General features: G+C 64.2%; 50 protein-coding genes (2 of these 50 only partly in view). 23 read left to right on the top strand and 27 right to left on the bottom strand.

Going from position 1 to position 57671, the window contains the following annotated elements:
* The 12 genes from fdhD to AC5ZG5_RS22225 form a co-directional block, all read left to right on the top strand.
* Nucleotides 1-554, top strand: partial view of a formate dehydrogenase accessory sulfurtransferase FdhD gene (fdhD, locus tag AC5ZG5_RS22280; protein WP_456642738.1) — the 3' portion only. 304 nt of this gene lie to the left of the window's left edge; only the last 554 of its 858 coding nucleotides appear in the window; its start codon lies off the left edge, out of view; its stop codon occupies nt 552-554.
* Nucleotides 555-821: 267 nt separating this feature from the next.
* On the top strand, nt 822-2258 hold the full coding sequence (gene fumC, locus AC5ZG5_RS22275) for a class II fumarate hydratase (protein WP_456642737.1): 1437 nt from the start codon (nt 822-824) through the stop codon (nt 2256-2258).
* 11 nt (nt 2259-2269) lie between these two features.
* Complete coding sequence (locus tag AC5ZG5_RS22270) at nt 2270-2674, top strand: cupin domain-containing protein (RefSeq protein WP_456642736.1); 405 nt, start codon at nt 2270-2272, stop codon at nt 2672-2674.
* A 40-nt stretch (nt 2675-2714) separates the two neighbouring features.
* Entirely contained in the window at nt 2715-4250 is a 1536-nt protein-coding gene (gene mqo / locus AC5ZG5_RS22265) for a malate dehydrogenase (quinone) (protein WP_456642735.1), read from the top strand.
* Between the two features lie 18 nt (nt 4251-4268).
* Complete coding sequence (locus AC5ZG5_RS22260; protein ID WP_456642734.1) at nt 4269-5681, top strand: cytochrome ubiquinol oxidase subunit I; 1413 nt, start codon at nt 4269-4271, stop codon at nt 5679-5681.
* A gap of 2 nt (nt 5682-5683) precedes the next feature.
* Nucleotides 5684-6670, top strand: coding sequence for a cytochrome d ubiquinol oxidase subunit II (gene cydB / locus AC5ZG5_RS22255; protein WP_456642733.1), 987 nt, complete (start codon nt 5684-5686; stop codon nt 6668-6670).
* A gap of 60 nt (nt 6671-6730) precedes the next feature.
* Complete coding sequence (locus AC5ZG5_RS22250; protein WP_456642732.1) at nt 6731-8785, top strand: FUSC family protein; 2055 nt, start codon at nt 6731-6733, stop codon at nt 8783-8785.
* Nucleotides 8782-8988, top strand: coding sequence for a DUF1656 domain-containing protein (locus tag AC5ZG5_RS22245; RefSeq protein ID WP_028162150.1), 207 nt, complete (start codon nt 8782-8784; stop codon nt 8986-8988). The genes AC5ZG5_RS22250 and AC5ZG5_RS22245 overlap by 4 nt, the downstream gene beginning before the upstream one ends.
* 2 nt (nt 8989-8990) lie before the next feature.
* A complete protein-coding gene (locus AC5ZG5_RS22240; protein WP_130227862.1) occupies nt 8991-9932 on the top strand; it encodes an efflux RND transporter periplasmic adaptor subunit in 942 nt (313 codons plus the stop codon).
* Nucleotides 9933-10154: 222 nt separating this feature from the next.
* A complete protein-coding gene (locus AC5ZG5_RS22235; protein ID WP_028162152.1) occupies nt 10155-10805 on the top strand; it encodes a response regulator transcription factor in 651 nt (216 codons plus the stop codon).
* Nucleotides 10806-11035: 230 nt separating this feature from the next.
* On the top strand, nt 11036-11434 hold the full coding sequence (locus AC5ZG5_RS22230) for a response regulator transcription factor (protein ID WP_130227863.1): 399 nt from the start codon (nt 11036-11038) through the stop codon (nt 11432-11434).
* A 300-nt stretch (nt 11435-11734) separates the two neighbouring features.
* Nucleotides 11735-13270 carry an ATP-binding protein gene (locus AC5ZG5_RS22225; protein WP_456642731.1) on the top strand — a complete coding sequence of 512 codons (1536 nt, stop codon included), beginning with the start codon at nt 11735-11737 and terminating at the stop codon, nt 13268-13270.
* A gap of 68 nt (nt 13271-13338) precedes the next feature.
* Here the strand turns inward: AC5ZG5_RS22225 and AC5ZG5_RS22220 are convergent, their stop codons facing one another.
* Nucleotides 13339-14583 (bottom strand): oxalate decarboxylase family bicupin, encoded by a 1245-nt coding sequence (locus AC5ZG5_RS22220; RefSeq protein ID WP_456642730.1) that lies wholly within the window; start codon nt 14581-14583, stop codon nt 13339-13341.
* Nucleotides 14584-14872: 289 nt separating this feature from the next.
* On the opposite strand from AC5ZG5_RS22220, the gene AC5ZG5_RS22215 reads away from it, so the two are divergent.
* Entirely contained in the window at nt 14873-17167 is a 2295-nt protein-coding gene (locus AC5ZG5_RS22215) for an FdhF/YdeP family oxidoreductase (RefSeq protein WP_456642729.1), read from the top strand.
* A gap of 204 nt (nt 17168-17371) precedes the next feature.
* On the opposite strand, the gene AC5ZG5_RS22210 is transcribed toward AC5ZG5_RS22215, so the two are convergent.
* From AC5ZG5_RS22210 to AC5ZG5_RS22195, 4 genes are read right to left on the bottom strand one after another with little or no spacing between them, the layout of a single operon-like run.
* On the bottom strand, nt 17372-17782 hold the full coding sequence (locus tag AC5ZG5_RS22210) for a thioesterase family protein (protein WP_028162156.1): 411 nt from the start codon (nt 17780-17782) through the stop codon (nt 17372-17374).
* Between the two features lie 10 nt (nt 17783-17792).
* Entirely contained in the window at nt 17793-20906 is a 3114-nt protein-coding gene (locus AC5ZG5_RS22205; RefSeq protein ID WP_456642728.1) for an efflux RND transporter permease subunit, read from the bottom strand.
* Nucleotides 20903-22078 carry an efflux RND transporter periplasmic adaptor subunit gene (locus tag AC5ZG5_RS22200; protein ID WP_456642727.1) on the bottom strand — a complete coding sequence of 392 codons (1176 nt, stop codon included), beginning with the start codon at nt 22076-22078 and terminating at the stop codon, nt 20903-20905. Before AC5ZG5_RS22200 ends, AC5ZG5_RS22205 begins: the two co-directional genes overlap by 4 nt.
* Before the next feature lie 25 nt (nt 22079-22103).
* The gene (locus AC5ZG5_RS22195) at nt 22104-22718 is read right to left on the bottom strand and encodes a hypothetical protein (RefSeq protein WP_456671151.1); all 615 of its coding nucleotides are present in this window, start codon (nt 22716-22718) and stop codon (nt 22104-22106) included.
* Between the two features lie 310 nt (nt 22719-23028).
* Here AC5ZG5_RS22195 and AC5ZG5_RS22190 point away from each other — a divergent pair, with 310 nt between their 5' ends.
* A complete protein-coding gene (locus tag AC5ZG5_RS22190) occupies nt 23029-23865 on the top strand; it encodes a helix-turn-helix transcriptional regulator (RefSeq protein WP_456642725.1) in 837 nt (278 codons plus the stop codon).
* 61 nt (nt 23866-23926) lie between these two features.
* Here AC5ZG5_RS22190 and AC5ZG5_RS22185 read toward each other — a convergent pair whose 3' ends face one another.
* On the bottom strand, nt 23927-24277 hold the full coding sequence (locus tag AC5ZG5_RS22185) for a hypothetical protein (protein WP_456642724.1): 351 nt from the start codon (nt 24275-24277) through the stop codon (nt 23927-23929).
* A 230-nt stretch (nt 24278-24507) separates the two neighbouring features.
* Here AC5ZG5_RS22185 and AC5ZG5_RS22180 point away from each other — a divergent pair, with 230 nt between their 5' ends.
* The 9 genes from AC5ZG5_RS22180 (at nt 24508) to AC5ZG5_RS22140 (ending at nt 34660) form a co-directional block, all read left to right on the top strand.
* Nucleotides 24508-25713, top strand: a complete 1206-nt coding sequence (locus AC5ZG5_RS22180; protein ID WP_456642723.1) for an MHYT domain-containing protein — start codon at nt 24508-24510, stop codon at nt 25711-25713.
* A gap of 174 nt (nt 25714-25887) precedes the next feature.
* Nucleotides 25888-26751: an FAD binding domain-containing protein gene (locus AC5ZG5_RS22175; protein ID WP_456642722.1), complete on the top strand. Its 864-nt coding sequence runs from the start codon at nt 25888-25890 to the stop codon at nt 26749-26751.
* A 13-nt stretch (nt 26752-26764) separates the two neighbouring features.
* The gene (locus AC5ZG5_RS22170) at nt 26765-27265 is read left to right on the top strand and encodes a (2Fe-2S)-binding protein (protein ID WP_028162161.1); all 501 of its coding nucleotides are present in this window, start codon (nt 26765-26767) and stop codon (nt 27263-27265) included.
* Nucleotides 27262-29682 carry an aerobic carbon-monoxide dehydrogenase large subunit gene (locus AC5ZG5_RS22165; protein ID WP_456642721.1) on the top strand — a complete coding sequence of 807 codons (2421 nt, stop codon included), beginning with the start codon at nt 27262-27264 and terminating at the stop codon, nt 29680-29682. The genes AC5ZG5_RS22170 and AC5ZG5_RS22165 overlap by 4 nt, the downstream gene beginning before the upstream one ends.
* Nucleotides 29683-30555, top strand: coding sequence for an AAA family ATPase (locus AC5ZG5_RS22160; RefSeq protein WP_456642720.1), 873 nt, complete (start codon nt 29683-29685; stop codon nt 30553-30555).
* On the top strand, nt 30552-31760 hold the full coding sequence (locus AC5ZG5_RS22155; protein WP_456642719.1) for a vWA domain-containing protein: 1209 nt from the start codon (nt 30552-30554) through the stop codon (nt 31758-31760). The genes AC5ZG5_RS22160 and AC5ZG5_RS22155 overlap by 4 nt, the downstream gene beginning before the upstream one ends.
* A 75-nt stretch (nt 31761-31835) precedes the next feature.
* Nucleotides 31836-32663, top strand: coding sequence for an XdhC family protein (locus AC5ZG5_RS22150; RefSeq protein ID WP_456642718.1), 828 nt, complete (start codon nt 31836-31838; stop codon nt 32661-32663).
* Between the two features lie 19 nt (nt 32664-32682).
* Nucleotides 32683-33189: an SRPBCC family protein gene (locus tag AC5ZG5_RS22145; protein WP_456642717.1), complete on the top strand. Its 507-nt coding sequence runs from the start codon at nt 32683-32685 to the stop codon at nt 33187-33189.
* Nucleotides 33190-34027: 838 nt separating this feature from the next.
* The gene (locus tag AC5ZG5_RS22140) at nt 34028-34660 is read left to right on the top strand and encodes a LysE family translocator (protein ID WP_456642716.1); all 633 of its coding nucleotides are present in this window, start codon (nt 34028-34030) and stop codon (nt 34658-34660) included.
* On the opposite strand, the gene AC5ZG5_RS22135 is transcribed toward AC5ZG5_RS22140, so the two are convergent.
* The 21 genes from AC5ZG5_RS22135 to katG all read right to left on the bottom strand — a co-directional run.
* Nucleotides 34661-35287 carry an FMN-dependent NADH-azoreductase gene (locus AC5ZG5_RS22135; protein WP_456642715.1) on the bottom strand — a complete coding sequence of 209 codons (627 nt, stop codon included), beginning with the start codon at nt 35285-35287 and terminating at the stop codon, nt 34661-34663.
* 12 nt (nt 35288-35299) lie between these two features.
* Complete coding sequence (locus AC5ZG5_RS22130) at nt 35300-36871, bottom strand: isochorismatase family protein (protein WP_456642714.1); 1572 nt, start codon at nt 36869-36871, stop codon at nt 35300-35302.
* A gap of 20 nt (nt 36872-36891) precedes the next feature.
* On the bottom strand, nt 36892-37740 hold the full coding sequence (locus AC5ZG5_RS22125; protein WP_456642713.1) for an MBL fold metallo-hydrolase: 849 nt from the start codon (nt 37738-37740) through the stop codon (nt 36892-36894).
* Between the two features lie 45 nt (nt 37741-37785).
* Nucleotides 37786-38673 carry an amidohydrolase family protein gene (locus tag AC5ZG5_RS22120; protein WP_130231425.1) on the bottom strand — a complete coding sequence of 296 codons (888 nt, stop codon included), beginning with the start codon at nt 38671-38673 and terminating at the stop codon, nt 37786-37788.
* Nucleotides 38670-39788, bottom strand: coding sequence for a vWA domain-containing protein (locus AC5ZG5_RS22115; protein WP_456642712.1), 1119 nt, complete (start codon nt 39786-39788; stop codon nt 38670-38672). Before AC5ZG5_RS22115 ends, AC5ZG5_RS22120 begins: the two co-directional genes overlap by 4 nt.
* Nucleotides 39785-40666, bottom strand: a complete 882-nt coding sequence (locus AC5ZG5_RS22110) for an AAA family ATPase (RefSeq protein WP_456642711.1) — start codon at nt 40664-40666, stop codon at nt 39785-39787. The genes AC5ZG5_RS22115 and AC5ZG5_RS22110 overlap by 4 nt, the downstream gene beginning before the upstream one ends.
* Nucleotides 40667-40677: 11 nt before the next feature.
* Complete coding sequence (locus AC5ZG5_RS22105; protein ID WP_130231828.1) at nt 40678-41700, bottom strand: xanthine dehydrogenase family protein molybdopterin-binding subunit; 1023 nt, start codon at nt 41698-41700, stop codon at nt 40678-40680.
* 2 nt (nt 41701-41702) lie between these two features.
* Nucleotides 41703-43286, bottom strand: coding sequence for a xanthine dehydrogenase family protein molybdopterin-binding subunit (locus AC5ZG5_RS22100; RefSeq protein ID WP_456642710.1), 1584 nt, complete (start codon nt 43284-43286; stop codon nt 41703-41705).
* A 12-nt stretch (nt 43287-43298) separates the two neighbouring features.
* Nucleotides 43299-43778: a (2Fe-2S)-binding protein gene (locus AC5ZG5_RS22095; protein WP_456642709.1), complete on the bottom strand. Its 480-nt coding sequence runs from the start codon at nt 43776-43778 to the stop codon at nt 43299-43301.
* A gap of 19 nt (nt 43779-43797) precedes the next feature.
* Complete coding sequence (locus AC5ZG5_RS22090) at nt 43798-44616, bottom strand: FAD binding domain-containing protein (RefSeq protein ID WP_456642708.1); 819 nt, start codon at nt 44614-44616, stop codon at nt 43798-43800.
* A gap of 16 nt (nt 44617-44632) precedes the next feature.
* Entirely contained in the window at nt 44633-45076 is a 444-nt protein-coding gene (locus tag AC5ZG5_RS22085; protein WP_456642707.1) for an SRPBCC family protein, read from the bottom strand.
* A gap of 191 nt (nt 45077-45267) precedes the next feature.
* A complete protein-coding gene (locus tag AC5ZG5_RS22080; RefSeq protein ID WP_130223921.1) occupies nt 45268-45705 on the bottom strand; it encodes an SRPBCC family protein in 438 nt (145 codons plus the stop codon).
* Nucleotides 45706-45714: 9 nt separating this feature from the next.
* Nucleotides 45715-48597: a flotillin family protein gene (locus AC5ZG5_RS22075; protein ID WP_456642706.1), complete on the bottom strand. Its 2883-nt coding sequence runs from the start codon at nt 48595-48597 to the stop codon at nt 45715-45717.
* A 21-nt stretch (nt 48598-48618) separates the two neighbouring features.
* Nucleotides 48619-49452, bottom strand: a complete 834-nt coding sequence (locus AC5ZG5_RS22070; protein ID WP_208826083.1) for a phosphoenolpyruvate hydrolase family protein — start codon at nt 49450-49452, stop codon at nt 48619-48621.
* A 3-nt stretch (nt 49453-49455) separates the two neighbouring features.
* The gene (locus AC5ZG5_RS22065; protein WP_456642705.1) at nt 49456-51672 is read right to left on the bottom strand and encodes an ABC transporter permease; all 2217 of its coding nucleotides are present in this window, start codon (nt 51670-51672) and stop codon (nt 49456-49458) included.
* Nucleotides 51665-52447, bottom strand: a complete 783-nt coding sequence (locus AC5ZG5_RS22060; protein ID WP_456642704.1) for an ABC transporter ATP-binding protein — start codon at nt 52445-52447, stop codon at nt 51665-51667. The genes AC5ZG5_RS22065 and AC5ZG5_RS22060 overlap by 8 nt, the downstream gene beginning before the upstream one ends.
* A complete protein-coding gene (locus AC5ZG5_RS22055; RefSeq protein ID WP_456642703.1) occupies nt 52440-53510 on the bottom strand; it encodes a branched-chain amino acid ABC transporter permease in 1071 nt (356 codons plus the stop codon). The genes AC5ZG5_RS22060 and AC5ZG5_RS22055 overlap by 8 nt, the downstream gene beginning before the upstream one ends.
* A gap of 1 nt (nt 53511) precedes the next feature.
* Complete coding sequence (locus AC5ZG5_RS22050; RefSeq protein ID WP_456642702.1) at nt 53512-54522, bottom strand: branched-chain amino acid ABC transporter permease; 1011 nt, start codon at nt 54520-54522, stop codon at nt 53512-53514.
* Between the two features lie 276 nt (nt 54523-54798).
* Complete coding sequence (locus AC5ZG5_RS22045) at nt 54799-55626, bottom strand: helix-turn-helix transcriptional regulator (protein WP_130223934.1); 828 nt, start codon at nt 55624-55626, stop codon at nt 54799-54801.
* Nucleotides 55627-55751: 125 nt separating this feature from the next.
* Nucleotides 55752-57002, bottom strand: coding sequence for an ABC transporter substrate-binding protein (locus AC5ZG5_RS22040; protein WP_456642701.1), 1251 nt, complete (start codon nt 57000-57002; stop codon nt 55752-55754).
* A gap of 319 nt (nt 57003-57321) precedes the next feature.
* A protein-coding gene (katG, locus tag AC5ZG5_RS22035) for a catalase/peroxidase HPI (RefSeq protein WP_456642700.1) crosses the window boundary here: on the bottom strand, nt 57322-57671 show its final stretch. Its footprint extends 1825 nt past the window's final position; 350 of the gene's 2175 nt are visible here — the last part of the coding sequence; its start codon lies off the right edge, out of view; it ends in the stop codon at nt 57322-57324.

Raw genomic sequence — 57671 nt, 5'->3', positions numbered from 1 at the left:
GCCGTGCCTCGGTGGGCCCCGTCGGTTGCGGTCTTTGCGGCATCGAAAGCCTGGTGCAGGCGAGGCGCGCGGTTCCCAGGGTGAAGAAGGGCGCGACGTTCGATGCCCGCGATCTCCTGGAAGCCATGGGTGCGCTTCCCTCGCTGCAGGACCTCAACCAGAAAACCCGCGCCGTGCATGCGGCCGGTTTCTGGCAGGCCGATGGCGGCGTCGGCCCGGTGCGCGAGGATGTCGGCCGCCACAACGCGCTCGACAAGCTCGCCGGCGCACTGATCCGCCACAACAGGTCGGTCTCGAACGGCGCCATTCTGCTCACGAGCCGCATCTCGGTCGAGATGGTGCAGAAGACCGCCATGATCGGCGCGCCCGTCATCGTCGCCGTTTCCGCGCCGACGACGCTCGCGATCAAGACCGCTGATGAAGCGGGGATCACCTTGATCGCCATTGCGCGCGAAGACGGCTACGAAGTGTTCACGCATCCCGACCGTGTTGTCTTCGCGCCGGGAATGCGTCGCCGTTCCGTTGAGACAGGCGATGGCTTTGCGACGGCGTGAGTGCTTTCGCGGCCTCGGCCAAAGTGAACATTATCGGCGATAGCGGCAATCGTAGCCGTTTGTACTGATGTGCTTGTGCGCGGCCTTCCGCGCTGGCGCGTCGTTCTTGCTCGTGACGACGGAAATTCGCGAAAATTGTCGCAGCGCAGTGCTGACATGCAATTCCGTAAAAGACGTTCGTTTCAGGAAGCCTGTACGCGACCCTGCACGTAGCCTTGCCGCAACGCCGATGCTTGCTTTTCGAACCGCGCGTAAAGAGAGGCGACCATGAGTGACTTCCGCAAGGAAACCGACAGTCTTGGTGAAGTCGAAGTCCCCGCCGATAAGCTCTGGGGCGCCCAGACCCAGCGTTCGCTCGAGCACTTCAGCATCGGCAAGGACCTGATGCCGCGCGAGATGATCCATTCCTACGCGATCCTGAAGAAGGCGGCCGCGAACGCCAACCATGCGGGCAAGCGGCTGGATGCCAAGGTGCACAAGCTGATCGTCCATGTCTGCGACGAGATCCTGCAGGGCCAGCATCACGACATGTTTCCGCTGCACGTCTGGATGACCGGCAGCGGCACGCAATTCAACATGAACGTCAACGAGGTGATCTCGAACCGATGCTGCCAGCTCGCAGGCACGCCGCTCGGCAGCAAGCATCCGGTTCATCCGAACGATCACGTCAACATGTCGCAATCCTCGAACGACAGTTTTCCTTCCGCCATGTATATCGCGGCCGCCGTCAACGTGACGCAACGCCTTGTTCCGGCGGTGAAGGCCCTGCACGACGCGATCGATGCCAAAGCCAAACAGTGGGACGACGTGGTCAAGATCGGCCGCACCCACATGCAGGATGCGACGCCGCTGACGCTCGGCCAGGAATGGTCGGGCTATGCCGGCATGCTCGCCGATGACCTTGCGCGGATCGAGGACGCGCTCAAGGGCGTGTTCCGGCTGGCGCTTGGCGGCACCGCCGTGGGCACCGGCATCAATGCGGCGCCGGGCTTTGCCGAGGCTGTCGCCGCCGAGATCGCGCGCCTGAGCGGGTTGCCGTTCGTCAGTGCGCCCAACAAGTTCACCGTGCAGGGCGCGCATGATGCGCTGGTGCAGCTTTCCGGCACGCTGCGCACGCTTGCGGTCTCGCTCTACAAGATCGGCAACGACATCCGCCTGATGTCCTGCGGCCCGCGCGCCGGCTTTGCCGAACTGATGATCCCGGAGAATGAACCAGGCTCCTCGATCATGCCGGGCAAGGTCAACCCGACCCAGGCCGAAGCGCTGACGATGATCGCGGTGCAGGTGATGGCGAACGATGTCGCGGTCGGCTTCGGCGGCGCCAGCGGCTATCTGGAGATGAACGTCTACAAGCCGCTGATGATCCACAACATCGCCCAGTCGATCACGATCCTGACCGACGGCTGCACGAACTTCCGCAAGTTCCTGGTCGAGGGCACCAAGCCCAACGAGAAAAAGATCAAGGAATATGTCGAGCGCTCGCTGATGCTGGTCACCGCGCTCGCGCCTGTGATCGGCTACGACAAGGCGTCGGCGATCGCGCACTACGCGATGGACAACGATCTCACGCTGAAGGCGGCAGCGCTGAAGCTCGGCTTCGTCAGCGAGCCGGAATTCGACCGCGTCGTCGATCCCGCCAAGATGGTCAAGCCCTATGTGGCCCAAGGCAACGCGCCGGTCAAAGCCGGCACACCGACGAGCTGAAGGAGCGCAGCATGATCAGATGCGTCAGGTTATGGACCGGTGAGGACAACAATTCGCATTTCGAGGATGGGCTCATCGAGCTCGAGCCGGGCCAGCGCGGCGATTGGCTCAGCAGCAAGGCCGACGCCGTCACCATCTCCTTCCAGGAGACGGCATCGGGCGGCGCGTTCGCCTGGCACACCGCGCCGATCCGCCAATTGGTGATCACGCTCTCCGGGACACTGGATTTCCAGACCCGCGACGGCGAGCACTTCCTGCTGCATCCCGGCGACATCCTGCTGGCGGAAGACACTGCCGGCTCCGGACATAGCTGGAAACTGACCGACAATTCATCCTGGCGCCGGGCCTATGTGGTGCTGCGGCCCGGTGCGCATGTGCCGTTCCGCTCCAAGGAGCAGCAGCCCGCCTCGGCGTGAGTCGTTCAGGACAGCGATATCAACCCGGAAGGAGACATCCATGCAGAGCATCCCCACTGGCGAGCCGGACGTCGTCCTCATCGGCGCAGGCATCATGAGCGCTACGGTAGGCGTTTTCCTCAAGGAACTGGAGCCGCAACTCACCATCTCGATGTTCGAGGTCTTGGAGGATTGCGGGCTGGAAAGCTCGGATGCCTGGAACAATGCCGGCACTGGGCACGCCGCCAACTGCGAGATGAACTACACGCCGGAGCGGCCCGACGGCAGCGTCGACATTTCCAAAGCGCTGCAGGTCAATGTCGAATTCGATCTGTCGCGGCAGTTCTGGTCCTTTCTTGTCGGCAAGGGCGCGATCTCGGATCCGCGCACCTTCATTCACCCGGTGCCGCATATGAGCTTCGTGTCCGGCGCCGACAATGTCGAGTTCCTCAGCAAGCGCTTCAAGGCGATGTCGGCCCATCATTGCTATGAGGGCATGGAGTATACCGAGGATCCGAAGCAGATCGCCGACTGGGTGCCGCTGGTGATGGAAGGCCGCGGCAACGATCCGGTCGCCGCAACGCGCATCATCACCGGCACAGATGTCGACTACGGCGCGCTGACCCATCATCTGGTTCATCATCTCGTCAGCCAGCCCGGCTGCGCTGTCCACTACAAGAGCGCCGTCACCGATCTCGTTCGCGATCAGGACAGTCGTTGGCGGATCGAGGTCCGCGATACCGACACTGGTGAGAAACGGTCGGTCAAGGCAAAGTTCGTGTTCATCGGCGCCGGCGGCGGCGCGCTGCCGCTGTTGCAGAAATCCGGCATTCCGGAAGGGAACGGCTATGGCGGCTTCCCCGTCTCGGGCATCTGGCTGCGCTGCGACGATGCCGCGGTCAATAAGCGTCACCACGCCAAGGTCTATGGCAAGGCTGCGGTCGGCTCGCCGCCGATGTCGGTGCCGCATCTCGACACCCGCGTCATCGGCGGGCAGCACTCGCTGTTGTTCGGGCCTTATGCCGGCTTCTCCAGCAAGTTCCTCAAGCACGGCTCGCGGCTCGATTTATTCGAGTCGATCCGGCCCGCCAACGTCGAACCGCTACTTGCGGTGGCGCGCGACAATTTCGACCTGACCGAATATCTGATCGGGCAGGTGCTGCAGTCCGAGAGCCATCGGCTGGCGACGCTCGACCAGTATTATCCGAACGCTGATCCCAAGGACTGGCGGCTGCAGGTCGCAGGCCAGCGCGTCCAGATCATCAAACCGGACGTCAAGCGCGGCGGACTGCTCGAATTCGGCACTGAACTGGTCGGCGCGGCTGATCATTCGCTGGTCGCGCTGCTTGGCGCGTCGCCGGGCGCCTCGACCGCGGCCTTCATCGCCATCAGCGTGCTGGAGAAGTGCTTTGCCGGCCAGCTCACGGCGAATGCCTGGCTGCCCAAGCTGAAAGAAATCATCCCGTCCTACGGCATATCGCTGATCGATGATGCGGATTTCTGCCGGCGCATCCGTGCGACCACCGCCAAAATTCTGAAGGTCGACAACATTCCACCGCCGGCCGCCACGCCGACGTCGGCAGCGCAACGGGCTTGAGAAGGCAGGAGACTTCCGATGGATGCCACAGCACTTCTCTTGTCACGATTGCAGTTTGCCTTCACCATCTCCTTTCACATCATCTTCCCCTCGTTCACGATCGGCCTGGCCGCGTGGCTGACCGTGCTCGAAGCGATGCACATGCGTACCGGCAAGCCGGTGTACCGGACACTGTTCGAGTTCTGGCTCAAGATCTTCGGCGTTGCCTTCGGCATGGGCGTGGTGTCGGGCGTGGTCATGGGATTCCAGTTCGGCACCAACTGGAGCGTGCTGGCCAAGATGTCGGGACCGATCCAGGGGCCGCTATTGTCGTACGAGACGTTCACCGCCTTCATGCTGGAGGCGAGCTTCTTCGGCATCCTGATCTTCGGCCGCAACCGCGTGCCGCCATGGTTCTATCTGTTCTCCACTGCCATGGTGGCGCTGGGAACGACGCTTTCGGCGTTTTGGATCATGGTCAACAACAGCTGGATGCAGGCGCCGGTCGGCTATGTCCTGGAGAAGGGACAGTTCGCGCCTGACGACTGGGTGGCGATCCTCTTCAATCGCGTGGTCTGGGTGCGCTTTCCGCACATGCTGATCGCCTCTTACCTGACCGGTGCGTTCTGCGTGGCGGCGACCGGCGCGTGGTACCTGCTGCGACGGACCTATTACGTAGAGGCGCGGGTGATGCTGCGCATGGGCCTTTCGCTTGCGGCGGTGCTGCTTCCGATCCAGCTCTTCATCGGACATCTCGTCGGCGACTATGTCCATGATTATCAGCCGGCCAAATTCGCCGCGATCGAGGCCCGTTGGCACGACGAGCAGCCCGCCTCCGAAGTGCTGATCGCGGTCCCCGATTCGAGCACGGAGTCCAACAAATACGCGATCAGCATTCCCGTGCTCGGCAGCATCATCGGCAGCATGAGCTTGACCTCAAAGGAAGTCGGTCTGACGACATTCCCGCCGCAGGACCGGCCGCCGGTGATCATCCCGTTCTTCACCTTCCGCATCATGGTCGGCTGCGGTCTCGTGATGCTGGGGCTGGCCTGGCTCGGGACCTATCTCAGCCTCAAGCATCGGCTCGAGCGGAACCGCATGCTGCTCTGGGGGATCTTTCTCAGCTTTCCGCTGCCGTGGATCGCGATCCTCACCGGCTGGTACACCGCGGAAGTCGGCCGTCAGCCCTGGGCCGTCTATGGCGTGCTGCGCACGGCTGATGCGATGACGCCGTTCCTCACCGCGTCCGCCGCCTTGACCACGCTGATCCTGTTCGTCCTGGTCTACGCCTTCATCTTTTCGTTTGGCACCTACTACATCTATCGCCTGCTGCGCGCCGGCCCGGCCGGAATTCCGACCACGGAGCCGCGCGAAGCGGCACCGAACCGGCCCATGTCGATGGCCGATCAGCCCCCGGTCGGCGCACGCAGCTACATCAGTGCAGGAGAATAGACATGGTGATGTTCTGGGTAGCGCTGCTCGCAATCAGTATCCTGATCTATCTCCTGCTCGACGGGTTTGACCTCGGCGTCGGCATGCTGTTCGGCCTGGCCAAGAACGAGAAGGATCGGGCCGAAATGCTGCACACGGTCGCGCCGGTCTGGGATGGCAACGAGACCTGGCTGGTCGTGGCTGGCGTGATCCTGTGGGGTGCGTTTTCCGCTGCCTACGCGATCCTGTTGTCGGCCTTCTATATCCCCGTCATCGTCATGCTGCTGGGATTGATCCTGCGCGGCGTGGCATTCGAGTTCCGCAACAAGGCGCTGGCCTCGCGCTGGGTCTGGGATGTCGCCTTCTCCGGTGGCTCGCTTGTTGCGAGCTTCATGCAGGGCGCGATGGTCGGCGCGCTGGTCGAGGGACTTGAGTTCACCAATGGCGAATATTCCGGCGGCGCGCTCGGCTGGCTGACCGGCTTTGCCGTATTGTGCGGTATCGGCCTTTGCCTCGGATACGCGCTGCTCGGCGCCTGCTGGCTGGTGCGGAAGAGCGAGGGGGCGGTTCGCGCCACCGCGCGCCGCCAGATCCCGGTCCTTGCGATCGCCGTGCTGGTGTTCCTGATCGTCGTCTTCGCCCATGCGCTCATCGAGAATCTTCCGATCCTGCAGCGGTGGACCGACAGGCCATATCTGTTCGCGTTCCCGGCGATCGGTGCCACTGCGGCGCTGGTGCTTGCCACCAGCATCCTGCGCCATAACGATTACTGGCCGTTCCACATGGTGGCGACGATCTTCGTTACCGCCTTCGGGACACTGGCGCTGTCGTTCTGGCCCTATATGATCCCCTCTGTCATCACCATAGAGGAGGCGGCCGCGCCGCATTCCAGCCTCGCCTTCATGTTCTGGGGCGAGGGCTTGTTCGTGTTCCCGCTCATGCTGCTCTACATCGTGATCGGCTACCGCGTGTTCCGTGGTAAGGTCGGTCCCATGACCGATCATTACTGATGCGGCATGAGCTCGATTGAGATCAGCGCGCAGTCTGCCCGATGTGCATAGGTGAGGCAGATGACCAGGGCGGCGTCGCTTCTGCTTGATTGGACTGCGGGCCGGCTTCCCGAAGCAAGACGGCTTGCCGACCGGCTGCGCGTTCCGGCGTCGGCGCTGATGTTTGGGTTGCGCTTGTGGGCAAGCGTTTGCCTCGCCCTCTATCTCAGCTTCTGGCTTCAGCTCGAGATTCCGTCCTGGGCCGGTGCATCGGCCGCGATCGCCAGCCAGCCGCACCTCGGCGCTGCGCTGCGCAAGGGCTGGTTTCGCCTGATCGGGACGACGATCGGCGCTGTGGCGATCGTGGTGCTGGCAGCACTCTTTCCCCAACAGCGGGTCGGATTCCTGCTTGGACTGGCGCTTTGGAGCGCGGGCTGCGCTTTCGTGGCGACGCTGCTGCGCAATTTTGCGTCCTATTCGGCAGCGCTCGCGGGCTTTACCGCTGCAATCGTCGCAAGCGACCTGCTTGGCGCCACCGGTGGCGCCAATGGCGAGGTCTTCACGCTTGCGGTGAACCGCGCCAGCGAGATCTGCGTCGGCATCGTGTGTTCGGGCCTGGTGATGGCGATGACGGATTTCGGCGATGCGCCAAGGCGGCTGGCGAAGGAGATGGCTGCGCTGGCGACGGAAATCCTGGCTCAGCTCGTCGCGACGTTGTCGGAAAGGCGAGAGGGATCCCGCCGGATCGGCTTCGGTCTGGCGCAGCGGATCGGTGCTCTCGATCCCCTCATGGATGAGGCAGGCGGCGAGTCCTATGACGTTCGCTATCACATGCTGGAATTAGAGTCGGCATCGACTGGTCTTCTCCGCGCAATGTCCGCATGGCGAAGGGTGGCCGTCCATCTCGATCTGCTGCCAAGCGAAGAGGGGCGGCATGAAATCGGCCAGATCGCGCGCAGCTTTCCAACGGAGTTGACGGCGCAATCCGCCGGCGTTGCGATGATCGCACAAACCGATCCGGCGCGTTTGCGCAGGTCATGTGCTGCAGCCGTGCGTGAACTGCTGACGATGCGATGTGCGACGCCGTCGATCAAGCTGATCGTCGATGAGGCGGCGCGGTCGCTGCTTGCGCTTCGAGGGGCGTTTGGCGGCTTGCTCGTGCTGACTGATCCCGCGCAGCCCGTTCGGGCGCGGCGGCATGAAAGGTTTCCGGTTCCGGACTATGCTCCTTCGCTTCTCAATGCGGCACGGGCATTCACCGCGATCGCCGCGGTCGAATTGTTCTGGGTCGTGACGGCGTGGCCGAATGGCGCGCTTGCCGTCGCCTTTGCGGCGATCGCGCTCACCCTGTTCTCGGCGCGGCCCGATCAGGCCTATGGCATCACCATGCAGTTCATGGTCGGCGCCGCCATCACCACCGTGCTCGCGGCCATCGCCAACTTCGCGCTTCTGCCGCAGATGACATCCTTCGCCGGCCTCTGCCTTGTGATCGGGCTTGTTCTCATTCCGGCCGGTGCGCTGATGACCCAACCCTGGCTGCCGCCGGTCTTCATCGCGCTGGTCGCGACTTTCATTCCGCTGCTCGGGCCGGCGAACCAGATGACCTACAATACGCTCGCCTTTTACAATGTCGCGCTGGCGATCTTCGTGGGACTCGGCGCGGCCGCGCTTGCGTTCCGCATGGTGCCGCCGCTGTCGGCGGAGCTCCGTGTCCGCCGTCTGCTGCGGCGGACATTGCGGGAACTACGGCGGCTTGCCACCGACCGGCTGCAACTGACATCGGAGGCGTGGGAAGGACGGATCTACAACTACCTGCAGGCGCTCCCTGAAAAGACCGAGCCGACGGCACGTTCTGATCTCCTGTCGGCCCTGGTGGTGGGCAATGCCATCATCCGGCTTCGTCCCGTCGCCGGTCGCTTCGACCTTGATCAGGAGTTCTCCGTTGCACTGGATGCGGTCGCGCAAGCCGATATCGCGGCTGCGATCGAGCGCCTCGGAGACTTCGATGCGAAGCTTGCCGCGGTCGCGCCCACGACGCCGGGATTGCCCGTCAGGGAGCGGGCGCGCGGCAGCATCCTCGTGCTATCGGAAACGCTCGCACAACATAAGACCTATTTCGAAACATCGCCGCCATGAGCTTTTCGGAAGTCAACCTGTTTGGCGTCTACGTCGCCCCGCTTTCGTTGCTGATGGTGGCGGCCTGGCTTATCCTGGTCGTGTTGCGACGGATGGTGGCGGGCTTCGGCTTGCTGCGCCATGTCTGGCATCCGGCGCTGTTCGTGCTCGCGATTTATATCATTCTGCTTTCATGCGTGGTTTTGGTGGTAGCTGAGGTATAGCGATGTCTGAAGTTCAGACGCGATTGGCGGGCGATGGGAAAGCTCTGCTGCGCTCTTCGGCAGGCGGGGCGAGCCGCAGGATATCGCTCAGTTCCGTGATCCCGGCACTGCTCACGCTGGGCGCTGTCGTGGTGGCGGCGTTGTTGGGATGGTTCGCGTGGGACGTCTATATGGGGCGGCCGTGGACGCGCGACGGCATGGTGCGGGCCTATGTCGTGACCGTCGCGCCGGAGATTGCCGGGCGGATCGTCAACCTGCCGGTCGCCGACAACCAGATGGTGCGCAAGGGCGACGTGCTGTTCGAGATCGAACCGAACGACTACCAGATCGCGTTGGACGCTGCCCGCGCCCAGGTTGCGCGCGACCAGGCCGCGCTCGACTACGCGCGCGCCAACGAAGGACGGCAGGCGAAGCTGCGCGGAGAAGGCTGGGTGTCGACGGACGTCTTTCAGCAATCGGCAAGCTCGCTGCATCAACTGCAAGCCGCTGTCGCCGCGGGTCAGGCCATGGTCTCCAAGGCGGAGCTCAATCTCAGCCGTGTCACCGTTCGCTCGCCCGTCAATGGCTATGTGACGAATCTGCTGGCCCAGCGCGGCGACTACGCCAATATCGGCCAAAACCTGGTCTCGCTGGTCGACGCCGATTCCTTCTGGGTCGACGGCTATTTTGAGGAGACGAGCCTTGGAAGGATTCGCGACAATGATCCGGCGACAGTCCGCTTGATGGGCTACAGCCAGCTCATCCGTGGCCATGTCGGCGGGGTCTCGCGCGGCATCACTGTCACCAACGCGCAGCCGGGGCAGGGCGGGCTCGCGTCGGTCAATCCGATCTTCACCTGGGTGCGGCTGGCGCAGCGGATCCCGGTGCATATTCACATCGATCATGTGCCTGACGGGGTGCGCCTCGTTGCCGGCACCACTGCCAGTGTGGAAGTCGGCCGCTAGGCCTTCGATCCCGGTTGGCTATTTTGTCGCAGGCATAGCAGCAGCGCCGCGGGAGCATGGTTGCGTCCTGTTCCCGGCACCCCCGTAGAATTGCGGAGGTTCCGCTGATGTGTTCTAACGTCAGAGGTCAGGGATACCCGGAAAATCAGTTTTGAATCCGAAACATCCGTCTGCTGCCGTCCGCTGGAGTTCTCATTCGGCCATTGCATGCGGAGATGGCGCATGAATCCGTTTGCGTCGCCTCACGACCTGACGACGGGCCAGGAGTCAGTTGTCTTCGTCGTCGACGATGACGAGAGCGTACGACGGGCGCTTGCCAACCTGTTCCAATCGGTGGGCCTGGAGGTGCAGGAGTTCGGCTCCGCCGCGGAATTGCTGCACAGCAAGTTGCCTGATGTCGCGAGTTGCCTGGTGCTGGACATCCGGCTGCCCGGGTTGAGTGGGCTCGACCTCCAGCTCGAATTGGCCAGGGCCGACGTCCACATTCCCATCATCTTCATGACCGGTCACGGCGACATTCCGATGAGCGTCCGCGCCATGAAGGGCGGGGCGATCGACTTCCTGACCAAGCCGTTCCGCGATCAGGATATGCTCGATTCCGTGATGACCGCGATCAAGCGCGATCGCGAAAGGCGCGAGGCTGAGAAAGCCGTTACGGGCTTGCGAGAACATTTCGAGACCCTGACCGACCGTGAACGCGAAGTACTGGCTTTGGTGGCTGCGGGTCTCATGAACAAGCAGATTGCGGCGCAGATCGGGGTTGCCGAGATCACCGTCAAAATCCATCGCGGGCGCGTCATGAAGAAGATGGGCGCAAAATCGCTCGCCGATCTGGTCAGGATGGCCGAAATGATCGGAATTCGCCGCCGATAGCTGTGGGCGAGAAACCTAAGTATGATTCCCCGGTACCTTGATAGAGCGCATTTTAACGTTACGAGCGTGCGATCCGGGGAAGCGGTGCCGGCTTTTCCGCGCGACAAATGGGGAACGTTTGCGCGGCAGATCGTGTGCCGGACAAGAATCTAGGCGGGCTGACGATTCGAGGAAAAGTCATCGCGCGCTAGCGGATCCTTATTCCCCGTTTCCCCAAAAGGACAGCGATCTTGCCGACAACACCGATGATCTCCATCATCGACGACGATGCGTCCGTCCGTACCGCGACCGACAATCTGCTGAGGTCTTTTGGTTATGGCGTTCTCACGTTTGGGTCGGCTGACGAATTTCTGCAGTCCGGCGTGCTCGACCAGACCTCCTGCGTGATCGCCGACGTCAATATGCCCGGCACTAACGGCGTCGAGCTCCTGCTTCGCCTGCGCGCCCGCGGCAACGAGATACCTTTCATCTTTATCACGGCTTTTCCCGAGGCGGCCGTGTCCGCCCACGCCGCAAGCGCCGGTGCAGTCTGTCTCTTGACCAAGCCGTTCGAGACCGACAATCTCATTCAAAACCTTGAACAGGCCCTGCAGGGGCGTGATGGGCAAGGTCCGACTGTCAAGATCTGAATTCTTCGGCAGGCGGGTTTTTCCGACCCGGTCGGTCCAGACGGGACGGGTCCCGACGATCACCAAAACCGCATCGCGGCCGCCGTTCACGGCTCGTCCACTCCTGCCACACGGAAATTCAACGGCTCTTGAGTTGGAAGAACGAGTCTTGAGTTGGAAGAGCTCTTGCGCGACCGTAAGCAGGGATTTCATGATCGGGCGGCACAAGGAGCATTTGGCATGTATCCGGGCCAGCGTAGCAGCGAAACAGGTGCGCCCGCTTTGTCCGTCGATGCCCCGCGGCCATCTTCAGATTGGCGCTTGGGACTGACCGATTTCGATCAGACGCCCTGGGCGACGTTCTCCCGTTATGCGGTTGCGATCTTGTCGGTCGCTGCAGCTCTACTCGCCTCCAAGGCCGCGGTCGAGTACCTGAACATCGAACCGTACGTCTCGCTATTTCTTTGCGCGATCATGTTTGCGGCCTGGTTTGGTGGCCTCGGCCCCGGCTTGGTGTCGACTGCGCTTGCAGGTTTGGCGTTCGAGTATTTCGTGGCCTCTCCCATCAATTCGTTCGAGATCGATGTTCATCAGATCCCGCGCGTGAGTTTGTTCTTGATCACGGCGCTGTTCGTTAACTGGATCGCTGCGGCACAGCGAAAGGCGACGAGATCGCTGGAGCTTTCTCGCCGCGACCTGTTGGCTGCGCTCGAAGCGCAGAAGCGGACCGAGGCCCGGCTGCTGCGGAGCGAAATGTACCTGGCCGAAGCGCAGCGGCTGAGCCGCACCGGCAGCTTTGGCTGGAAGGTGGCGACCGGCGAGATCAGCTGGTCGGAGGAGACGTTTCGGATCTTCGAATGCGATCCGGCCACAACGCCGACACTGGAGTTCGTTCTGCGGCGTATGCATCCCGAAGATCGGGATTTCGTGCAGCAGTTGCTCGAGGAGGCTTCGCAGAATGGCGTGGATTTCGGTCACGAAGCCAGGCTGGTGATGCCGAATGGCGCGCTAAAGCATATTCGCACTTTGGCCCATGCCGTGAAGGACGGTCCTGATGGCATCGAGTACATCGGTGCGGTGACCGACGTCACTCCCGCTAAGCAGGCCGAGGCCGCGCTCAACGACGCGCAGGCGGACCTCGCGCACGCCACGCGCGTGATCACGCTCGGCGAGTTGACGTCCTCCATCGCCCACGAGGTGAACCAGCCGCTGGCCGCGATCATGTCGAACGGCGAAGCCTGCCTGCGCTGGCTCGACCGCGGCGCGGCAGGCATGGAGCATGCGCGGCGCTCGGTGGAATGGATCGTCAAGGATGTCAGCCGCGCGGCCGACGTGATCGGGCGCGTTAGGGCGCTGGCACGCAAGACCGATACGGAGCGGGCGCTTCTTGACATCAACGAGGTCGTCAACGAGGCCCGCGTGCTGATGCGGCGCGAGCTCACGAGCAAGCAGATCACGCTGCGTACGGAGCTTGCGACCGATCCGCTGATTGTCCGCGCCGACCGGGTTCAATTGCAGCAGGTCGTCATGAACCTGGTGATGAATGGCATCGAGGCGATGCAGCCGGTTACGGATCGGCCGCGCGAATTGCTGATCCGATCGCAGCGCAGTTTCGATGCCGATCAGGCCATCCTGATCATGGCGGACTGCGGCGTCGGCTTTTCCGACGAGAACGCCGAGCGGCTGTTCAATGCGTTCTTCACCACCAAGTCGGCCGGCCTTGGCTTGGGATTATCGATCTGCCGCTCGATCGTCGAGGCCCATGGCGGAAAGCTGTCTGCATCCCGCAATGCCGGGCCGGGCGCGACCTTCCAGTTCACCCTGCCGCTCCATGAGGATGTCGGACGGGCGCAATGAGTCCACCCGACTGCGATCATGCCTTCGGCAAGATACCCAGGTTCATGCCTTCGGCATGATACCCAGGTTCATGCCTTCGGCATGATACCCGGACTGTTGTCGGGCCACTTGGCAATCATCGCTTCGTCGATGTTGAGATGCTGCGCTACCAGCTTGGGCGGCGTATGCGTGAGCCAGTTCGTCAGCGAGACTTCCTCGTAGCGAGGGGCGCGGAACACGCCGACGAATTGCAGGTCGGTATCACCGACGTTCTCGACATAGTGCCCGTAGTTCTTCTTGACGTAACCGATGTCGCCCGCGTTGAAGTCCATTGTCAGCGCATTGGGGCCGGTGTTGAACACCGTCATCCGGGCCTTGCCCTTGATGTAGTATTGCCACTCGTCGGCGTTCGGATGCCAGTGCATCTCGCGGACCGCGCCCGGCTTGAGGGTGACCAGCGCCGAGGCCACGGTCGTTGCGACATTGAAGTTGGTGCTGTCGGCAACGTGAATGGTGCCGGCCTCGGACTGCTTGAGCGGGCGCGAGCCTTCGAGCGAGAAGATGAAGGGATGCGGCGGCATCTCTGCGCTCCTGCTCATCGCGGCGCGGTCGGCGGCGAGGTCGCCTGGCACGGTGCCCTGGAATATCCAGAGGTTGTGCAGCGGAATGTTCGCGAAGCTTTCGACCGGAACTCCGAAGTTCTTGGCGAGCACTTCGGGCGGCGTGTGGGCCATCCAATCCGACAGCAGCAGCGTATTGAACTCGTCGGCGTGGCCGTCATCGAAGCAGATCACGAACTCGCAGCCGTCGGGTCCGAGGCCCTGCAGGGAGTGTGGCGTGCCGGCCGGAAAATACCAGAGGTCGCCCGCCTTGAGGTCGCCGACATAAGGACGCCCCTCGGCATCGAGAACAGTCACGCGGCAGGTGCCATAGGTCATAATGGCCCACTCGGCGGCCTGATGCCAATGCAGCTCGCGAATGCCGCCGGCGGCGAGGCGCATGTTCACGCCGGATATTTCCTTCGAGATCGCGAAATCGTCGACCGTGACCTGCCGCGCCCAGCCGCCGTTCTGAATGCGTCTCGGTGCATTGTTGAAGGACGCCCAGGTCGTGGGCAGGCCGCCAACGTCGGTCGCGGGCGGAGTGAATGCGGATGGAAACTGTTTTGCAATGGCTGGATTCTGCGGACCGGGATCGGTCAGACTTCCAGGCGACTTGGCGTTGATGGCGCCCTGAGGCGGCTCGTCCGGATTACCGAAGCTTGCAGCATGCGCGGATGCGGTCATTGCGGCTCCGACAGCCGACGCTGCCAGAAGATCTCGTCGCGAGAACATGAGCTGATACTCCAGAAAGAGATGGTCGAACCGGTACAGATCCGCTCATCAGCGGCCCGTTCATCAAGACCTAGGCAGGCGCCGTTGGTTTTGCTTCCGTAATGACACGCTTTTTCTGGAACGCACTGCCGCGATGACAGATGACGCGCAGTTGCGTGAGCACGACGTGCAAGCTTCTCACGCGGCGAGCGGTGCGATTGTGCAAATCCCGCCTCGTTTTGGAAAGACATCGGTTGGACAGCTCTCCTTTACTCAACCGACCCTGGCATTCTAAAAAAGGCCTTTGCCGATGACCGTTCGCAAATCCATCCGTCCCTATCATCAGCCGGCCGGCGGATGGGGAGCGCTCAAGGCGTTGAGCGAGCATCTGATCGAGCAGCGCGTTCCGATCAAGGGCGCGACGACGCTGAGCCGGATGAACCAGCCCGAAGGATTCGACTGTCCGGGCTGCGCCTGGCCTGATCCGAAGCATACGTCGTCGTTCGAGTTCTGCGAGAACGGCGCCAAGGCAGTTGCGTGGGAAGCGACGGCGAAGCGCTGCACGCCGGAGTTCTTCGCCGAGCACTCCGTCACCGAGTTGTCCGGCTGGAGCGATTACGATCTCGAAATGGTCGGTCGGCTCACCCATCCGATGGTCTATGACAGGACGTCCGATCATTACCGTCCGGTAAGCTGGGACGATGCGTTCGCGATCATCGGCCGCCACCTCAACGCACTGCCCGACCCTAATATGGCGGAGTTCTACACCTCGGGTCGCACGTCGAACGAAGCCGCGTTCCTCTATCAGCTTTTCGCCCGCGAATACGGCACCAACAATTTTCCTGATTGTTCGAACATGTGCCATGAGGCGACCAGCGTCGGCCTGCCGCAGTCGCTCGGGGTGGGCAAGGGCACCGTGCTGCTCGACGACTTCGACAAGGCAGATTGCATCTTCATCTTCGGCCAGAACCCCGGCACCAACAGCCCGCGCATGATGACGAGCCTGTGGAAGGCATCGCGCCGGGGTGCAGCGATCATTTCCTTCAATCCGTTCCGCGAGCGGGCGCTGGAGCGCTTTCAATATCCGCAGAATCCGATCGAGATGGCGACCTTCTCGGCCACCAAGATCAGCTCGCCGCTCTACCAGGTACGCGTCGGCGGCGACATTGCCGCGCTCAAGGGCATCATGAAGGTGATGGTCGAGGAAGATGAGGCTGCGCGCGCAAGCGACAAGCCCGAGATCCTCGATTGGGATTTCATCCGTGGCCATACCGCCGGCATCGAGGCGTTCATCGCGGATCTGAAGGCGGCGCAATGGCCTGATATCGAGCGGCAGTCCGGTCTCTCGCGCGAGGATCTCGAGCATGCCGCGCACGTCTATATGAAGGCCGAGCGCGCGATTATCGTCTATGGCATGGGCATCACCCAGCACAAGCGCGGCGCCTGCAATGTGCAGCAGCTTGCCAATCTCGCGCTCCTGCGCGGCCACATCGGACGCGAGGGCGCCGGCCTCTGTCCGGTGCGCGGCCACTCGAATGTGCAGGGCGATCGCACCGTCGGCATCACCGAAGTGCCGACCAAGGAATTCCTCGATCGGCTGGAGCATCGCTTCGGCTTCAAGCCGCCAGCCGCGCACGGCCACAACGTGGTGACGGCGCTCGAGGCGATGCTGCGCGGCGAGGTGAAGGTGTTCGTCGCCATGGGCGGCAATTTCGCCGCGGCGATACCGGACTGGCAGCAGACGCAGGCCGCGTTGCGCAATCTGGATCTCACGGTTCATGTCTCGACCAAGCTCAACCGCAGTCATCTGATCCATGGGCGCGATGCGCTGATCCTGCCGTGCCTCGGGCGCACCGAGATCGATATCCAGGCGACCGGACCGCAATCGATCACGGTCGAGGATTCGATGTCGATGGTTCATGCCTCCGGCGGCCGCAACAAGCCAGCCTCCGAGCATCTCCTGAGCGAGCCGGCGATCATCGCCGGAATCGCACGCGCCACCCTCGGCAACCGCAGCGTGGTGGATTGGGAGGCCTTGGTCGCCGACTACGACCGCATTCGCGATGCGATCGAGGACGTGTTCCCGATCTTCCAAGGCTACAACGCCCGCATCCGCGTGCCCGGCGGCTTCCATCTCACCTCGACGGCGCGCGAGCGCATCTGGATGACGCCGTCGGGAAAAGCCAATTTCCTGCTGTTCGAAGGATTGGGCGAAGATAGCTGTGAAAGCGATCCGGAGATGCTCTGGCTGAGCACCATCCGCAGCCATGATCAGTACAACACGACGCTCTATTCGATGTCGGACCGCTATCGCGGCGTGTACGGTCAGCGCGACGTGGTGTTCCTGAACGAGGCGGAAATGAAGAAGCGCGGCCTTGCCGACGGCGACCGGGTCGATCTCGTCACGCTCTCGACCGACGGAATGGAGCGCAGCGTGCACAATTTCCGCGTGGTCGGCTATTCCTTCCCGAACGGCTGCTGCGCCGCCTATTATCCCGAGACCAATCCGCTGGTGCCGCTCTATGCGCATGATCCCATGAGCTTCACCCCGTCGTCGAAGGGGATTCCGATCCGGATCGTACGCTCGGTGAGGGAGCAGAACTAAGCGGGCGCGCTCTCTCCTCCCTCTCCCCGTTCTTACGGGGAGAGGGTAGGGTGAGGGGCTGCTTCCACGGATACGGTGCGAGTTGCACTCGCGGAGGCTCCCCCTCACCCGGAATTCAAGCTTCGCTTGAATTCCGACCTCTCCCCGCAAGCGGGGGCGAGGTGGAGGTCCCGAGATCTGGTCTCGTGCTCCGCTAAAGAGGACTCACGCAGCCGCATTCTCATTCACGCCGAACCGCTTCTCAAATTCTGCGACGTTGACGATGCCGCGGCGGTGGGTGCCTTCGCCGATCTTGCGCTCCTCGTTCCAGGCTTCCACGGCGAACAGGATGTGCCTGGAATCGAGCTCGGTGACGCGGGCGGTCGCGCGCACGGTCTGGCCGATCGGAGTTGCAGCGAGATGGCGGACGTTCACCTCCATGCCGACGCTGACAAATCCCTTCGGCAGCGCCGCTGAGATGGCGGCACCTGCGGCGATCTCCATGTGCAGGATCATCATCGGCGTCGCATAGACCCGCGGCATGCCTGGAACGAAATGTCCGACCGTCAGTTCCGGCGTCACGATGATCATCGTCTCCGCGGTCATGTCGAGCTTCAATAATTCACGTGCATCCATATCCGCTTCCTTATTCTGCGGCTGCCGCGACCACTTTCTTGGCGGGACGCTTGCCGATACTGCCGAGCCATTGGCCCAGCCTGTCGAGATAGAGATAGACCACCGGGGTCGTGTACAGGGTCAGGACCTGCGACAGCATCAGGCCGCCGACGATGGTGTAGCCGAGCGGCTGGCGCAGCTCCGACCCGGTGCCGGTTCCGACCATCAGCGGCACGCCGCCGAGCAGCGCCGCCATGGTCGTCATCAGGATCGGCCGGAACCGCATGGTGCAGGACCGATAGATCGCCTCTTCCGGGCTCAAGCCCTCATTGCGCTCGACCTCGAGCGCGAAGTCGACCAGCATGATGCCGTTCTTCTTGACGATGCCGATCAGGAGGATGATGCCGATAATGGCAATGACGGTGAGATCCATGCGCACGGCCATCAGCAGCAATAGCGCACCGATGCCCGCCGAAGGCAGCGTCGATAGGATCGTGATCGGATGGATGAAGCTCTCATAGAGCACACCGAGAATAATGTAGATGACGATCAGCGCCACGCCGATCAACAGCGGGGTGCCCGACAGCGACGACTGGAAGGCTTGCGCGTTGCCCTGGAACGACGTCGCGAGCGAGGGCGGCTTGCCGGTTTCCTTTTCGATCTTCTGAATGCCGGCCACCGCCTCGCCGAGCGACGCGCCGGGCTTCAGGTTGAAAGAGATGGTGACCGACGGGAACATGCTCTGATGGTTGATCAAGATCGGCGCCGGCTTGATCCCGCTCTTGACGAGCTGACTGAGCGGGACCTGCTGGCCGCTCGCGGAATTCACGTAGATGTCCTTCAGCGCCTCGGGCCCGTACTGGAAGCTCGGATAGACCTCCATCACGACGTGATACTGGTTCAGCGCGGTGAACATGGTCGAGACGATGCGCTGGCCGAAGGCGTCATCCAGCGTGTTGTCGATGGCGGAGGGAAGGATGCCGAAGCTCGACGCTATCTCGCGATTGACGGTGACGTCCAGCATCGGACCGGCGTTGGCCTGATCGCTGGCGACGTCGGTGACGAACGGCAGGCTCCTGATCCGTTCTAGGAAGATGGCCGACCAATGCGTCAGCTCGTTCGAATCCGCGTCGGTCAACGTGTACTGATATTGGGTCTTCGACAGCCGCGCGCCGATGGTGATGTCCTGCGCGGCCTGCATGTAGAGGGTGATGCCCTGGATGTGCGCGAGCTGCGGCCTCAGCCGATTGATGATCTCGTCCGCGCTCGCCTTGCGCTGTGGCTTGGGCTTCAGCATGATGAAGATGCGGCCCTGATTGAGCGTCGCGGTCGGCCCGCCCGGCCCGATATAGCTCGCCACCGAATCGATCGCGGGGTCCTTCAGCAGCGTGTCGACCAGCACCTGCTGCCGCTCGGACATGGCCGGGAACGAGATGTCCTGCGCGGCTTCGGTGATGCCGACGATCTGGCCGGTGTCTTCCTGCGGGAAGAAGCCTTTCGGAATGACGACGTAGAGAAATCCCGTCAGCGCGATCGTACTCAGCATCACCATCAACGTAACGAACCGATGGCGCAGCACGACCTTCAGGCCGCGGGCATAAAGCGCGAGCAGGGAATCGAAACCCCACTCGAAGGCGAGGTAGATTCTGCCATGTTTCTTGTGGCTGTCGTCCTTCAGGAGCCGCGAGCACATCATCGGTGTTAGTGTCAGCGAGATCACGAGCGACAGTATCAGTGAGGCGGTGATCGTGATCGCGAACTCCTGGAACAGCTTGCCGACATAGCCGCCCATCAGGAACAGCGGGATGAACACCGCGATCAGCGACAGGGTGATGGAGACGATCGTGAATCCGATTTCGGCCGAACCCTTGAGTGCGGCCTGCATTGGGGTAAGGCCCTTCTCGAGATGGCGCACGATGTTCTCAATGACGACGACAGCATCGTCGACGACGAAGCCGACCGCGATCGACAGCGCCATCAGCGACAAATTGTCGAGGCTGTAGCCGAGCACGTAGAGGACCGCGAAGGTGCCGATCAGCGATAGCGGAACGGTGACAGCGGGAATCACGGTTGCCCAGAGATTGCGCAGGAACAGGAAGATCACCATCACCACCAGAGCTACCGTCAGCATCAGCGTGAACTGGACGTCGGCGACGGCGGCGCGGATGGTGGTGGTGCGATCGGCCGCGATCGTCACCTTGATCGCGGGCGGAATGGATGCCTGAAGCGTTGGCAATAGCTTCTTGATGCGGTCCACGGTCTCGATGACATTGGCGCCGGGCACGCGCTGGACCGCGAGGATGATCGCCGGCTGCTTGTCATACCACCCGGCCAGCAGGTCGTTTTCCGGAGCCTCGATCGCCTTGCCGATATCCCGAATCCGCACCGGAGAGCCGTTGCGATAGGCGATGATCAGTTCGTCATAGGCGGCGGGATTGAGTAACTGATCGTTGGTGTTGAGCGTGTAGGTCACGCGCGGGCTGTTGAGCGTTCCCTTCGGCAGATCGACATTGGCGCCGGCGATGACGGTGCGGACATCCTCAAGGCTTATTCCTCTTGCGGCGAGCGCCTGCGGATTGACCTGAATGCGGATGGCGGGCTTCTGCTGACCGCCGATGCCGACCAGGCCGACGCCGGGAATCTGCGAGATCTTCGGCAGCAGGATGTTCTCGGCATAGGCATCGACCGTGGTCATCGGCAGCGATTCAGAGGTCAGCGCGATCAGCATGATCGGCGTCTCGGCCGGATTCACTTTCCGGATCGTCGGTGGGTAGGGAATATTCTGCGGCAGATAGGGGCTTGCGGCATTGATCGCCGAGAGCACGTCGACGGCGGCGCTGTCGACCGTGCGCGAGAGCTCGAACTGGACGACTACCTGGGCCACGCCGAGCGCGCTCGACGAGGTCAGTTGCGTGACGCCGGGGATCTGGCTCAATTGCTGCTCGAGGGGCGTCGCGACAGAAGATGCGATCGTCTGCGGGTCGGCGCCGGGCAATTGCGCCGAGATCTGGATCGTCGGGTAGTTGACGTTCGGCAGTGCGCCGACCGGCAACAGCGGATAGGCGGCAAGTCCACACAGCAACAGCCCGGCCATCAAGAGGACGGTCGCGATCGGCCGGGCGATGAAAGGCGCCGAGAGGTTCATGGAATGGCCTTCTGCACCGAGCTTTGCAGATCGGCTTCGGTTGCGGCCTTGCCGTGCAATTCCTTGACGCGGCTGCCCTGCTGCAATCTGTATTGGCCATCGACCACGACGGTCTCATTGGCCTTGAGTCCGTCATCGATCAGTGCCTGCCCCTGGCTGATCTGGCCGACCTTCACGGAGCGCAACTGCGCGGTCCCATCCGGCGTCACCACGTAGACATAGGAGCCGTTCTGGCCTTGCTGGACTGCGGAAGCGGCGATGGTCAGCCCGTCTTTGCGGGTTTCAAGCAGCAGGTTGACGTTGACGAGCTGGCCGGGCCAGAGCCGATGCGCGGCATTCGGGAATTCGGCCTTGAGCTGGATGCTGCCGGTCGTCTGCACGATCTCGTTGTCGACGAGGAGCAGCTTGCCTTCATCCAGCTTGATCTTGTTGTCCTGACTGTAGGCGATCACCTTCAGCGGACCCTTGGCCATCTCCTCTTGGATTCGCGGCAGATAGCTTTCCGGCAGCGTGAAGATCAGTGAAATCGGTTCGATCTGGGTGACGACCACGAGGCCGTTCGGATCGGTCGGGTGAATGATGTTGCCGACGTCGATCTGGCGCACGCCGGTCACGCCGGGAATTGGCGAGGTCAAGCGCGTGTAGCTGAGCTGGATCTTGGCCTCGTCGATCTGGGCCTGATCCGCCTTCACCGCGCTCTGCAACTGCGCTACCTGCGCCTGCTGGGTCTGGATCAGTTGCGGGGTGGCATAGCCCTTGTTACCGAGCTGGGTGTACCGCGACAGATTGGCCTGTGCGTTCTCGAGCTGCGCGTTGTCGCGGGCGAGGTTCGCGGTCAGTTGCTCGATCTGCGCCTGATAAGGCCGCGGATCGATTTGCGCCAACAGATCGCCGGCCTTGACGGTTTGTCCTTCGACGAAGGTGATTTGCGTGATCTGTCCCTGGATTTGGCTGCGCACTAAGTCTGTATTGTAGGCGATCACCGTGCCGACGCCGGTCAGATAGATCGGGACATTGCTGCTGGCGACGGTCGTCGCGACCACCGGGATCGGCGCCGGCTCCGGCACTGCGGCGGCTTGCTCTGACGTCAGCGGGCGCTTGAAGTGCCAGAACCCGCCGCCCGCCAGCACCACGAGCAGAACGGCCACTGCGATCGCGATCTTTCGCTTCACGGCATGCCTCGTAAATGTGTTTGTCTCAACAGCCGCCTGGTGCCGCCGTCGTTGTTGTCGTGCCATCGGCCGGACAAGGTAGCGCTTCGGCCGGAGGCGAAGAGCCTACTGGCGATGACGCAGGTGACGGGAACGACAGCGCCGGACTGAGACCCGCACTGCCGAGTTCAGTCGAGCCCAAGGGAACTCCGATCGGTCCCACGGATGACGATGTCGACGTCATGGGACGCACGATGCTCGTCGTGCCGTGCGCGCCGCAGCCGGCCGAGGAATGTCCCGACAGCCCGCCGCCATCGAAAACCGCTCCCGGTTTGCTGGCGGTGAAACAGTTTTCGTTTCCGAAACTCATGGCGGCGCCGGATTGCGGCAGCACCGGGCTCGTGCCGGGTGTTGCAAGTTCGGTGGAGCCCAGCGGAATGCCTGCCGGCCGGATGGCGGAACCCGTTGCCGAACCGAGCGGCGAGGCGAGGTTCGGAAATGGCTGCACGCCAGGCGTCGCTGCCTGCGCGGTCGCGGGTTCGAGCGAAATCGATTCGACGGCGAGCCACAGCGAAATGCAAGCAGCGAGTGCGGCGATTAGGGATCGTCGTCCGGACGTGCGCGAAAGCTGGTTTCGCCTCGACCGAAGCGGACCTGTCATAGGACGGCTCTCCGGAGGTTAAGCTCTCCGAAAAGTTACTTCCCGCCTTCCGCGACGGTATTTCAAGAACGCACGCCCTACCCGTCGAACGCACGCAGCAGATACCAAGGTATGATCGCCTTAGCCCCACAATATACGTACGTGAAAACGCCCGTAGAATGGAGCGAGCGGCGGTGCTAGATATTCTCCAAGGCACAAGTCGGAATGCGGCCGCTCCGAGGAGAGACGCTCAAGGAAGAGTGATCTCTCGATTGGTAACGTGTACAGGCCTTCCGGCGTACGGTCACCATGGCGACAGAGAGATGGTACCATGCCGCAGATTCAGCTTCGACGAGATGACAACGTTCACTTCAACGATGGTCTGCCGGTTCACGCGACTGTCCATGAAACACCATATCACCGCAAGACAGCCGCAGCTGAACGTCTCAATAAGTCGACGCAGGCCGCGGTGCTGCTGCCCGGCCGTCCTGTCGTCGATGACAGGATGGCGCTTGCGTTTGAACGCCTGCACCTCGTGCTCGCGATCGCAGCACAAGGTCATGCGGAAGGGAATGCAGCTGAGCGCGCCGCGCTGCTGAACGCCGCCAGTAGCCTCGATGTCTTCCAGCACAAGGCCGCGATCGAACGGCTCAAGGATCCCGTCATCAAATGCCTGTCGGATGCGCTCGCGGACACCGGGCAGGCCTATGACCGCCATGCCGGAATTCGCGCCGATGCGCTGCGGCTCGCCGTGGCCATCAGGTTGCTTGGGTTGCAGGCCGAGAACGGGTCATTCGTCAATGATCGAGCTGTCACGACGGTTCCTGCCGAGCGACCGGTCGGGGGATTGCAGAAGTGGCGGCTGAAGCGTGTCGCCGAATATGTCGACAGCCATCTGTCGAAGAAGATCACGCTCTCGGATCTGGCAGTCGTTGCGGGATTGAGCCGGATGCATTTCGCTTCGCAATTCCGGATCGCGACTGGCCTTCGGCCGCACGAATATCTGCTGCGACAGCGCATCCGCCGCGCCGACGAACTGCTTCGGCACACGACGATGACGATCGTCGAGGTTGCCCTGAGCGTCGGATTCCAGACCCAGGCTCATTTCACCACGGTGTTCAAGCGGATCGCGGGAAGTACGCCGGCTCAGTGGCGCGCGCTCCGTTAACGGCTAGGCCTCCGGCTACGCTCATTTGGCAGTCGCACGCCGTGCGGCCACCTGTGACGGCTCATCGCGCCGCCGCGAGCGCACGTGTGGCCTTGTCGAGTTGGGCGTTGCATTGCGCGGCATCCCCTGCGCGATCGGCGGCACGGGCAAGATTGAGCGCATTGAGCACGCGTTGGAGACGCCGCCCATATTTGCCTTCGGTGGCGGCGATCGATCGCGGCGTCGGCTGGTAGTTGCGCGTCGCGTCGAGACTCTCCTTCTGCCAACCCCCGGCGCCGGCGCGTTTCTCGATCGCGGCATCGGCCTGGGCTTGAACGCGCGCGATCGAGTCCTCGCAGGGACCGGCATGGCTTGGCGGAATCGTCAGAAGCAGGATGAGGATGGCGGCCCCGAACGGCGCGACCTTTTGCATGGGTTCGTCTCCTTGTGTGCGGCCAACTGTTACTTGGTTACCAAATGACAACGTTCGTGACGATGTCTTTCGCAATTGAACGTGCACGCGCAACCATAGGCTTTTCGAGATGACATCGCATCTGCGAAGGGAACAGGGCGTTGCTGCAGCGGTAGACTGTCTCTAACTGTCCGGTTATGTAGGGAGGCTAGGGAGGGGCCAGCCCGTGGAGACGGGCGGCCGAGACGATCATGTTCGAAGGACACGATCCCTATCTCGTCGCGCTGTCGGTGGCGATCGCGATCCTGGGTGGATATACGGGCTTCAGCCTGGCGGCGCGGATTCGCGGCACGCCGGGAGGCAGCAACCGCATCCTGCTCGCGGGCGCCGCCGCGTTTCTGGCTGTTGGCATCTGGACCATGCATTTCGTCGGCATGCTGGCGGCCCCGCTGCCGCCCGACACCGTCTATCTGGTCCTGCCCACGATCATCTCCTTTCTGATCTGCGCGCTGGTGGTCGGCATCTCCCTGTTCTTCGTCAGCATCGGCGAGCCGTCGCTCAGGCGCGTGGCCTCGTCGGCCGTGTTGCTCGGCGCCGGGATCGCCAGCATGCATTACGTCGGCATCCACGGTCTGTCCGGTCGTTTCATGATCGAGCACGACGACGCATTCGTCCTGTTATCGGTGATCGTCGCGATGGTGACGGCCTATGGCGGCCTGCGCGCCTTCCTCGCGCAGCAGGAAGGCTTTCGACTGGTTGTCAGCTCGATTGCCTTCGGTGTTGCCGTCTCCGGCATGCATTATACGGCGATGGCGGGGATGCATTTCGCACCGCTTGCGGCGGGGACGCATCAGCATCTCGGCGGCGGACTTGCTGCGTCGCAACAAATCCTTTCGATCATCGTTGCCGTGCTCTGCTTCGTGATCGCGGCTGGCTTCCTGCTGTCGCTGGTGCCGGATCCGCGCCGCCAGAATCTGGTTCCGGCGATGGCCGGCGAGGTCGTGTTGCCTGCCGATGCGCTCGTGCCCGAAACGGTCGCGGCTGCCGCTGTTGCACCGCGGCTGAGCGCGGCGCCGCTCGCCGGTGTCGGCCGGCCGCCCCGTTCGGCGCCCGCGCCGCGGCTGCCGGTGGAGGGGGCCGACGGCACGCACTTTATAGATATCGCTGACGTGCGCAGCGTCCGGGCCGATGCGCATTATACCCGGGTGCATGACGGGACTCGGGAGCGGATGTGTCCGTGGTCGATCTCCGAGGCCGAGGCGCAGCTCGATCCCGCTCTGTTCATGCGGGTGCATCGCAGCCACATCGTCGCGATCCCGCATGTGGCCTTCGTCCGCAGGGAGGGCGATGGCGCGATCATCGAGCTCGACGGGACTTCGCCGCATCGCGTGCCCGTCAGCCGCGCCAAGATCGCCGAGGTCAAGGCGCGACTCGGTCTCAGCCGTCGCCATGCCTAGGCCCGGCTCCGGCCAATAGGTCGCTGCGGTTGACGCAATTCGTGTCCCGCCATCCGCATTTCGTGCGAAAAACCCCATTCCGTGCCCGAACGATTGCGGTCGGGAAAAACCGGAGAGACCGTCCCGCCAACGTCCACGCGCCCGACCGGCGCCAAAGGACGATTGGAGGAAACGATGATCCCGGGACCTTTCAGCTATCACCGGCCGGCAACCCTGGCCGACGCGGTCAAATTGCTGGCCGATCTGGGCGACGACGCCCGGCCACTGGCCGGCGGGCACAGCCTGGTGCCGATGATGAAGCTGCGGCTCGCCACGCCCACTCATCTGGTTGATCTTCACGGCGTCGCTGATCTCAAGGGCATGCGCCGCGACGGCGACACGATCGTGATCGGGGCAATGACCACCCAGCACGAGCTGCTGGCCTCTGCGGCAATCCGGCAATCTCTGCCCATCCTGCAGGAGGCGGCGGCCCTGATCGCCGATCCCCAGGTGCGCTACCTCGGCACCATCGGCGGCAATGTCGCCAATGGCGATCCCGGGAACGACATGCCGGCGTTGATGATCGTGCTCGGCGCAAATTTCCGCCTGAGCGGACCCGGTGGTGAGCGCGAGGTCGCGGCGAGCGAATTCTATCAGGGCGCCTATTTCACCGCGCTCGAGCCCGGCGAAATCCTGACATCGATCTCCATTCCGGTGCCGCCGGCCGGTCACGGCTATGCCTACGAGAAGCTGAAGCGCAAGGTTGGCGATTACGCCACCGCTGCCGCAGCCGTCGTGCTGACCATGGCAGGCGGCAAGGTCGCGACCTGCGCGATCGGGCTGACCAATCTGCACGAGACGCCGCTGCTCGCGACGGACGCTGCCAACGCTGCGATCGGCAGCAATCTCGATGCGGCCACACTGAAGCAAGCCGCGTCCGCTGCGGAAGCGATCATGGCGCCGGCGGCCGACGCCCGAGGTCCGGTCGAATACCGCAAGCATGTCGGCGGCATCATGGTGATGCGCGCGCTGCAGCGCGCCGCTGGCCGTGCGGCATAGAGGGAGAGAACAGATGGCAAAGACGCATGTGACCATGAAAGTGAACGGCGCGGAGGTCGAAGGGCTGGTCGAGCCGCGGACGCTGCTCGTGCACTTCATTCGCGAGAATCTGCAGCTCACCGGCACCCATGTCGGCTGCGAGACCACCCATTGCGGCGCCTGCACCGTCGATCTCGACGGCATGTCGGTGAAGAGCTGCACGGTGTTCGCCGTGCAGGCCGACGGCTCCGAGATCACCACCGTCGAAGGCATGGCCAACCCCGACGGCTCGCTCTCGGCGCTGCAGGAAGGTTTCCGGATGATGCACGGCCTGCAATGCGGCTTCTGCACGCCCGGCATGATCATGCGCGCGCACCGGCTGTTACAGGAAAATCCGTCGCCGAGCGAGCAGGACATCCGCATGGGCATGTCAGGCAATCTCTGCCGCTGCACCGGGTACCAGAACATCGTTCGGGCGATCCAGTATGCCGCCGCCAAGCTCAACAATGTCGAATTCAAGGAGGCCGCGGAATGAACGACATGACTCCCACGCGGGAACAACGCACCGCCGCGCTCGAAGGCATGGGCTGCAAGCGCAAGCGTGTCGAGGACATCCGCTTCACGCAAGGCAAGGGCAACTATGTCGACGACGTCAAGCTGCCGGGCATGCTGCATGGCGATTTCGTCCGCTCGCCGCACGCACATGCGCGCGTCAAGGCGATCAAGACTGAAGAGGCCCTGAAGGTCCCGGGCGTGCTCGCGGTGATCACCGCCGAGACGCTGAAGACCGTTAACCTCGCCTGGATGCCGACGCTCGCCGGCGACGTGCAGATGGTGCTGGCTGACGGCAAGGTGCTGTTCCAGAACCAGGAGGTGGCCTTCGTGGTCGCGACCGACCGCTACGCCGCCGACGATGGCATCAACAAGGTCGAGGTCGAATACGAGCCGCTCCCGCCGCTGGTCGATCCGTTCAAGGCGATGGACCATAATGCGCCAGTGCTGCGCGAGGACCTCGCCGGCAAGACCACGGGCGCGCATGGGCCGCGCAAGCATCACAACCACATCTTCGAGTGGACGGTCGGTGACAAGGACCTGACCGATGCGGCGTTCCGAAGGGCCGAGGTCACGATCAAGGAGATGATCTCCTATCACCGTACTCATCCGTCGCCGCTCGAGACCTGCCAGTGCGTGTGCTCCTTTGACAAGGTCAAGGGCGAGCTGACGATCTGGGGCACCTTCCAGGCCCCGCATGTGATCCGCACCGTGGTGTCGCTGATCGCCAAGCTGCCGGAGCAGAAGATCCACGTGATCGCGCCTGACATCGGCGGCGGCTTCGGCAACAAGGTGGGCGCCTATCCCGGCTATATCTGTGCGGCGGTCGCTTCCATCGTCACCGGCAAGCCGGTGAAATGGGTCGAAGACCGGATCGAGAATTTGACCGCGACATCCTTTGCGCGCGACTATCACATGACGACCGAGATCGCGGCGACGAAGGAGGGCAAGGTCACCGGCCTTCGCGTCCATGTGCTGGCCGATCACGGCGCGTTCGATGCCTGCGCCGACCCGTCGAAATGGCCGGCGGGGTTCTTCAACATCGTCACCGGCTCCTATGACTTCCCGACTGCGCATCTGGTTGTCGATGGCGTCTACACCAACAAGGCGCCGGGCGGCGTCGCCTATCGCTGCTCTTTCCGCGTCACCGAAGCCGCCTATTGCATCGAGCGCGCGATGGACATTCTGGCGCAGAAGCTCGGCATCGACCCTGCTGAGCTGCGGCTGAAGAATTTCATCAAGCCGGAGCAGTTTCCTTATCACTCGGCGCTCGGCTGGCAGTACGACTCCGGCGACTATCACACCGCCATGCGCAAGATGATGGAGACGACCGACTACGCCGCACTCCGCCAGGAGCAGGCGGACAAGCGCGCGGCCTTCAAGCGCGGCGAAACCCGCGAGATCATGGGGCTCGGCGTCTCTTTCTTCACCGAAATCGTCGGCGCCGGCCCGTCGAAGAATTGCGACATCCTGGGCATTGCGATGTTCGACTCCTGCGAGATCCGCATGCACCCGACCGGTGCGGGCATCGCGCGCATGGGGACCAAGAGCCAGGGCCAGGGCCACGAGACCACCTGGGCTCAGATCATCGCCACCGAGATCGGTATTCCCGCCGACAACATCATGGTCGAGGAGGGTAACACCGACACCGCGCCATACGGGCTCGGCACCTACGGCTCGCGTTCGACGCCGGTCGCAGGCGCTGCGATCGCGATGGCGGCGCGCAAGATCAAGGCGAAGGCGCAGATGATCGCCGCTTACAAGCTCGAAGTCCATGAAGATGATCTCGAGTTCGATATCGACGGCTTCCGGGTCAAGGGCCTGCCGGAGAAGTTCATGTCGATGAAGGATATCTGCTGGGCCGCCTACAACTCCGTGCCGCCGGGCATGGAGCCGGGGCTGGAAGCGGTGAGCTATTACGATCCACCCAACATGACCTATCCGTTCGGCGCCTATCTCTGCGTGATGGATATCGACGTCGATACCGGCGTGTACAAGGTCCGGCGCTTCTATGCGCTCGACGATTGCGGCACGCGGATCAACCCGATGATCATCGAGGGCCAGGTGCATGGCGGGCTTACCGAAGCCTTCGCGATCGCGATGGGCCAGGAGATCCGCTACGACGACACCGGCAACGTCGTGACGGGCTCGTTCATGGACTTCTTCATGCCGACCATGGTCGAGACGCCGCATTGGGAGACCGACTTCACGGTGACGCCATCGCCGCATCATCCGATCGGCGCCAAGGGCGTCGGCGAGAGCCCGAATGTCGGCGGCGTGCCGGCGTTCTCCAACGCCGTCAACGATGCCTTCTCGTTCCTCGGCTCGACCCACATCCAGATGCCGCATGACTTCTGGCGCAACTGGAAGGCGGCGAAGACTCTCGGAGCGGTTGCCTAGATGAAGGGACGTGAGGAGATCGCGCAAGCGCTGGCCGCATCGGGTTACATCGCCGATGCGGAGCTGGCGACCGCGATCTCGCTGATGCGATTGCTGCGGCGTCCGCTGCTGCTGGAAGGCGAGGCGGGCGTCGGCAAAACCGAGGTCGCGAAAGCGCTGGCGCAGGCGTATTCGACCGAGCTCATCCGCCTGCAATGCTATGAGGGACTCGACCAGTCGGCCGCGCTCTACGAATGGAACTACCAGCGGCAGCTCCTTGCGATCCAGGCGCATCAAGGCGAGGATGCCGATGCAGTCGAGGACCGGATCTTCTCCGAGAAGTATCTTCTCGAACGGCCGCTGCTCGCTGCGATCCGCCGCGCGCAGGCGCCGGTGCTGCTGATCGACGAGATCGACCGCGCTGACGACGAGTTCGAGGCGTTCCTGCTCGAACTGCTGTCGGACTTTCAGGTCTCGATCCCCGAGCTCGGAACCGTCTCCGCCGTGACGATCCCGCATGTCGTGCTGACGTCCAACGGCACGCGCGAGCTTTCGGATGCGTTGCGGCGACGCTGTCTCTATCATTATGTCGACTACCCCGATGTCGATCGCGAGACGCGGATCATCCTGGCGCGAATTACGCATGTGAGCCCGTCGCTGTCGCTGCAGATCGCGCGCATGGTGCAGGCGATCCGCAAGGAGGATCTGCGCAAGGTCCCCGGCGTCGCCGAGACGCTGGACTGGGCCGCGGCGCTGGTCGGCCTCGATATCCGCGATCTCAATGATGCGCCGGAGACGGTGCATGAGACGTTGATCTGCCTGCTGAAGACTCATGAGGATCGCGCCCGCTTCGCACCTGAGGTGACACAGCGCCTGCTAGGGAAGGTCGCATGAGCTGCTGTGGCACCAATCCGGGCTTTGAGGAGATCGACGAGGTCTCGCGGCTGGTCTCGGGTCGGCTTGCAGCCTTTCTCCGCACGCTGCGCGACAACGGCTTTCGCATCGGCCTTGCCGAGGGCCGCGATGCCGCGGCGCTGATGGCCGAAGGCTATGCGGCGCGGCCGGGATTGTTGCGGTCGGCGTTCAAGCATCTGTTCTCGGCGCGGAAGTCGGATTGGGAGAAATTCGACGGGTTGTTCGATGCGTTCTGGCTCGGCAAACGGGCGCGTTCGCGGTCGCGGACGATGGCGTCGGGGCAGGCAGCGAACAGCCCGTCGCTCAAGCGCCTGCAGGAGGGCCAACCTGCGCCGGGCGGTGGCCAATCCGCGACTGACCAGGTGCCGTCGTCCGACGATGTGCCCGAAGGACGCAGCGGTGAGGGACGGATGGAAGGCGCCTCGCGCGCGGAAAATCTCGCCGAGGTCGATTTCCGCAAGATCGCCGATCCCGACCAGGTTGCGCAGGCGCATGAGGCTGCAGCGCAACTCGCCAAGGTCATGCGTACGCGATTGACGCGGCGGGATCTTGCGCGGCGGCGCGGCTATCGGCTCGATCTGCGCCGCACCATCCACCGCAATATCAATCACGGCGGCGTGCCGATCAGCCTGGTGAAGCGGCAGCGCAAGGACAAGCCGCTGCGGCTGATCGTGCTCTTGGATGCGTCGGGTTCAATGAGCATGTACACCAGCGTGTTCCTGCGTTTCATCCACGGCGTGCTCGACGAATTCCGCGAGGCCGAGGCATTCCTGTTTCATACCCGTCTCGCTTACGTCTCCGACGCCATGAAGGAGAAGGACGCCGGCCGCGCGCTCGACCGGCTCTCGATCATGGCGCAGGGCGCGGGCGGCGGCACAAAGATCGGCGAGAGCCTGCAGACGTTCAACCGCTGGCACGCCGCGCGCGTGATCCATTCGCGCAGTTGCGTGATGATCGTATCCGACGGCTACGAGACCGGCGATGCGGCGCTGCTCGGTCGTGAAATGGCTGCGCTTGCACGGCGCTGCCGCCGCATCGTCTGGCTCAACCCGATGATGGCCTGGGAGGGTTATGCGCCGGAAGCGCTCGGCATCAAGGCGGCGCTGCCGCATGTTGATGTCTATGCGCCGGCCAATACGCTGCAGAGCCTGCGCGCGCTCGAGCCCTATCTGGCGAAGCTCTAGATTTTTGTTTTGACGCGTTTTCTTCACGCGAACCGGTGTCCACTTCGCTCGAAAACGCTTTACGGGAGTTATCCGATGACCGCTCATGTCGAAGTCATGGATTTGGTCGCGCAGATGAAATCGGCCGAGCGGGCCTTCGTGCTCGCAACGGTGGTGCGCACGGTTTCGGTGACGGCGGCGAAGGCCGGCGCGAAGGCAATCATCGCGCCTGACGGCACCATCGTTGCGGGATGGATCGGCGGCGGCTGCGCGCGCAGTGCGGTGTTGAAGGCGGCGCGTGAGGCGCTCGCCGATGGCGTGCCGCGGATGGTGTCGGTGCAGCCGCAGGACCTGCTCGCCGAGCTCGGCGTCAAGGCCGGCGAGAGCCGCGGCGGCATCCGCTTCGCCAGCAATATGTGCCCCAGCCAAGGTACGATGGATATTTTCGTCGAGCCGGTATTGCCGCATCCCTCGCTCATCATCCTTGGCGCGAGCCCGGTGGCGCTGTCGCTGGCTGCGCAGGCGCGCACGCTCGGCTATCACGTCACGCTCGCCGCGCCCGCCGTCGATGTTGCCGCGGTGCCCGATGCCGACGAGCGGATCGACGGTTTCCAGTTGGGCGAGCTGAATGACGCGAAGCGCTTCATCGTGGTGTCGACGCAGGGAAAGGGTGATGAAGCCGCCTTGCGCGCGGCGGTCGCGATCGATGCCTGCTATCAGGCTTTCGTCGGCAGCCGACGCAAGATGGCTTCGCTGCGCGCCAAGCTGATCGGCGAGGGCGTGGACGCTTCGCTGGTTGACCGCGTCAAGGCTCCGGCCGGCCTCGACCTCGGCGCCATCACGCCGGAGGAGATCGCGATGTCAATCCTGGCCGAGATCACGATCGAGCGGCGGCGCGGCCAGCGCTTGCCGGTTTCCGCCTGATATCATTGAGGACCTACTCATGCAGATGAACGACAGCCAGCGTATCCCCGCATCGAAGGAAAGGGTGTGGGCGATGCTGAACGATCCCGCGGTGCTCAAGCAGTGCATTCCCGGCTGCGAGTCGCTGGAGATGACGTCGCCAACCGAGATGACCGCGACCGTCGTCATCAAGGTCGGACCGGTGAAGGCTTCGTTCGGCGGTAAGGTGACGCTGTCCGATCTCGATCCACCGAACAGTTATCGCATCTCGGGCGAAGGCTCCGGCGGCGTCGCCGGCTTCGCCAAGGGCGGCGCGACAGTGCGGCTGGAGGCGGAAAGCGTCGATGTCACGGTGCTGCATTACGAGGTCGATGCGCAGATCGGCGGCAAGCTCGCGCAACTCGGCTCGCGGCTCATCGATTCCACGGCCAAGAAGCTCGCCGGCGAATTCTTCACGCGCTTCGCCGCTGCAGCGGGCGGGACGACGGATGCGGCTCCGGCGGAAGCAGGCGAGAAGAAGGGCTGGATCGCAAGCTTGATCTCGTGAGAGTCTTGCGCGAGAAGCCGTAGGGTGGGCAAAGCGAAGCGTGCCCACCATCACGGGCGAAGTGCTCAATGGTGGGTACGCTTCGCTTTTCCCACCCTACGATTCTCTGCGCGGTCTCCTCAGGGTGAGGGGATAGGTGCGAGCGCGCTGCTCTATCCTCGTCATTGCGAGCGGAGCGAAGCAATCCATGCCTCCACACGCGGCGCGATGGATTGCTTCGCTACGCTCGCAATGACGAGGTGAGATCTGATTCAATTGTCAAACAACGGAGGGGATGTGAGTACGCATTCTCGCGGCATTCGCTGCCCGAGGTTTGCATCTGGTTTCACCCTCTTCGATATCAGAGGGCGCAGGGAAAGCCGGGTGCTGGTTGCACCCGTGGGTCCCGTGCAACAAAAAGCACGGGGGTAGGACCACAGGTTCAACCGAAGCATTCCGGCTTTCCCTGCGCGATGGTGTTACGGTTTCCTTCGTGCTCTCCTTGGTGACCGGGCTTTCTTGCCACCATCGCCTCTCGCGCGGATTTCTTCGCGCAAAAAAAAACTTAGCGCCAGCGTCGGGGCGCCAGGACCACACGACTTCGCCGTCCGTGAGTGCCACGCTCGTCAGTCGTGACACTCCCGTCCACCGCATCTCACCGCAACGTTCGTGACGATCGCGACCCGCCCCTCATTCGCGCTGAGACGCGCGGAGTTAAATCACTGATTTGCCCGACGGGTTAAGCGATTTATTTTTGTGCGAAGGTCTGGACGCGGCAAATCACGTTGAAATCGTTAGAAAAAATGGCGGATAGCCGCATCGGTATCTGACGACCAGTCCACACTCGATCGACCAATTCGTGATCGAGATCAAGGCGGCATCGCTCGAAGTCGCGATAAATGGGCCAATGGACAAGGTTACTTTCGTCGCGGCCACGCTGTCGTTGCTGGCAACGCCAGGCCCAACCAATACGTTGCTTGCTACATCGGGAGCCGGCGTCGGACCATGTCGCTCGGCCCATCTGCTGGCGGCGGAGCTGAGCGGTTACCTGCTCGCCATCGTTTTGCTGCGATCCATCCTGGGCCCGGTCATCGCGACGGTACCCGAGTTCGGGATCGGCCTTCGGATCGCCGTCGTGATCTATCTCATCTATCTGGCTGCGATGCTCTGGCGTCACGGAGCCCGTCAGGTGGGCAACGCCGCTCCGGTGACCTTTGGCCGGGTCTTCGTCACGACGCTGTTGAACCCCAAGGCGATCATCTTTGCCTTCACGATCCTTCCATCGGCGATCGGTCCTCTCGAACTGCTGCCCTGGCTCGCAGCGTTGGCAGCCCAGATTGTCACGGTCGGCGCCGGATGGATTTTGCTCGGCAGTTCGCTGCGCCATGGGCTTGGCGACAGGATCGGGCCTGTGATCGGCTACAGGTTGAGCGCAGTCGCGCTCGCCGTGTTGGCGGGAATGATCGGCATCCATTCCCTCGGGATCACCTGATCAAAAGCTCGCGGCCATCTCGGCGAGGCGGCGATGGGCATGCTCGCGCGCGATCCGGATCGGGTCGGCCGGGCCGGTGGTGGGCCCGATCGGCACGAAACGCACGCTGCTGATGCCGATGAAGCGGAGCGCCTCGCGCAAATAGGGCGTCGCCATATCGATGCGTCCGCGATTCATGCCGGTGATGAAGTCGCTGCCGCTGGCGAGGATGACGAGCGTCGGCCGGTCTTTGAGCAGCGGCAGATAACCTTGCGACGGATCGAAACGGAACGTCAGCCCGGGCTGGATGATGACGTCGAGCCAATGCTTGAGCTTGTAAGGAATGCCAAAGTTCCACATCGGTGTCGAGATCAGCACGCGGTCGGCGAGAGCGAGACGCAAGGCGATGCGCTCGGCGGCGGCGAAGCCGTCACGCTCGGCATCAGTGAAAGCCTGGCCCTTCAGCCGGGCGTATTTGGCATCGAGGATCGCGCCGGAAAATTCTGGTAAATGATCGCTCCAGAGGTTCATCAGGTCGATGTCCCAGTCCGGCCGCGCTTTCCGAAAATGCTCGAGGAAGATGCGCGCGCCGGCTGCCGATTCCGAATCGGCGCGCGGCGAGCAGGCGAGATGAAGGAGCTTGGGCACCCCTTGCGCCTTTCACTCCAGGGCCTTGATGACGGTGTCGGCGTTGGTCACGACCGCGACGTTCTGCAGCGCGAAGTTGATCGAGGCATTGTGCCAGTCCGCATTCATGGACGAGCAGCAATCCTCCGGCACGATCATGAAATAGCCCTTGTCAGCGCCGGTGCGGGCGGTGTGCTCGACCGACATGTTGGTCCAGGCACCCGTATTGATGATCATGTCGCGGCCTGTGGCCTTCAAGATGGTTTCCAGCCGCGTGCCCTCCCAGGCGCTCATGCGCATCTTCTCGACGACGAAATCGCCCGCGCGCGGCTCGAGCCCCGACACCGGCGCGGCGCCCCAACTGCCGCGCACCATGGCCTTGCTGTCGACGAGGGCTTCGAACAGCGGCGCATTCAGCGTGACGCCCGGCGCGCCCGGCTCGACGATGAACCAGACATGGATGATGACGACGCCGCGCGAGCGCGCGACTTCCGCAAGGCGACGAACATTGTCGACGACGCGCTGTTGCCGCGCGTGCGCCGGCGCGCCTGATTCCGCGAACGCGCCGCCGTCCATGATGACGTCGTTCTGCAGATCCTGGATGATCATCGCGCAGCGCTGCGGATCAAGCCGCATCTCGCCATCGGTCAGGTGAGGGGCGGGCGCCGAAGAAGCCGCAGCAGCGCTACCGCGCCGGCCGCTCATATAGGGCTCGTGACGCGGACCGACCTTGGTCGGGATCGCGTAGACCGAATGGGTCGCGGTCAGATAAAGCGTGCGGAAGTCAGGACCGCCCCAGGCGAGATTGGCGACAAGCTCGGGCAGGCGCACCTTGCCGAGCAATTCGCCGCTGCGCGAATAGACCCAGACGCCGCCGGGCGCGGTGACCCAGACATTGCCGTGCTGGTCGCACTTCATGCCGTCGGGCACGCCGGGCTCGAACTCTGAACGGATGTTGCTGGCAAAGACGCGCGGATTAGCGAGCGCGCCGTCGGCCTCGACGTCGAAGGCGCGGATCAGCGCCTGCACGGTGTCGTTGACGTAGAGCACACGCTCGTCCGGCGAGAAACAGAGTCCGTTCGGTTGCTCGAACAAATTGCGGTCGACGAGCAGGCGGGGTGCGCCGCCACCTGGCGGCACGCGATAGACGCCCTGGAAGCCGAGCTGGCGCGGCCGCTCGACGCCATAGACCGGCATGCGGCCATACCATGGATCGGAGAAATAGATCGCGCCGCTCGAATGGACACAGACGTCGTTCGGGCTGTTGAGCTCCTGGTTCTCGAAATGCGAAGCGAGCACGTCGCGCCGTCCATCCGGCCGCTCGCGGATCAGCGAGGAGGTGGCGTGCTCGCAGACGATCAGGTTCAACTCCGAGTCATAGGTCATCCCGTTACATTTGTTGGAGGGGCGCCTGACCTCGACGATGCCGCGCCGCGCATCCCAGCGCCGGCGCACGTCGGCCGGCATGTCCGAGAACAGGAGATAATGATCGGTCGGATGCCAGATCGGGCCCTCCGTGAACTCGAAGCCGGTGCCCACCTGGCCGACCGGCGCATAGGGATCGATCAGGTTCTCGAATTCCGGCCGCAGCGTGACGTGCGTCATCGGCTAAAGTCCTCTTGCGCTCACGCCGGGAACCAGTGGCGCTCCGGCAGGCTCTGCACGATCGGGCCCGGCACCTGGTCGTGCAATCGGCCGACCACTGCACCGCCTTCGATCTTGGCGGGTCGGTCGTGGACCGGCAGCAGATAGCGCGAGCTGCTGAGCAGCTTCTTGATCGCGGCCTTCTCCGCGCGCTTGCTGGTGCCGTGGTTGCCGGTGGTTCGCGGCTCCCAGTCATGGATCTCGTTGAAGGGCGTCACGATCTGGTCGTTGAAATCATAGATCACGTCGCCGCAGATCGTGGCGATGCCATCAGCGGTGTGGACGTGGATATTCATCGAGCCCTCGGTGTGAGCATTGGCGGCGTCGCAATAAACGCCGGGCATCAGTTCGATCGGGCCGGTGATCTCGAGATCGAGGAAGCGCAGCGCGCCTTTGGTGTGCAAGCGGTCGACCAGGTGCTTGATGTCGGGCGCCGGATATTGCGGATGCATCAGGCCGGACACGGAATATTCCAGCTCGCGGCGGTTGAGAACGACGGTCGTGTTCATCGGAAACAGATCGTCCTTGCCGGCGTGGTCGATATGGAGATGAGTGTGGCAGACGAAGCGCACGTCGCCCATGCGTACGCCGTGACGCGCAAGCTGGTTCTCGATCATGTTCTCGTGGAATTGCAGGCCGCGCATGCCCAGCGTCTCCATGATCTGGTTGGAGCGATAGCCGGTGTCGACCACGACAGGATGGGGGCCGCCGAGGATTAGGAAGCCGAGCGTCAGCACGCGCCGGGTGCGGCCGCAGTCGCGCCCGAGCACGAGGAAGCTCGACTCCAACTCGATATCGCCATAGTCCAGGATCTTGATTTCCAGCGGCATCCATTCCCTCCCGATTGATCTTGCTTTGTGCGACTTCGTGCGCCGTCATCCGATACGATAGACGCGCATCGCGGTGGCCCTGAAGATGGCGTCGCGCTGCTCACCTCGAAGCTGCACGGTGGCCGCGCGATAGGTGGCGATCAGTTCGCGGTAGCTGGTCCAGAGTTTCTCGATCGGAAAGTTTGAGCCGAACAGGCAGCGCTCGGCGCCGAAGACATTGACGGTGTCTTCAATGATCCCACGGATATGTGCGAGGTCGTTGCGATGGATGAAGGTGCCGAGCCCCGAAAGTTTCGAGACCACGTTCGGGCAGCGTGCGAGCCTTGCCATGCCGGCGCGCCAGGCGGCGCGGCCTGCCGGCGACAGGTCTTCCAGCATGCCGGCGTGCTGCAGGATGAAGGTCACGTCGGGGCAGGATTCGGCGAGGCCGGCGGCATCCGCCATCTGCGGTGCGAACACCTGCAGGTCAAAACTCCAGCCATAATCAGCAAGGTGGCCGACGTTGCGGCGGATCACGGGATCGGCACAGAGATCGGGCCGCGCGGCGAAACGGTAGAGCGGATTTTCATGCCAGTGCAGTTGCATGCGCACGCCACGCACCAGCGGATAGCGCGCGAGGCGGTCGAGTTGCGGGCGCACGTCGCTGGCGGAGAAGTCGGCATAGGCGACGATGGCATGCGGCCAGCCGTGCTCGCCCGCTGTCTGCTGCACCCAGGCCGCCTCGTCCTCGAAGCGATCAGTGGGCCAGTTGGTCTGGACATAGACCGAGCGGATCACGCCGGTGCCGGCGAGGTCGTCGAGATATTCGCGGATCGGATAGTCGCGGCGGATCGGCTCATAGGGGCCGAAGATGCGCGGCTGCATCGGGCCGGACAGCCAGGCGAGATCCGCCTGCCGCCAGATGTGGTGGTGGGCGTCGACAATGTCGGTCATGCCGCTCTCCTTCCTCCGAGCGACAACAGATGCGATACGACGGCGGCGCTCGACCCGCCGTCGGAGAGATCATCGACGAAACGCGCGATCGCGATCAGCGCTTCGGTCTGCGGCCGGAAGTCAGGTCCGCACGCAAGCGGCGTCAGCCAACTCAGGGACCAGGCGCGTCGCGACAATTTGGCGACCGCGTCGCGCAAGGCTGAGATGTCGCCGCGCTCCAATCCGTCGGAGACCACGACCACAGCGGCGCCGCGCGCGTAGCCGCCGAACCGCGGCACGGCGAGAAATGCCTGCAAGGCGTCGCCGATGCGGGTGCCGCCGTCCCAGTCGCTGACGAGATGTGCGGCTGCGTCCAGCGCCTGCTCGCGACGCTTCAGGCGCAGCGCGCGGGTGACGCGCGTCAACCGGGTGCCAAAGGTGAACACCTCGACATTGCGGGCGGCCTGGATCAGCGCATGCGCGAGCTTCATGTTCTCCTCGGTGCGCGCCTTCATCGAGCCCGAGACGTCGATCAGGAGCAGAATCTTGCGCGGGCGCTGGCGGCGTTTCAGATGCCCGAGACGCAGCACCTCGCCGTCATTGCGCACGCTGTCGCGCAAGGTGCGGCGGATGTCGGCGAAGGGGCCGCGGCGCGCCCGCATCCGCCGGTGGCCGCGGCGACGCGGCAGCCGCCGCGGCGCTTCGCGCGCGAGCCGGCGCAGCACATCGCCGGTCGTGCCGTGGGCAAAGCGGCGCTCGACCAGCGCCTCGGTGCGGGCGGCGGCGAGGCCGGATTCGTTGGCCTCGTCGGCGAGCGGCGGTTCGTCCTCGCCGCGGCCGTCCTCCTGCAGGCGCACGATGTCTTCGTCTTCGCCCTCGGCCCGCTCGATGGCCTCAGCACCGCGGAAATGGATATCGAACAGCCGGTCATAGGTCGCGCGCCGTTCCGGCGGCGGCGCGAGTGTCGCGAGACCCGCGCGGCGGATGTGCTCCAGGCTGCGCGGCCCGAGCAATTCGATCGCGGCGAGGAAGGCGGTGGTTTGTTCTGGCGCGACGGCGAAGCCGTTGTGGCGCAGCAGCGCGACGAAGGAGATGAACACTTGTGCGGCGCGCGGCAGTAGCAATTCGTCGGTCACGCTGCAGCCTCCGCTATCAGCGCATCGAGCCGGGGCGAGATGAAATGCAGATCCTCCTCGTCCTTCAGCGCGACGCCGATCGAGCGCTTGAACGCGTCCGGCCAGCGTGCGCCGCCCTTATGCAAGAGCGTCGCCGCCTCGGCCCAGTCGACGGCTTCCGCGATGCCGGGCGCCTTGCTCAGCGGTTCGCGCCTGAGTTTTTCGACCGCGGCAACGACGGCACGGGCGGTGGATTCGGCGACGCTGGAAGCTCGCATCATGACGATGCGCGCCTCGCGCTCGGCTGAGGGATAGTCGATCCAGTGGTAGACGCAGCGGCGGCGCAGCGCCTCGTGCAGGTCACGCGTTCGGTTCGATGTCAGCACCACGACCGGATGTTCTGCCGCGCGCACCGTGCCGCGCTCGGGAATCGAGATCTGGAAGTCGGAGAGGAATTCGAGCAGGAAAGCCTCGAACTCCTGGTCGGCGCGATCGATTTCGTCGATCAAGAGCACGGTCGAGTCAGGCGCGCGCAGCGCAGCGAGCATCGGCCGTTCGATCAGAAAGCTCTCGCCATAGATGTCGATAGTCTCGTCGCCGGCCTGCCGGATCGCCAGCATCTGGCGCGGATAGTTCCACTCATAGAGCGCGGCGGCGGCGTCGATGCCCTCATAGCATTGCAGGCGGATCAATCTGCGGCCGAGCACGGCGGTGATCGCCTTGGCGGCCTCGGTCTTGCCGACGCCGGGCGCGCCTTCGAGCAGCAGCGGCTTGCCGAGCGCGAGCGAGAGATAGGCTGATGTCGCGATGCCGTCGTCGGCAAGGTAGTAGGCTGCGCGCAGCGCCTTCTCCAGCGCCTCTGGCGAGTCGATGCCGACGATGTTGCTGCGAACCGGCATATCTGCTGCCTCTAGCGCCGCGCCTGCGGCCGCGCGCCGCCCTGCGCCTTGATCGCGCGCAGAACCTTTTCCGGCGTAATCGGCAGTTCATCGATGCGGACGCCGACGGCGTTGAAGATCGCGTTCGCCACAGCCGGCAGCACCGGGTTGGCGCACATCTCGCCCGGGCCCTTGGCGCCGAACGGTCCGTCGGCGGCGGGGCGCTCCAGTACTGCGATATCGTGCGGGCAGATGTCGCCGGGCCCCGGCATCAGATATTCGACGAAGTCGCGCGGGCCGTGGCTAGGGTCGGGATAATAGGGCTCGGGCGTCTCGTAGAGCGCGTGGCTGATGCCCATCCAGGCGCCGCCGACCAGTTGCTGCTCGACCAGCCGCGGATTGAGCGCACGCCCGAGCTCATAGGCGCTGTCCATGCGGACCATCGCGACTTCGCCGGTCTCGTCATCGACCTCGACCTCGGCGACCAGGCAGGCATGCGCGTAGCATGTGGCAGGCGACATCTCGCCGGTTTCAGGATCGACGTCGGACAGCGGCACCAGGAAGATGCCGCGGCCGGAGATCGTCTTGCCCTGCTTGAACTGCGCGGCGATCGCCACGTCCTTGGTCGAGATGGATCGATGCGGCGCGCCCTTGACGTGGATGGTACCGCGGCCGTCGGTCTCGAGATCGGCGGCGTTGACTTCCAGCTCTTCGGCGGCCGCTTCCATCATCACGCCACGAGCCTCGCGTGCGGCCATCATTACCGCATTGCCGACGCGATGCGTGCCGCGCGAGGCAAACGAGCCCATGCAGTGCGGCCCGGTATCGGAATCGGCGGTGTCGACATAGACGTCCTCGACCGGCACGCCGAGCGTCTCCGCGCAGATCTGCCGCGTCACCGACTTCATGCCCTGGCCGAGATCGATCGAGGACAGCGCCACCGTGAACTTGCCGCTGGGATTGGAGTGCACCAGCGCCTGGCTGGGGTCGCCGCCGAGATTCATCCCGATCGGGTAGTTGATCGACGCGATGCCGCGTCCGCGATGCCTGGTCATGGTCAGCGCCTCCTGGTGCCGAAGACGGAGGAGAAGCGGGCGGCGCCATGCGATGGCGCCTGCGGCCGCGGAGGAGGAGGTGGTGGCGGTGGTGACGGCGGAGGCGGCTCGCGCGAGGCGGCGGGCGCGCGGTCATAGGTCGTCCGTTGCTGCGACGGCGCCATCGCCGGTGCGTAGGAATCGCGTGGCGTCGGCGGAATCGCGGCGCGGCTGCCGCCGCCATCCTTGCGCGAGGAGGCGCGCTTGAAGTCCTCGCGGATCGGCCATTTGGCCTTCTCGGCGGCGACCTGGACGCATTCGATCAGCGCGCAGTTCTTGGCCTCGCGGCGATGCGCCTTCATGTCGCCGTCGCGATAGGCGTTGAGGATGCGGAACTCCATCGGGTCCATACCGACGAGATGCGCGAGCTTGTCCATCTGGCATTCGATCGCGAAATCCATCGCGGTGACGCCGAAGCCGCGCATCGCGGTCGCTGGCGTGCGATTGGTGAAGACGCAATAGACGTCGCCGTAAACGTTGGGGATCGTGTAAGGGCCCGGCAGATGCGCGGCGCATTTGACGGCGGCGTAGCTGGAGAGGCGCGTATAGGCGCCGCTGTCGAAGTAGGCGCGGATCTTGCGCGCCACGATCCGCCCGTCGCGCATCACGCCATCCTTGATGTAGATGCGCTCGGCGCCGCGCGGCGGGCCATATTGCATCTCTTCCTCGCGCCCGAACACGTAGCGCACCGGACGCCCGGTCAGCATGGCGCCGAGGATGGAGAGCGGCTCGGTGAGCGTATCGACCTTGCCGCCGAACCCGCCGCCCACGGTGCCGCCGATGAAGTGAAAGGTGTTCGAGGGCACGTCGAGGATCTTGGCGCAGGTGTCGAGCGAGAAGAACAGCGCCTGGGTCGAGGTGTAGACGATGTAGCGGCCATTGGTGTCGGGTGCGGCGATCGAGCCGTTGGTCTCGGTCGGCGCGTGCTCGATCGGCGACATCTGGTAGCGCTGCTCCAGCACATGGTCGGCCGCGGCAAGGCCGCGCTCGACGTCGCCGAAGCGCAGCTTCTGGTGATCGTAGATATCGTGATAGATGAACGCGTTCTTCGGATAGGTCTCGTTGACAACGGGCGCGCCCGGCTTCAGCGCATCCTCGACGTCGAACACGGCCGATAGCGGCTCGTAGTCGATGCGGACCTTGGCCATTGCCTCATAGGCCTCGCGCGGACTGTCGGCGACGATGGCGACGATCGGCTCGCCCTTGTAGCGCACCTTGTCGACCGCGAGCGACGGCTCGTCGTCCTTACCGAAATTGATCAGGCTGAGCAGGGTGTTGAGATTGCGCGGCACGTCGCTGCCGCGGATGATCCGGCGCACGCCCGCCGCGCGCTCGGCCTCGCCGGTGTCGATGCGGCGCAGCCGCGCATGGGCATGGGTGCTGCGAACCACCTTCAAATGCAGCATGCCCTGCAGCTTGTGATCGTCGAAATAGCTCGAGGTGCCCGTGACATGCCCGAGCATATCCTGCCGCTGCGTGCCCTTGCCGATTTCTTTCAGATTGTCGTCGCGTTCGTCGGCGAAGATGTCCTTGCGCAATTCCAGCATGGCTCAAGTCCTTCAAGCGCGGGCACGACCGACCGAGGCGGCGGCGAGCACGGCATTGATGATGGGTTCGTAGCCGGTGCAGCGGCAGATATTGCCCGAGATCGCTTCGACCACATCGGCGCGGCTCGGCTGCGGGTTGCGGTCGAGCAACGCCTTGGCGGCCATCAGCATGCCCGGCGTGCAATAGCCGCACTGGGCGGCAAAATTGTCGGCGAATGCGCGCTGCAGCGGATGCAGGTTCGGGCCATCCTTGATGCCATCAAGCGTTTCCACCGAGCGGCCGGCGACCGTCTCGGCCAGCGTCAGGCAGGAGAGATGCAATTCGCCGTCGATCAGGACGCTGCAGGCGCCGCAGCCGCCCTGGCCGCAGCCGAATTTCGGCGTCATGTCGCCGATCAATTCGCGCAGCGCGACCAGGAGGTTGGTGCCGCCGTCGACGAAGATCGCGACGTCGCGGCCGTTGTGTCGAAATTGCAGGGCGGTCTTGGCCATCGTGATTCTCTTGGTGATCCTATTCCTGACCGGACAGCAAACGTCTAAGGTGAACGCCGACGATCTCGCGCCGGTACCAGCCGGAGGCGAGCGCATTGTCGGCGGGCGAGGTGCCTTCGACCGCAGCCGCGGCGGCGGCGCTGATCGTCGCTGCATCGAGCGTGCGCCCCTCCAGCGCCCGCTCGGCGGCACGGGCGCGAATCTGTGTCGGCGCCATCGAGCCGAGCGCGATGCGTGCGCCGACGATGCGGCCGCTGCTGACAGGCAGATGCGCGGCGAGCGTCATCACGGCGCCGCCCTTCGGCTTGATGCGGGCGATCTTGCGATAGCGGAACGCATCCGCGCTCGCGGGCTTCTGAAAGGACACCGCGAGCACGAGCGTGCCGGTCTGCCGCTCGCGCGTCTGCAAAAATTCCTCGATCGGCACGTCGCGGCTGCCGAGGCCGCCCTGCACGGAAACCATAGAGTCGAGCGCGAGCAGCGCGACGGTGAAGTCGCCATATGGGGTCGCGGCGAACAGATTGCCGCCGACCGTGCCCATGTTGCGTACCGCCGGGCCGCCGATCGAGCGGGCTGCGGCGTGCAGGAAGGCGAGATCGCGCTCGGCGAGGATGCGGGCAAAGGTGACACCGGCGCCGATGGCGACGCGGGAGCCGGTCGCATCGATCCGCGTCAGCGCATGGTCGCTGGCGCGCACGATCGTGGAGATCGAGATGTCGCCTTCGTTCAGCGCGCGCATCACCAGCGTGCCGCCGCCGAGATAGCGCGCGCCGCGATCTGATGAGAGCGCCGCGGCTGCCTCGCCGGTTGAGGCAAAGGTCCTTACCGTGACGGCCATGGGCATTCCTCCGCGCTCATGCGGCCTCCTTCAGATGCCGGCGAATGGCGTCGAAGCCGGCCTGGTAGATCTCGTCGGAAACCATCTGCGTGATGCCGGCGCTGTCCTCGGGCCGCGTCGTGAACCGCGATTCCCAGTGCCAGAAGGTGCGATCGCCGTCGGTGACGGGCAGCAGGCGGACATGCGCCACATAGTTGAACATCGGGATCGGCGTATCGAGCAGGCAGTAGCTGAAGGACTGCTCGAGGTCGGACAGCGCCAGCAACTGCTCGCGCAGCTCCGAGCCGTCCTTGAGCTTGAAGCGCCTGATGCAGCCGATCTTGTCGGCGCCATGTGCGCGCTCGATCGTGCTGGTCGCGACTGCCGGATGCCAGCGGTCGTGGCCGTTGAAATCGCGGAGCACGCCCCACACCGCCTCGGTCGGCGCATCGATGATCGTGCTCTTGACGATATGCGGCACGCTAGCCTCCGATCGATGTCACCTCTCCCCACACGGGAGAGGTCGGCGCGAAGCGCCGGGTGAGGGGACTCAGGTCCCGCGAGAGAGCGCTCCCCCTCACCCGGATCGCATCTTGCGATGCGATCCGACCTCTCCCCGATGGGGAGAGGTGGGTGATCGTCGCGACAGCGGGTGGACTCAATCGCATCGCGCTAGCCTCCGAAGGCGCGCTTGAGGGCATCGAAGCCGCCCTGAAAGACGCCGCCACCGATATTGCCGACGAGTTCGGCCTCGCGCTCGGGCGTGCAGTCGAACTCGGCGGTCCATTCGAGGAAGGTCTGGTCGCCATCGGTGACCGGCGTCAGCCGCAGCGTCGCGACATAGTTCTCCACCCCCATCGGCGATTCCAGGATGGAGTAGGTACAGAACATGTCGTAGTCGGACAGCCCCAACAGCTTCTCGCGGATGCGGTCGCCGTTGCGCAGGCGGAAATCACGCACACATCCGATCTTGTCGGCGGGCTCGCCGCCTTCGATGCGGCTCTCGGCGATCGCCGGATGCCAGTTCGGCAGGCCGTTGAAGTCGCGCACGCGGGCCCAGACGCGATCGTTGCGGGCGTTGACGACGGTGGAGACATAGACCCTGGCCATGGCGCGTGCTCACTCCTTCTTCCGCGGCGGGCGCGGCTCGCCCGTGGCGGGACTTGCGGGCGGCTTGGCGTCGCCACTCTTGCGGGTCGCGGAGTCCTTGATGCCCTGCATGTCGCGCGCCTCGCGGATCAGGCCGGGCATCTTGGCAAGGCTGCCGCCCTCGACGCCGATATCGGACAGGATCGAATCGATCAGCGGTGCCTGCACGCGGTAGCGCAGCGCGGAATCGATCACCTCGTCGGTGGCGCTGCGCGACGAGCCATTGCCATGGCCGTTGCCGTTCAGCCCATCGACCTGGAGGATGCGGATGCCCTCGATCTTCTCCATCGGCTTGACGCTCTCGCGCACGATGCCCTCGATGCGGTCGAGCAATTTGCGGCGGAACAGCGAGTAGCGCGCCTGATCGGTGAGCACGTTCTCCGCCTCGTTGAGTAGCCGCTGCGCCTCTGCTTCCACGGCGGCGCGCACCCGCTCGGCCTCGGCCGCGATGCGCGTCTCCTCGGCCTGCTTCTCGGCGATCAGCACCTCCACTGTCTTGCGGCGTCGTGCGATCTCGCTCTCGCGCGCGGTGACGACGCGCTCGGCAGCTTCCGTCGCGCGCACCCGCGCGTCTTCTGCCGCTACCTTGGCTGCGGATTCCTCCAGCGATTTCTGATAGAGGACGATCGCCTTCTCCATCAAAGCGGTCTCGACGTCCTTCTCGCGATTGACTTCGAGCCGCCGTAGATCGCGCTCGCGGCCGATGCGGGCCTCGTCGAGGCCGCGGTCGGAGGCAATGCGAGCGCGCTCGACCTCCTCGCGGGAGGCGATCTCGGCCTCCTGCAGCGACTGGACGCGCGCGACCTCGAGCTGCTCGATGGCGCGGCGGCGTTCGATCCGTGTTGCCTCCAGAGCCTGCTCGCGCGAGACATCGGTGGTCTCGACTTCCTTGCGCGCCACGATTTCCGCCTGCCTGACCTGGCGGTCGGCATCGATGCGCTCGGACCGCTTGGCGGACAGCGCGATCACGCGCTCCTCGTCGGCGATCTCGATCGTCTTCTTCTGGTCGATATTGAGCACCTCGCGGGTCTTGGAGGAGGCGATCCGCTCGGATTCCAGCGCAAGCTCCACCCCAATCCGCTGGCGCTCGATTGCGTCGCGCCGCTTGAGGTCGGCTGCCTCGATCGCTTCGGTGCGCGCAATCTCGAGGGCGCGCGTCTCTCGCTCGGCCTGAATGCGCTCGGCGGCAACGGCCTTCTCCTGCGCGATGCGCGCGGCCTCGATGGCCTCGCGCGAGGCGATGTCGGCTTCTTCCACGGCGCGGTTGCGCGCAATCTCCAGCGAACGGATGCGTTCTTCCTGGGCGATACGGGAGGCCTCGGTGGTTTCGCGCGCGGCGATGCCGGCGACATCAAGCGCCTGGTTGCGTTCGATCTCCAATTGCCGCGTATTCTGCTCGGCGGCGATTCTTTCGGCCGCGAGCGTGCGCTCGCGAGCGATACGCGCTGCCTCGACTGCCTTCTGCGCCTCGATCTCCGCTTCCTGGATGGTGCGGACCTGCTGGATCTCCAGCGCGCGGGTACGTTCGTCGGAGGCGATGCGCTCGACATTGACGGTCATGGTCTGGGTGATGCGCGCCTTCTCGGTCGCCTCCTTCGCAGCGATCTCGGCTTCCTCGACCGTACGCGTGCGCTCGATTTCGCGGCGCCGGGTCTCTTCCTCATTGGCGATACGGGCATCTGTGACGACGCGATCCTGCTGGATGCGGGCCTTCTCGATCGCTTCGCGCGCCGCGATCTCGGCCTCCTCCACGGTGCGCATGCGCTCGATCTCACGCTGGCGCACCTCGCGCTCGGAGGCGATCCGCGCGGTGTCGACCGATCGCTGGTTGGCGATCCGGGCTTTCTCGATCTCCTCGCGGGCCAAGAGCTCCCGTTCCTCGACCGCGCGCGTACGTTCGATCTCCTTCTGCCGGGTCTCGCGTTCGGAGGCGATGCGGGCCTCCGTGATCGCCTGCTCGTTGGCGATCCGCGCCTTCTCGATCGCCTCGCGCGCGGTGATCTGGGCCTGCTCGGCCTCGGTCTCGCGCAACGCGCGTTCGCGCGCCACTTCGGTGCGCTGCAGGGCGCGGCGCATCTCGATGTCGCGCTCCTGTTCCAGCCGCGCGGTCTCGCTCTCGCGCTCGATCTCGAGAGCCTGCCTCTCGGCCTCCAGATTGCGGGAGCGGATCTTGATCATCGAGTCCTGCTCGATGTCGTTACGCAGTTTGCGCTTGGCCTCGATGTCCTCCATCAGGCGGGTGAGACCTTCGGCATCGAAACGGTTGGAGGGATTGAAGAACTCGAGGTCGGTTTGGTCGAGATCGGTGATCGCGACGGATTCGAGCTCGAGGCCGTTCTGGGCGAGCGCCTCAGCAGCGGCAGCCTTGACGCGGGCGACATAGTCGCCGCGCTGCTCGTGCATCTGCTCCATGGTCATTTCGGAGGCGACCGAGCGGATGGCGGAGACGAACTTGCCGGAGAGCAGCGTATGGAGCTGTTCCGGCTCCATGGTGCGGCGGCCGAGCGTGGCGGCCGCGATCGAGACGGCTTCGCGGGTCGGCTGCACGCGGACGTAAAAGTCCGCCTCGATATCGACGCGCATGCGGTCGCGGGTGATAACGGCGTCCTGTCTGGAGCGCACGATCCCCATCGGCAGCACGTTCATGTTGACCGGCGTGTAGTCGTGGATGAAGGGCAGCACGAAGGCGCCGCCATTGATCACGACGCGTTCGCCGAGGAAGCCGGTGCGGACAAAGGACACTTCCTTCGACGAGCGGTGATAGAGCCAGTTGACGATGTAGACGATGACGACGATCGCGATGATCGCGACGATGAGCCAGAGGATCAATTCGCCGATGAGAATCCCTGACATCCTAACCTCCCTTGCTCGGCGCTAACGGGCGCCGATCGCCTTGAACTTGCGTACCTGATCCGTGAGCGCCCGCTCGACCGGCAGGCGCTCCATCGAGGAGGCGCCATAGAAGCCGTGGCATTTGCGGGTCTTCTTCATGATGAAATCGGCATCGGCGGGGTCCGCGATCGGACCGCCATGCGCGAGCACCAGGATGTGCGGATTGACGCTGAGGGCGGCCTCGGCCCAGGCATCGATGCGGGCCGGGCAGTCCTCGAGCTTGAGCGCGGTCTGCGCCCCGATTGAGCCGCCGGTGGTCAGGCCGAGATGGCAGACGATGATATCGGCGCCGGCAATCGCCATCGCCGCCGCTTCGGTCTCGCTGAAGACGTAAGGCGTCGTCAGCATGTCCTTGTCGTGGGCTTTGGCAATCATCTCGATCTCCAGCGCATAGGACATGCCGGTCTCCTCGAGATTGGCGCGGAAGATCCCGTCGATCAGACCGACGGTCGGAAAGTTCTGCACGCCGGAGAATCCAAGCGCCTTGAGCTGGTCCAGGAACAGGTCCATATCGCGGAACGGATCGGTGCCGTTGACGCCGGCGAGCACCGGCGTGTTGGTCACGACTGGCAGCACTTCGCCGGCCATCTCCAGCACTATTGCGTTGGCGTCGCCGTAAGGCATCAGCCCGGCGAGCGAGCCACGGCCGGCCATGCGGTAGCGCCCGGAATTATAGATCACGATCAGGTCGACCCCGCCGGCTTCCTCGCATTTGGCGGAAAGCCCAGTGCCGGCGCCGCCGCCGACGATCGGCTCGCCCCTGGCCGCCATGTCGCGAAACCTCTTCAACAGCGCCGCGCGTTCAAACCTGGCCATGGGTCACCTCGCCACTCTCCGCCGTCCACCGGCGCGTCCGAGCAGAGGACGGAACGCGGCTACGATCGCAGCCGCAAATTCGGGATCGTTGATGTTGCGCTTGATGCGAATGAGCTGGCGGTTGCCGGTCTGGCGCACCGTCCGCTCCAGTGCGCGGAACAGCGCCGCGTCGGCATCCGGGTCCCAGAATGGCTGGCCGCCCGCGTCGAGCGCGGAGACGCCGCCTTCGGGAAGGAAGAAGCGCACGGGACCATCCATCTGGTTCAGCCGTTCGCCGATCCAGCGGCCCATGCGCTCGTTCTCTTCCGCCGTCGTCCGCATCAACGTGACCTGCGGATTGTGGACGTGGAATTTGCGCTGGCGGTAGCGTTCCGGAATGGTGTCAGGCGCGCCGAAATTGACCATGTCGAGCGCGCCGACGGAGCCGACATAGGGCACGCGATTGCGGATGATCGCCCCAAAGCGATCGTCGGTGGCCGGGAAGACGCCGCCCATCAGGAGATCGCAGATTTCGGTGGTCGTCAGATCGATGACGCCAGCGAGCTGTCCGGATTCGACGAGCTTCTCCATCGAGCGGCCGCCGACGCCGGTGGCGTGGAACACCAGGCACTCGAAATCGTCCTTCAACGCGGCCGCGATCTTCTGCACCGCAGGCGTGGTCACGCCGAACATGGTGATGCCGACGGCAGGAAGACTGCTGCCGGTGTCACGTTGGCGGGCGCTGCGCTCGTCGAGACGCGCCTTGACCATGCCGACCAGCGCATTGGCGCCGTTGGAGAGCACCGCGCGCGAGATCGAGTTGAGGCCTTGGACGTCGGTGACCGAATACATCATCATGATATCGGCCGGGCCGACATAGGGGCCGACGTCGCCCGAGGCGACGGAGGAGATGATGATCTTGGGCACGCCGACGGGCAGGGTGCGCATCGCGGGGGCGACCAGCGAGGCGCCGCCGGAGCCGCCGGCCGAGATGATGCCGGTGACATTGCCCTGCCGGCGCAGCCATTTCGCAAAAGCGTCCGCCATCGCGTTGACCGAGGCGCCGCGATCGGCGCCGAACACGCCCGATCCGCCGCGGCCATGGTTCAGCGCGATCTCCTGGGCGGAGACGTCGCAGGTCGTCTGCTTGCCGCTGGTGGAGACGTCGACCAGGCGGGTGCGCAGCCCGCTTGCCGCGATGATGTCGCGGATGAAGCGGAGCTCCGGTCCCTTGGTGTCGAGCGTGCCGACGACCAGCACGGCCGGCGGGCCCGCGGTCTGCACAGTGGCCGGTTCGCGTCGCTGCCGGGTGCTTTCTTCGAGCCGTGTGACGCCGGCCGAATGCGTTCGCGCGGCGGCCTCGATGCGGGCGATCGGCACCGGCTGCGACCAGCGCGTCGGCGGCGTGGGGTTGGAGATGTAGATGCGGACCGGGCCCTTGGCACGTGCAGGCTGCGGCGCGGCGTCCGGCTCGGGCTTTGCGGGGCCGGCGTCGATATCGGCTGCAACATCGCCATGGAGCCCGACGCCGAGTAGGCGCTGCTGCAACTCGCGGTCGGCGGCCAGCCGCACGGAATCGATGATGCGGTTGATGCGGCCGTTGACCATGATGGCGACGTTCTTGGAGACCGCCGTCGCCACGCCGATGTTCTGCTCGATCACCAGCACCGACATGTCGCCGTCTTCGCCGAGGCGGACCAGCATCTCCTCGACCTGCGCGACGATCACCGGCGCCAAGCCCTCGGTTGGCTCGTCCATGATCAACAGATGCGGATTGGTCAGCAGCGCGCGCGAGATCGCGAGCATCTGCTGCTCGCCGCCGGAGAGCTGGCTGCCGCCATGATCCTTGCGCTCGGCCAGGCGGGGGAAGGTGTCGTAGATCCGCTCGATCGTCCACGGGCCGCGGCGCATCCCGCCGGCGAGCTGCAAATGCTCGTCGACGCTGAGCGAGCGCCACAGGCGCCGGCCCTGAGGCACATAGCCGACGCCGAGCCGCGCGATCCGGGCCGGGCTCATGTGCGTGACGTCCTCGCCGCGAACGCGCACCGAGCCGCCGCTGGCTCGCACCAGGCCCATGATGGTCTTGCACAGCGTGGTCTTGCCCATGCCGTTGCGGCCGACCACCGAGAATACGCCGGAATCCAGCGTGAGGTCGACGCCCTGCAGCGCATGCGAATGGCCGTAATAGACGTCGAGGCCTCTGACCTCCAAGGCGGGCGCGGCGCGGCGGGCATTATTCATGGCCGCCTCCGAGATAGAGCTCCTGCACCTCAGGATCGGATTCGATCTCGCGCGGCAGCCCCTCCTTGAAGACGCGGCCGTTGTGCATCATCGTGACGCTTTCGACGACGCGCAGCGCGACGTCCATGTCGTGCTCGATGATGATGTAGCCGATATGCGCAGGCAACGAGGTCAGGATCTCGATCAGCTCGAGACGCTCCGTCGGCGACAGGCCTGCCGCCGGCTCGTCGAACAGGATGAAGCGCGGCGCGCCGGCGAGCGCGAGTGCGATCTCGAGCTGGCGCTGTTGGCCGTGGGCGAGCTCGGCGACGCGCTGGTCCTTCACGGCGCTGAGATGGACCGCCTGCACCAGCGTCTCCGTCGCATGCATCAACGCATCGTTCGCCCCCGGACGCAGGAAGGAGAAGCGTCCGCGCGAGACGCCGCGGCAGGCGAGGTAGACATTGTCCTGCACGGTGAGGCCAGGAAACAGCGCCGATATCTGGTAGGTGCGGCGCAGGCCGCGGCGGATCCGCTCATAGGGCGGAAAGCGGGTGACGTCCTCGCCGAAGAAGCGGATGGTGCCGGACGAGGGCGGGAAATCGCCAGTGATGCAGTTGAACAGCGTGGTCTTGCCGGCGCCGTTGGATCCGAGCACCGCGCGCCGCTCGCCGGGCCGCACCGTCATCGTCACGTCGGTGAGCGCGGCCAGCGCGCCGAACAATCGCGTCACGCCACGCAATTCCAGCGCGGCGCCGGCGCCGACCGCGGAGAGGCGATGGGCGACGCTATCCATGGCGGCGTCCAGCGGTGCTGCTTGAGGTTCGTGTCTGGCGGCGGCGCCAGCGCTCCCAAAGGCCGATCACGCCATCCGACGACCAGAACACGATGGCGAGGAAGCCGAGCCCGATCAGAAGGCGGAAGCGATTGCCGTCGAGTCCGAACTTGATCAGGACATCGAGCGCGAAGGTGCGCAGGATCACGAAGATGAGCGCGCCGATGAAGGGGCCGACCGGTCGGGTGATGCCGCCGACCACGGCGATGATCAGGATGTCGATGCAGCGTTCGACGCCGACCGAGCCGGGCGAGATCTGCCGGTAGTTCCAGACCTGCAATACGCCGCCGAGCCCGGCAATGAAGGATGCGAACGCATAGGCCGCCACGCGGTGGGCATTGACGTTGAAGCCGAGCGCCGCCATCCGGCGGGAATTGTCGCGCACGCCTTGCAGCGCCAGCCCGAATGGGGCGCGCGCGACATATTGGACCGCGAAATAGCAGAGCGCGGCGACGCCGAGGATTAGATAGTAGAAGGGGATATCGGAGCGCCAGTCAACGCCCCAGAACTGCGGCGTGGCGACCGTGTTGATGCCGGTATGGCCGTTGAAGATGGCCCAGTTCTGGTTGGTGAAATAGTAAAACGCCGCGCCGATCGCGAGCGTGATCATGATGGTGTAGATGCCCTCGGTGCGGACCGCGAGCGCGCCGCCGAGCGTGCCGAAGATCGTCGCGAGCACGAGCGCCATCGGCGTCGCCAGCCACCACGGCCAGCCGAGGCTGATATTGGCGTTGCCGCTGACGCCGAACACCGCGACCATGTAGCCGGCGAAGCCCGCAATGGTGAGCTGCATCAGGCTGACCATGCCGCCACAGCCAGCGAGGAACATCAGGCTGAGCGCGATGATGCCGAGGATCAGCGAGGTGCCGAAGATCTCGATCAGGAAGAAGCCGTTCGCGAGCAGTGGCATGATCACGAGGATCAGCGCGACCAGCCAGGCGGCGGGATTGTTGAGCTCGGGCCAGGCGCGGAACTTCGGACGTTCCACCGCAGTTGCTGGTGCATGAAGCTGCGTCAACGACATGTCATCGCCTCGCCAGCAGGCCCTGCGGCCGCAGCGCCAGGACCAGGACCATGATCAGGAAGGTCACGACGATGGCGTAGGTCGGGATGTAGACGGAGCCGAGCTGCTCGGCGAGGCCGATGATGACAGCGCCGAGCGCTGCGCCCGGGATCGATCCCATGCCGCCGACGATCACGACCACGAGCGAGGCGAGCAGGAAGCGCGTATCCTCGCCCGGCGAGATCGACTGGAAGGTGCCGCCGACCACGCCTGCAATGCCGGCAAGTCCAGCGCCGAGCGCGAACACCAGCACGAACACGGCCTGGATCTGCACGCCGGTCGCGGCCAATATGTCGTGATCATCGACTCCCGCCCGCACGATCATGCCGATCCGCGTGCGGTTCAGCGCCAGCCACATCGCGATGCCGATCACGACGGAGGCAGCGAAGATCGCGAGCCGCACCATCGGATATTGCAGATAGACCGGCTCGCCGGAGGATTTGACCGCGGTGATGAACGGAAGCTGCACCGGGCCGATCAGCCAGCTCGGCGTCGGGATCTGGTAGAAATCGCCGCCGAACACCCACAGCATCAAATCCGCGAACACGATCGCAAGCCCGATCGTCACCATGGTTTGCCGCAGGTCCTGCCCCTCCATGCGGCGGAACACCAGGATCTGCAGGAGCACGCCGACGAGGCCGACCGCGAGGAAAGCAACCGCGAAGCTCAATATCCAGGAGCCGGTCCAGGCGCTGATGGCGTAGCCGACATAGCCGCCGAACAGATAGAGCGAGCCATGCGCCAGGTTGACGTTGCGCATCAAGCCGAAGATCAGCGTGAAGCCGCTCGCGACCAGGAAATACAGGCCGCCCAGCGTGATGCCGTTGAAGATGGCGTTGAGGAAGACCCGCTTGCGGCCGATCGCCTGCTCCAGGCCCGGCGGCCAGACCGCGAAGACCAGCCACAGCAGAAGCGCGACCGCGATGATCGCGATCAGCGCCCATGCCGGATGGCGTTCGATGAACCGTGCCATCGACGTGCGTTCCCTCAAGGCTCGCGATCGTCTTTTTCGGATCGCGTTGTCCGCATCTTAGTGCGGGCCGAGCGGGCGGATTTGACCGGGAGTATCTTTTATCGGCTCAAGGATCAGGTCGGATTGCATCCGCAGGCCGCGCTGCGCTCCCTCTCCCGCTTGCGGGAGAGGGCTGGGGTGAGGGTGTCTCCGCATTGGGACTCCCGATGCGGAGAGAGCCCTCACCCGGCGCTTACGCGCCGACCTCTCCCGCAAGCGGGAGAGGTGAAGTCGGCGCTACGGGCGCAGCACCTTGGCGGCGCGGCGATAGTCGGTCGGGGCCATGCCGACATTGGCAGCGAAGAAGCGGGTGAAGCCGCTTTGCGAGGAGAAGCCGAGATCGTAGCCGATATCGGCGATCGGCGCTTCGGTGGCGACCAGCGCGTCCAGCGCCTGCTCCATCATCACCGTATTGCGATAGAGGTGCGGCGTGACGCCGGTCTGGGTGCGGAACAAGCGATAGAAGTGCGGCCGCGACAGGCCGGAGGCGCGGGCGACCGAATCCAATTCGATCTCGGCGCCGGGGCTTTCGGACAATAGTTTGACGGATTTGCGGATGCGAAAATCGGTGATCGCCGCAGTCGTGCGAATTTCCTGCCGGGCTTCGGTTTGCCGCCAGCTTTCCTCGTAGCTGAGATCGATCAGGCGCCGCAATTCGCCATCGAGGCTCTTGAGCGAGGGGGCACCGCACACAAGCGCCGCGGTGTGGCGGATCAGCCGGTCGAGCGTGTCGCTGCGTTTGAAATGAGTGCGGCCGAAACGCAGGCCCTGCGTGCACGGCGTGTCGGGCGCAAACCATTCCGCGTTGACATAAAGCACGAAGAAGATCGCGCCCCTGTCCATGTCCGCCGGCAGGAAGTTGTGCGGCTCCCACGGGTTGACTGCGACGACGGAATCCTCGGTGAGGAGCCGCCGCTGATCGCAGACGTCGATCTGCGCCGGTGTGCCGCCGACATGGAAGATCAGATGTCCTTCGCGGTGCGCATGCACGTTGAAGGGACGGTTCAACTGATAGACCGTCGCGCGACCGAACCGGCCGTGGAAGACGGCAAGCGCTTTGCTCATGCCCTCCCTCCCGCGGGATGTTTTTGATCTTTTCAACCAGCGTTCAACATCCGAAGGAAGAACGCAAGCGTGAGAACGCCGCGCGGCCGTCAGCCGACGGTCGGTTCGCACCTGCAAAAATTAGGTCAGTACTTCTTGCATTCCGGGATAGTGCGGCTCGGCAGGCCGATCTTGGCGAACACCGCCGGATCGTAACCGAGCGTCTGGTTCACGTTCGGGATCACCTTCACGACCTTGCTGAACAGCGCGCCCTTGCCGTCATCCACCACCTCGGTCACGAAATTGGTGCCGATTGCCTGCCGGTTGGAATCGAGCTTGATCTTGCCGTTGGGCGCGTCGAGCTCGATCTTGGCCAGCGCGTCCTTGAGCTTTGCCTGGTTATTGCTGAGGTCGCCATTGACCTCACGCAGCGCCAGGATCAGCGCCATGGTCGAGCCGTAATAATTGGTGGCAAGCAGCGAGGGGCTCGGGAAGCGTTTGTTCGGCGGGAAGGAGTCCTGATAGGCCTTCACGAATTTCTGCCAGCCGGGATCCTCCCAGGTGTCGGCCTGGCCGCTCGCGGCGATGGTGCCGATCAACGCGTTCTTGGCGTTGCCCTTGGAGGACAGGATGGTCTGGTCGATCATGATCGAGCCGCCCATCAGATGCGCCTTGCCGCCGGCCTGCTGATACTGGTTGAGGAAGTTGACGGCATCGGCACCGCCGAGGCCGAGATAGATCGCATCGACATCGTCGGGCAGAGCGGCGATCACGGAGGCGAAGTCCTTGGTGCCGAGCGGCACCCATTGCCGGTTCGTGACCTGTCCCCCGGCGCCGCAGAATTCAAGCACGAGACCGAACACCTGAGTGTAGATGAAGGAGTAATCCTCACCGACGGTCGCGATCTTGCGATAGCCCTTGGTGTCATAGGCGTATTTGCCGAGACCGACCTGCCACTGCGCGCCGTCCATGTTGTAGCGGAAGAAGTTCGGGGCCGGGTCGACATAGGTCGTCTCCTGCGCACCGGACGCGGCGTTGACGAAGGTCAGCTCGGGGCGGGACTTGGCAAAATTCTTCACCGCGATGCCTTCGTCGCCGGAGAGCGGCGAGAGCAGGATCTGCACCTTGTCCTGCTCGATCAGCTTGCGCACCGCGCGCACCGCGGAATCGGGTGTCGCATCCGTCGAGGCGATGACGAATTCGAGCTCCTTGTCGCCGACCTTCTTGCCGAGCGTATTGAGCGCGGTCTGGAAACCGCGGATGCCGTCCTCGCCAAGCACGGTGTAGGTGCCTTCGAGCGTTGCGGTGACGCCGACCTTGATCTTCTCCTGCGCGACTGCGGCGCCCGAAAGCAACAGGCTGCCTAGCGCGATCAGTCCCACACTGCCTTTCAACATCGCTCTCCTCCTCCCATTTTGCAGCGTCTTGCATGCGGCCCGCGTGTTTGCGACGGCCGCGACGTCTGGTTGTTGGGCGAAAGCTAACCGATGGCGGATGCAGCGCGGACGTCTCCGCGCCGCGCGGCTTGACGGGCAGTCTCATTTTGCATGCTGCGCCGCAGCGGGATCTGGTGGAGGATTGTCGTGCGGGCGGTTCAGTCGAGGCGGATAGGTGGGGCCGACGCAGGCACGGCACGGTGGACGCAAAGAGGGCGGCGTTTCGAGTTGAAACGCCGCCCTGATTTCTTGGTTGTCGCTTGCGACAGCCTTTGGCGCCTCAAGCGGCCGCTCTGAGGTCGTAGCGATCGAGGTTCATCACCTTGGTCCAAGCCGCCACGAAGTCCTTCACGAACTTCTCCTTCGAGTCGGTGCAGGCATAGACTTCGCCGATCGCGCGGAGCTGCGAGTGCGAACCGAAGATCAGGTCAACGCGGGTCCCGCTCCACTTCAGCTCGTTGCTCTTGCGGTCGCGGCCCTCGTATACGCCATTCCCGACGTCACTCCACTGCGTGCGCATGTCGAGCAGGTTGAGGAAGAAGTCGTTGGTCAGCGTGCCGGGCTTGGTGGTGAGGACACCATGCTTCGACTGGCCGACATTGGCGCCGAGGACGCGCAGTCCGCCGAGCA

The organism is Bradyrhizobium sp. Ses1, from assembly GCF_059512365.1.
Note: the sequence above shows the minus strand (reverse complement) of the source record. Positions and strands in the feature narration are given on the sequence as shown.

Bases quoted from the DNA above. Each gene is read 5' to 3' on its own strand.
- fumC (WP_456642737.1), top strand. From the start codon at position 822: ATGAGTGACTTCCGCAAGGAAACCGACAGTCTTGGTGAAGTCGAAGTC.
- AC5ZG5_RS22270 (WP_456642736.1), top strand. From the start codon at position 2,270: ATGATCAGATGCGTCAGGTTATGGACCGGTGAGGACAACAATTCGCAT.
- mqo (WP_456642735.1), top strand. From the start codon at position 2,715: ATGCAGAGCATCCCCACTGGCGAGCCGGACGTCGTCCTCATCGGCGCA.
- AC5ZG5_RS22260 (WP_456642734.1), top strand. From the start codon at position 4,269: ATGGATGCCACAGCACTTCTCTTGTCACGATTGCAGTTTGCCTTCACC.
- cydB (WP_456642733.1), top strand. From the start codon at position 5,684: ATGGTGATGTTCTGGGTAGCGCTGCTCGCAATCAGTATCCTGATCTAT.
- AC5ZG5_RS22250 (WP_456642732.1), top strand. From the start codon at position 6,731: ATGACCAGGGCGGCGTCGCTTCTGCTTGATTGGACTGCGGGCCGGCTT.
- AC5ZG5_RS22245 (WP_028162150.1), top strand. From the start codon at position 8,782: ATGAGCTTTTCGGAAGTCAACCTGTTTGGCGTCTACGTCGCCCCGCTT.
- AC5ZG5_RS22240 (WP_130227862.1), top strand. From the start codon at position 8,991: ATGTCTGAAGTTCAGACGCGATTGGCGGGCGATGGGAAAGCTCTGCTG.
- AC5ZG5_RS22235 (WP_028162152.1), top strand. From the start codon at position 10,155: ATGAATCCGTTTGCGTCGCCTCACGACCTGACGACGGGCCAGGAGTCA.
- AC5ZG5_RS22220 (WP_456642730.1), bottom strand. From the start codon at position 14,583: ATGTTCTCGCGACGAGATCTTCTGGCAGCGTCGGCTGTCGGAGCCGCA.
- AC5ZG5_RS22215 (WP_456642729.1), top strand. From the start codon at position 14,873: ATGACCGTTCGCAAATCCATCCGTCCCTATCATCAGCCGGCCGGCGGA.
- AC5ZG5_RS22210 (WP_028162156.1), bottom strand. From the start codon at position 17,782: ATGGATGCACGTGAATTATTGAAGCTCGACATGACCGCGGAGACGATG.
- AC5ZG5_RS22205 (WP_456642728.1), bottom strand. From the start codon at position 20,906: ATGAACCTCTCGGCGCCTTTCATCGCCCGGCCGATCGCGACCGTCCTC.
- AC5ZG5_RS22195 (WP_456671151.1), bottom strand. From the start codon at position 22,718: ATGACAGGTCCGCTTCGGTCGAGGCGAAACCAGCTTTCGCGCACGTCC.
- AC5ZG5_RS22190 (WP_456642725.1), top strand. From the start codon at position 23,029: ATGCCGCAGATTCAGCTTCGACGAGATGACAACGTTCACTTCAACGAT.
- AC5ZG5_RS22185 (WP_456642724.1), bottom strand. From the start codon at position 24,277: ATGCAAAAGGTCGCGCCGTTCGGGGCCGCCATCCTCATCCTGCTTCTG.
- AC5ZG5_RS22180 (WP_456642723.1), top strand. From the start codon at position 24,508: ATGTTCGAAGGACACGATCCCTATCTCGTCGCGCTGTCGGTGGCGATC.
- AC5ZG5_RS22175 (WP_456642722.1), top strand. From the start codon at position 25,888: ATGATCCCGGGACCTTTCAGCTATCACCGGCCGGCAACCCTGGCCGAC.
- AC5ZG5_RS22170 (WP_028162161.1), top strand. From the start codon at position 26,765: ATGGCAAAGACGCATGTGACCATGAAAGTGAACGGCGCGGAGGTCGAA.
- AC5ZG5_RS22165 (WP_456642721.1), top strand. From the start codon at position 27,262: ATGAACGACATGACTCCCACGCGGGAACAACGCACCGCCGCGCTCGAA.
- AC5ZG5_RS22160 (WP_456642720.1), top strand. From the start codon at position 29,683: ATGAAGGGACGTGAGGAGATCGCGCAAGCGCTGGCCGCATCGGGTTAC.
- AC5ZG5_RS22155 (WP_456642719.1), top strand. From the start codon at position 30,552: ATGAGCTGCTGTGGCACCAATCCGGGCTTTGAGGAGATCGACGAGGTC.
- AC5ZG5_RS22150 (WP_456642718.1), top strand. From the start codon at position 31,836: ATGACCGCTCATGTCGAAGTCATGGATTTGGTCGCGCAGATGAAATCG.
- AC5ZG5_RS22145 (WP_456642717.1), top strand. From the start codon at position 32,683: ATGCAGATGAACGACAGCCAGCGTATCCCCGCATCGAAGGAAAGGGTG.
- AC5ZG5_RS22130 (WP_456642714.1), bottom strand. From the start codon at position 36,871: ATGACGCACGTCACGCTGCGGCCGGAATTCGAGAACCTGATCGATCCC.
- AC5ZG5_RS22125 (WP_456642713.1), bottom strand. From the start codon at position 37,740: ATGCCGCTGGAAATCAAGATCCTGGACTATGGCGATATCGAGTTGGAG.
- AC5ZG5_RS22120 (WP_130231425.1), bottom strand. From the start codon at position 38,673: ATGACCGACATTGTCGACGCCCACCACCACATCTGGCGGCAGGCGGAT.
- AC5ZG5_RS22110 (WP_456642711.1), bottom strand. From the start codon at position 40,666: ATGCCGGTTCGCAGCAACATCGTCGGCATCGACTCGCCAGAGGCGCTG.
- AC5ZG5_RS22105 (WP_130231828.1), bottom strand. From the start codon at position 41,700: ATGACCAGGCATCGCGGACGCGGCATCGCGTCGATCAACTACCCGATC.
- AC5ZG5_RS22100 (WP_456642710.1), bottom strand. From the start codon at position 43,286: ATGCTGGAATTGCGCAAGGACATCTTCGCCGACGAACGCGACGACAAT.
- AC5ZG5_RS22095 (WP_456642709.1), bottom strand. From the start codon at position 43,778: ATGGCCAAGACCGCCCTGCAATTTCGACACAACGGCCGCGACGTCGCG.
- AC5ZG5_RS22090 (WP_456642708.1), bottom strand. From the start codon at position 44,616: ATGGCCGTCACGGTAAGGACCTTTGCCTCAACCGGCGAGGCAGCCGCG.
- AC5ZG5_RS22080 (WP_130223921.1), bottom strand. From the start codon at position 45,705: ATGGCCAGGGTCTATGTCTCCACCGTCGTCAACGCCCGCAACGATCGC.
- AC5ZG5_RS22075 (WP_456642706.1), bottom strand. From the start codon at position 48,597: ATGTCAGGGATTCTCATCGGCGAATTGATCCTCTGGCTCATCGTCGCG.
- AC5ZG5_RS22070 (WP_208826083.1), bottom strand. From the start codon at position 49,452: ATGGCCAGGTTTGAACGCGCGGCGCTGTTGAAGAGGTTTCGCGACATG.
- AC5ZG5_RS22065 (WP_456642705.1), bottom strand. From the start codon at position 51,672: ATGAATAATGCCCGCCGCGCCGCGCCCGCCTTGGAGGTCAGAGGCCTC.
- AC5ZG5_RS22060 (WP_456642704.1), bottom strand. From the start codon at position 52,447: ATGGATAGCGTCGCCCATCGCCTCTCCGCGGTCGGCGCCGGCGCCGCG.
- AC5ZG5_RS22055 (WP_456642703.1), bottom strand. From the start codon at position 53,510: ATGTCGTTGACGCAGCTTCATGCACCAGCAACTGCGGTGGAACGTCCG.
- AC5ZG5_RS22050 (WP_456642702.1), bottom strand. From the start codon at position 54,522: ATGGCACGGTTCATCGAACGCCATCCGGCATGGGCGCTGATCGCGATC.
- AC5ZG5_RS22045 (WP_130223934.1), bottom strand. From the start codon at position 55,626: ATGAGCAAAGCGCTTGCCGTCTTCCACGGCCGGTTCGGTCGCGCGACG.
- AC5ZG5_RS22040 (WP_456642701.1), bottom strand. From the start codon at position 57,002: ATGTTGAAAGGCAGTGTGGGACTGATCGCGCTAGGCAGCCTGTTGCTT.